Annotated in this window: 36 protein-coding genes and 1 pseudogene (1 of these 37 cut by a window edge); 17 read left to right on the top strand and 20 right to left on the bottom strand. The window is 49.4% G+C overall.

The annotated features are described in order from the left end of the window. The 3 genes from TBC1_RS08545 to guaB form a co-directional block, all read right to left on the bottom strand. On the bottom strand, positions 1-592 hold the 5' portion of the coding sequence (locus TBC1_RS08545; RefSeq protein ID WP_062040847.1) for a hypothetical protein. The gene continues 266 nt to the left of window position 1, outside the view; only the first 592 of its 858 coding nucleotides appear in the window; its start codon is at positions 590-592; its stop codon lies beyond the left edge, outside the window. Positions 593-602: 10 nt separating this feature from the next. After that, complete coding sequence (locus tag TBC1_RS08550; RefSeq protein WP_062040849.1) at positions 603-2,591, bottom strand: foldase protein PrsA; 1,989 nt, start codon at positions 2,589-2,591, stop codon at positions 603-605. 94 nt (positions 2,592-2,685) lie between these two features. After that, entirely contained in the window at positions 2,686-4,155 is a 1,470-nt protein-coding gene (gene guaB / locus TBC1_RS08555) for an IMP dehydrogenase (protein ID WP_062040852.1), read from the bottom strand. A gap of 368 nt (positions 4,156-4,523) precedes the next feature. On the opposite strand from guaB, the gene TBC1_RS08560 reads away from it, so the two are divergent. Then, positions 4,524-6,938: a S9 family peptidase gene (locus tag TBC1_RS08560; RefSeq protein WP_062040855.1), complete on the top strand. Its 2,415-nt coding sequence runs from the start codon at positions 4,524-4,526 to the stop codon at positions 6,936-6,938. Between the two features lie 5 nt (positions 6,939-6,943). Here TBC1_RS08560 and TBC1_RS08565 read toward each other — a convergent pair whose 3' ends face one another. Further along, the gene (locus tag TBC1_RS08565) at positions 6,944-8,962 is read right to left on the bottom strand and encodes a T9SS type B sorting domain-containing protein (RefSeq protein WP_062040857.1); all 2,019 of its coding nucleotides are present in this window, start codon (positions 8,960-8,962) and stop codon (positions 6,944-6,946) included. A gap of 381 nt (positions 8,963-9,343) precedes the next feature. Here TBC1_RS08565 and TBC1_RS08570 point away from each other — a divergent pair, with 381 nt between their 5' ends. The 4 genes from TBC1_RS08570 to TBC1_RS18160 all read left to right on the top strand — a co-directional run bounded on the left by TBC1_RS08570 (position 9,344) and on the right by TBC1_RS18160 (position 17,710). Further along, positions 9,344-13,447 carry a BACON domain-containing protein gene (locus TBC1_RS08570; RefSeq protein ID WP_062040860.1) on the top strand — a complete coding sequence of 1,368 codons (4,104 nt, stop codon included), beginning with the start codon at positions 9,344-9,346 and terminating at the stop codon, positions 13,445-13,447. A 319-nt stretch (positions 13,448-13,766) separates the two neighbouring features. Continuing rightward, on the top strand, positions 13,767-15,047 hold the full coding sequence (gene glyA, locus TBC1_RS08575; RefSeq protein WP_062042912.1) for a serine hydroxymethyltransferase: 1,281 nt from the start codon (positions 13,767-13,769) through the stop codon (positions 15,045-15,047). A gap of 134 nt (positions 15,048-15,181) precedes the next feature. Then, positions 15,182-16,909, top strand: a complete 1,728-nt coding sequence (locus tag TBC1_RS08580) for a L,D-transpeptidase family protein (protein WP_062040863.1) — start codon at positions 15,182-15,184, stop codon at positions 16,907-16,909. Positions 16,910-17,038: 129 nt separating this feature from the next. Further along, on the top strand, positions 17,039-17,710 hold the full coding sequence (locus TBC1_RS18160; RefSeq protein WP_062040866.1) for a murein L,D-transpeptidase catalytic domain family protein: 672 nt from the start codon (positions 17,039-17,041) through the stop codon (positions 17,708-17,710). A 48-nt stretch (positions 17,711-17,758) separates the two neighbouring features. On the opposite strand, the gene TBC1_RS08590 is transcribed toward TBC1_RS18160, so the two are convergent. From TBC1_RS08590 to xseA, 4 genes are all read right to left on the bottom strand, one after another. After that, a complete protein-coding gene (locus TBC1_RS08590) occupies positions 17,759-18,757 on the bottom strand; it encodes a DUF2846 domain-containing protein (RefSeq protein WP_062040869.1) in 999 nt (332 codons plus the stop codon). A 199-nt stretch (positions 18,758-18,956) separates the two neighbouring features. Further along, complete coding sequence (locus tag TBC1_RS08595) at positions 18,957-21,110, bottom strand: cation:proton antiporter domain-containing protein (protein ID WP_062040872.1); 2,154 nt, start codon at positions 21,108-21,110, stop codon at positions 18,957-18,959. Positions 21,111-21,178: 68 nt separating this feature from the next. Continuing rightward, positions 21,179-21,388, bottom strand: coding sequence for an exodeoxyribonuclease VII small subunit (gene xseB, locus TBC1_RS08600; RefSeq protein ID WP_062040875.1), 210 nt, complete (start codon positions 21,386-21,388; stop codon positions 21,179-21,181). Continuing rightward, a complete protein-coding gene (gene xseA / locus TBC1_RS08605; protein ID WP_062040878.1) occupies positions 21,385-22,794 on the bottom strand; it encodes an exodeoxyribonuclease VII large subunit in 1,410 nt (469 codons plus the stop codon). The genes xseB and xseA overlap by 4 nt, the downstream gene beginning before the upstream one ends. A gap of 325 nt (positions 22,795-23,119) precedes the next feature. Between xseA and TBC1_RS08615 the strand changes: the two genes are divergently transcribed. Beyond that, a complete protein-coding gene (locus tag TBC1_RS08615; RefSeq protein ID WP_062040883.1) occupies positions 23,120-23,623 on the top strand; it encodes a SixA phosphatase family protein in 504 nt (167 codons plus the stop codon). A 50-nt stretch (positions 23,624-23,673) separates the two neighbouring features. Further along, positions 23,674-25,737: pseudogene (ppk1, locus tag TBC1_RS08620) on the top strand (polyphosphate kinase 1); the annotation flags it as partial. Positions 25,738-25,799: 62 nt separating this feature from the next. Here the strand turns inward: ppk1 and gap are convergent. Then, on the bottom strand, positions 25,800-26,810 hold the full coding sequence (gene gap, locus TBC1_RS08625; protein ID WP_062040889.1) for a type I glyceraldehyde-3-phosphate dehydrogenase: 1,011 nt from the start codon (positions 26,808-26,810) through the stop codon (positions 25,800-25,802). A gap of 87 nt (positions 26,811-26,897) precedes the next feature. Further along, a complete protein-coding gene (locus TBC1_RS08630) occupies positions 26,898-30,302 on the bottom strand; it encodes a choice-of-anchor L domain-containing protein (protein WP_062040892.1) in 3,405 nt (1,134 codons plus the stop codon). Between the two features lie 310 nt (positions 30,303-30,612). On the opposite strand from TBC1_RS08630, the gene TBC1_RS08635 reads away from it, so the two are divergent. After that, a complete protein-coding gene (locus TBC1_RS08635) occupies positions 30,613-31,974 on the top strand; it encodes a dipeptidase (RefSeq protein ID WP_062040895.1) in 1,362 nt (453 codons plus the stop codon). A 167-nt stretch (positions 31,975-32,141) separates the two neighbouring features. Here TBC1_RS08635 and TBC1_RS17425 read toward each other — a convergent pair whose 3' ends face one another. Together TBC1_RS17425 and TBC1_RS08645 are read right to left on the bottom strand one after the other, a co-directional pair. Next, positions 32,142-33,062 carry a GDSL-type esterase/lipase family protein gene (locus tag TBC1_RS17425; RefSeq protein ID WP_082189535.1) on the bottom strand — a complete coding sequence of 307 codons (921 nt, stop codon included), beginning with the start codon at positions 33,060-33,062 and terminating at the stop codon, positions 32,142-32,144. Positions 33,063-33,338: 276 nt separating this feature from the next. Continuing rightward, positions 33,339-35,066: an FG-GAP-like repeat-containing protein gene (locus tag TBC1_RS08645; RefSeq protein ID WP_137305549.1), complete on the bottom strand. Its 1,728-nt coding sequence runs from the start codon at positions 35,064-35,066 to the stop codon at positions 33,339-33,341. A 259-nt stretch (positions 35,067-35,325) separates the two neighbouring features. On the opposite strand from TBC1_RS08645, the gene TBC1_RS08650 reads away from it, so the two are divergent. Next, positions 35,326-36,120, top strand: coding sequence for a methyltransferase domain-containing protein (locus TBC1_RS08650; RefSeq protein WP_062040901.1), 795 nt, complete (start codon positions 35,326-35,328; stop codon positions 36,118-36,120). Positions 36,121-36,360: 240 nt separating this feature from the next. Here the strand turns inward: TBC1_RS08650 and TBC1_RS08655 are convergent, their stop codons facing one another. Continuing rightward, positions 36,361-38,451, bottom strand: coding sequence for a protein-disulfide reductase DsbD family protein (locus TBC1_RS08655; protein WP_062040904.1), 2,091 nt, complete (start codon positions 38,449-38,451; stop codon positions 36,361-36,363). Positions 38,452-38,479: 28 nt separating this feature from the next. Beyond that, a complete protein-coding gene (tilS, locus tag TBC1_RS08660; protein ID WP_062040907.1) occupies positions 38,480-39,814 on the bottom strand; it encodes a tRNA lysidine(34) synthetase TilS in 1,335 nt (444 codons plus the stop codon). A 348-nt stretch (positions 39,815-40,162) separates the two neighbouring features. Between tilS and TBC1_RS08665 the strand changes: the two genes are divergently transcribed. Next, positions 40,163-41,485 carry an alpha/beta hydrolase-fold protein gene (locus TBC1_RS08665; RefSeq protein ID WP_062040910.1) on the top strand — a complete coding sequence of 441 codons (1,323 nt, stop codon included), beginning with the start codon at positions 40,163-40,165 and terminating at the stop codon, positions 41,483-41,485. Positions 41,486-41,533: 48 nt separating this feature from the next. On the opposite strand, the gene TBC1_RS08670 is transcribed toward TBC1_RS08665, so the two are convergent. After that, on the bottom strand, positions 41,534-43,447 hold the full coding sequence (locus TBC1_RS08670) for an AMP-dependent synthetase/ligase (RefSeq protein ID WP_062040913.1): 1,914 nt from the start codon (positions 43,445-43,447) through the stop codon (positions 41,534-41,536). Positions 43,448-43,740: 293 nt separating this feature from the next. On the opposite strand from TBC1_RS08670, the gene TBC1_RS08675 reads away from it, so the two are divergent. Continuing rightward, positions 43,741-44,172, top strand: coding sequence for a hypothetical protein (locus tag TBC1_RS08675; RefSeq protein WP_062040916.1), 432 nt, complete (start codon positions 43,741-43,743; stop codon positions 44,170-44,172). 74 nt (positions 44,173-44,246) lie between these two features. Here TBC1_RS08675 and TBC1_RS08680 read toward each other — a convergent pair whose 3' ends face one another. From TBC1_RS08680 to recQ, 3 genes are all read right to left on the bottom strand, one after another. Next, a complete protein-coding gene (locus tag TBC1_RS08680) occupies positions 44,247-44,669 on the bottom strand; it encodes a DUF4296 domain-containing protein (protein ID WP_062040919.1) in 423 nt (140 codons plus the stop codon). Beyond that, positions 44,669-45,331: an OmpH family outer membrane protein gene (locus TBC1_RS08685; RefSeq protein ID WP_082189538.1), complete on the bottom strand. Its 663-nt coding sequence runs from the start codon at positions 45,329-45,331 to the stop codon at positions 44,669-44,671. The genes TBC1_RS08680 and TBC1_RS08685 overlap by 1 nt, the downstream gene beginning before the upstream one ends. A 99-nt stretch (positions 45,332-45,430) precedes the next feature. Further along, a complete protein-coding gene (gene recQ, locus TBC1_RS08690; protein ID WP_062040925.1) occupies positions 45,431-47,626 on the bottom strand; it encodes a DNA helicase RecQ in 2,196 nt (731 codons plus the stop codon). Between the two features lie 732 nt (positions 47,627-48,358). Here recQ and TBC1_RS08695 point away from each other — a divergent pair. The 4 genes from TBC1_RS08695 to lptB are packed head-to-tail and all read left to right on the top strand — an operon-like array spanning position 48,359 to position 53,020. Further along, a complete protein-coding gene (locus TBC1_RS08695; protein ID WP_062040928.1) occupies positions 48,359-49,324 on the top strand; it encodes a KpsF/GutQ family sugar-phosphate isomerase in 966 nt (321 codons plus the stop codon). A 32-nt stretch (positions 49,325-49,356) separates the two neighbouring features. Continuing rightward, the gene (locus TBC1_RS08700; protein WP_062040931.1) at positions 49,357-49,701 is read left to right on the top strand and encodes a carboxymuconolactone decarboxylase family protein; all 345 of its coding nucleotides are present in this window, start codon (positions 49,357-49,359) and stop codon (positions 49,699-49,701) included. Positions 49,702-49,739: 38 nt separating this feature from the next. Next, entirely contained in the window at positions 49,740-52,259 is a 2,520-nt protein-coding gene (locus TBC1_RS08705; protein WP_062040934.1) for a DUF5686 and carboxypeptidase-like regulatory domain-containing protein, read from the top strand. Positions 52,260-52,294: 35 nt separating this feature from the next. Beyond that, positions 52,295-53,020 (top strand): LPS export ABC transporter ATP-binding protein, encoded by a 726-nt coding sequence (gene lptB / locus TBC1_RS08710; RefSeq protein ID WP_062040937.1) that lies wholly within the window; start codon positions 52,295-52,297, stop codon positions 53,018-53,020. 887 nt (positions 53,021-53,907) lie between these two features. On the opposite strand, the gene TBC1_RS08715 is transcribed toward lptB, so the two are convergent. After that, the gene (locus tag TBC1_RS08715; RefSeq protein WP_062040939.1) at positions 53,908-55,281 is read right to left on the bottom strand and encodes a serine hydrolase domain-containing protein; all 1,374 of its coding nucleotides are present in this window, start codon (positions 55,279-55,281) and stop codon (positions 53,908-53,910) included. 79 nt (positions 55,282-55,360) lie between these two features. Continuing rightward, complete coding sequence (locus tag TBC1_RS08720; protein WP_062040942.1) at positions 55,361-56,101, bottom strand: CDP-alcohol phosphatidyltransferase family protein; 741 nt, start codon at positions 56,099-56,101, stop codon at positions 55,361-55,363. Between the two features lie 370 nt (positions 56,102-56,471). Between TBC1_RS08720 and TBC1_RS08725 the strand changes: the two genes are divergently transcribed. Together TBC1_RS08725 and TBC1_RS08730 are read left to right on the top strand one after the other, a co-directional pair. Then, on the top strand, positions 56,472-57,200 hold the full coding sequence (locus TBC1_RS08725; RefSeq protein WP_062040945.1) for a hypothetical protein: 729 nt from the start codon (positions 56,472-56,474) through the stop codon (positions 57,198-57,200). Positions 57,201-57,214: 14 nt separating this feature from the next. Continuing rightward, complete coding sequence (locus TBC1_RS08730; RefSeq protein ID WP_062040948.1) at positions 57,215-57,469, top strand: hypothetical protein; 255 nt, start codon at positions 57,215-57,217, stop codon at positions 57,467-57,469. Positions 57,470-57,671 lie beyond the last annotated feature (202 nt).

The following is a 57,671-nucleotide window of genomic DNA, read 5'->3' on the forward strand; positions in this document are numbered from 1 at the left end:
CATTGAAAACGATCCAGTTCTCGTCATCGGGCCTGCACGAAATCGTTGATTTATCGCACAGCTCAATTAATTTCTCCATATCACCCGATTTGGATGACATCAGATATTGTTTCGCTTTTTTTGCCTGTGGGGAGTTTTCATAGCCCCGCGGAATTTTAACGTAGCTGACCCGGACTATATTTTCGCGCAACTGAAAATTGCTTTCATTTTCTGTATAAAACGCACTGATCTCTTCCTCACTGACGACTGTATCCAGTTTCTGCCTGATCAACTCACTCTCATACTCATAGATAATAAGCGAATTGCGATAATTTTCAAGTTGTTTCTCAAAATCCATTTTATCCTTGGGCAGGTTCCCCTGCGCATGGTGCAACAATACCTGCTGCCTGACCCAGTTATCGATATACTGCCGGGTAATTTCCAGACTGTCGGCTGCAGAAACCCCATCCGGGACCACCCCGGCGAGCTCTGAACGGTATAGATACTTATCATACGCAAGGGCAATCACTTCTTCTTCAGGCTGATTGCCTATAAAACGGCAGGCTGAAAGAAAAACAGCAGGAATTAAGAGAAACCGGGTAAGTCGCAACATTGGCAATCCTTTATTTTATGGAGGAAAGCACTTCTTCATTTACCTTAAACGGATACCTGGCCCTTAACTCCCTGATCCATTCCTGCTCGAGGTAATTCTGGTAATCGGCAGTGATCAGCCCCCGGGCTTCATTCAGTTTCTTAGGTTCCGGACTGAGCAACGCATGGACATTCACCAGGTAAACCTTACCTTCATCAATGGATTCAGGCGCCAGCCCGGGTTTCCATTCAAGGCTGTCGATCAGTTCATTGTCACCCTTCTGGTATTTGCGGTGGTCGATCGTCAGCAATGAAGTTGTGTCGGTGTTAAACTGGGCCAGCAGTTCAGTATCGGTAAGACCTCCGCTGATCGCTTTCCTTAAACCGGCGATCAGTTTATCATCCGTTGATTCAAGGGTATAAACCGTAGCATCAAGGCGCTGGTCCCACATGTAGTTGCCTTTGTTCTGATTATAAAACGCTTCAAGCCCAGTAGTATCCTTCACAGCCTTCGACCATATCTTCTGATCGGTTAATTCAAACAGCAGGATTCCGTCCCGGTATTCCTTTACCAGCATTTTGAAGTCAGGGTACTTCGATTCGAGGCGCGAATCTTCATACGCCAGCAGGGTTTCGTTTACAAAGGTGGTAAACATACCGTTCACAAATGTTCTGATATCCTCTTTTGCACGTTTGCGCTGGTTTTTTGCAAGCCAATCAGCAAAATCCTGTTGCGTAAAACTTCGCCGACCAATGGTCATGATGGTTTTCTTTAAGCCGGCAGCCTGTTGCGCCGACCATTTCGCACTGAAAATGGTATCGGTGACGACTTTGTAAAAATCATCCCTTGCTTTCAGGTTTTCGGTGTACTTATACTCGCGCCTGATCCGGTTAAGCAGTGCTTCCTCGCTTTTTTTTGCGCGGTCGCTGCGGGTCAGGCTCTGTTTTAACTCGTTAACAACATCTTCGTAGGCTCCTATATCTTTCCGGTCGAGCAACTTAACAATATGCCAGCCAAAGGAAGTAAGAAATGGTTTGGAGACATCATTCAGGTTTTTCAGTTTTGTGATTTCGCTGATAAACTCGGGAATCATTTTATTGGCTCCGAACCAGGGCAACACACCGCCTTTGGCAGCAGTGGATTTATCGTCGGAGTTCTGTTCAGCCATCCGGGCGAAATCTTCGCCGTTAAGAATGCGCGTGTATACTTCCATTGCCTTTGCGGCTATCCTGGCGCTATCTTCAGCAGTAGCATTGGCAGGCAAGCGCATCATGATATGTGCAACCTGCACCCGTCCGAGTGCCGGCTTCCGGTCGGTTACCTTAATAAGGTGATAGCCGAAGTCGCTGCGCACCGGCATGGATACTTCTCCTACCGGGGTGTTATATGCACCGGTTTCGAATGGATAGACCATATCAAACACGGTAAAATAACCGAGATCCCCGAGGTTTCCTTTAATCGTCCGGCCTTCCATCTGCCGGTCGCGTGCCGATAAATCATCGGATGCTTCCATGGCCACTTTCCCGAAGTCCTCACCCTTAAGTATCCGCTTACGCAGGTTCATCACTTTTTTGTAGGCCATCAGCGTATCGGCAGGTGCCGCGTTGCGGTCAACCCTGATCAGTATATGGCTGGCGCGGATGTCCGTTTTCTTACGGTCGTAGGCTTCCTGCAACAGCGATTTATTCATTTCCTCATCGATCAGGTATGGCTGTGCCAGCTGCTTGCGGTACCCGGCCAGCTCTTCCCTGAACGAGCGCACCGTATCGAGGCCCAGCGTTTCCGCTTCCTTTACCTTCAGCCTGAAATTGATGTACAACTCCATGTATTCTTCCAGCGATTTGCGGTCAAGCACCTCGCTGTTCACATTGTTTTTCATGTAAACATTCAGGAACTCCGAGCGCGTAATCTCCTCTCCTGCCACATTCAGGATCACAGGATCACTATCCTGCGCAAAAACCGGAATTGTAGTAATCGTAAGGAAAATCAATACAATTAAACCTAATACTGACTTTTTCATTTTGTTATTGTTTTAATGCTTATCAATTGTTACTGCTTTTAGCTCACCGGGTTTCCTGCATAATTGCTTCCAGGAGAGCCTGAATCATTTATTGTTACCTGCTGTAGTTCGGCGCTTCACTGGTAATGGTGATGTCATGGGGATGACTTTCGGCCACACCGGCAGCGGTAATTTTAATAAATCTGGCCTGCTGAAGCCGGGCAATATTTTCAGATCCTGTATAACCCATGCCGGAACGCAATCCGCCCACCAGCTGATGGACTACTTCCGAGAGGGCGCCTTTGAACGGCACACGGCCTACAATACCTTCGGGAACCAGCTTATTAATATCGTCTTCCGTATCCTGAAAGTAGCGATCCTTTGATCCTTTCTGCATCGCTTCCATCGAACCCATTCCCCTGTATGACTTATACTTGCGTCCTTCGAAAATAATGGTTTCCCCGGGAGATTCCTCCACTCCCGCGAACAAGCCGCCCGCCATAATACAGTCGGCCCCGGCTGCAATGGCTTTGGGGATGTCGCCGGTGTAACGGATCCCGCCATCGGCAATTACCGGAATCCCTGATCCTTTCAGTTCCGAAGCTACCTGATAAATGGCAGAAAGCTGCGGAATGCCAATGCCCGCTATGATCCGCGTTGTGCATATGGAACCGGGACCTATGCCGACCTTGATCCCGTCGATGTTCAGTTTTTTGAAATCACGGGCCGCTTCGGCAGTACCCACATTGCCGACAATCAGGTCAACTCCGGAAAAATGTTTCCTGAATAATTTCGCAGCATCCATCACCCCCTTTGAATGGCCATGTGCCGTATCAATCACCACCGCATCAACCCCGTTGTTTACCAGCGCCTGGACCCTGTCAATCATATCGGTGGTGACGCCGACAGCCGCAGCTACCCTCAGCCGGCCCCGCTCATCCTTGCAGGCATTCGGCCGGGCCTTGATCTTGATGATATCTTTGTATGTGATCAGTCCTACCAGTTTGAAATCCTTGTCAACTACGGGAAGTTTCTCTATCTTGTACTGCTGAAGAATATCCGCCGCCTTTTCGAAATCGGTGAATTCAGTGGTTGTGATCAGGTTGCTGCTGGTCATCACCTCTGAAACAGGCCTCCGCGGATTGCGTTCAAAACGAAGGTCGCGGTTGGTCACTATCCCTGTCAGTTTTCCGGACGCATCCACCACCGGTATTCCACCGATTCCGTAATCCCGCATAATTGTCAGTGCATCCGCCACCAGGGCGCCTTCGGTCAGTGTGATCGGATCCAGGATCATCCCGTTTTCGGCACGTTTCACCTTGCGTACTTCGTTTGCCTGATCCTCAATCGTCATGTTCTTATGCAACACGCCTATTCCGCCTTCCTGGGCAATGGCAATGGCCATCACGGCATCGGTAACGGTATCCATGGCAGCCGTAACAATCGGGATATTCAGTCTGATATTCCGCGAAAAACGGGTGGAGATGTCAACATCGCGGGGCAGAACCTCTGAATAGGCCGGCATGAGCAAAACATCATCAAACGTTAAGCCTTCGCCCGTAAACTTTTCACTGATTGCTGACATGTTTTTCCGGATTGGGAAGCGCAAAGTTATGAAAAATAGATTTTCAACGGGTTACTGATATCCCGGTTGACCGGCGGATAAAAAACAAGCCCTGAGCTATGCAGGTAAACCTTCGAAAGCAGAGCCGCAACCTGCACTGGATTTCTTCGACACAGGTTGCCTTAAGAAGAACTTTATTTCATTGATTATCTGTTATTTATCTAATTCAAATTGTCAGCATGTCCATTAATAAAAACATTGAAGGCATAACCAGAAACATTCAAAAACCTTTAAAAAGCCTTGTATAGCGGTATTGTTAAAAAATCCTAAATTTACAGGCCAAATCACCCGGGCTGAAAATCCCGTTTTCCGCTTTTAAATGATAGATTATGAAACAGCTTCTGCTTTTACTTACTGTTATGTACGGATTCTTACAGGCTCAAAACCCGCAGCCATACCAGCTGCCCCCGAAAGAGATTCTTGATCTAGTGGATATCAATCCCAGGCCACTGATACGCATCGACTCCCGGAATCAGACGATGGTTATGCTTGAGCGCCGCGCCTTCAAAACCATTGAAGAGATGGCTGCCGGGGAGGTAAGGCTCGGGGGCCTACGCATCAATCCACTGACCAACGGGCCTTCCAGGGCAAATTACGCCTATGGCATATCCATTCTGAGTATAGCGTCAGGAGAAACATCGGTTGTAAAAGGTTTACCTGAACAACTGAAAATCTCGGATTTCAGCTTTTCACCGGATGAAACGAAAATCGCATTCACCAATACCCTGCCCGCAGGCATTGAACTATGGACGGTAGATCTTGCCTCTGGCCAGGCAAACCGGGTTACGGATGCCAACCTCAATGCAAGCATTGGGATGCCGTATCTGTGGACCCCTGATTCAGAGTCTTTGCTTGTTTTTATGATCCCCTCATCCAGGGAAACGCTGACTACCGGACTGCAACTGCCGGAAGGCCCTGCAATTCAGGAGAGCACCGGACGCAAGGCCCCGGTCAGGACTTATCAGGACCTGCTGCGCTCACCGGCTGATGAAAAAGCTTTTAACCATTACGCAGAATCCGAAATCGTCAGGGTCAGCCTGAAAGAACCGGCTGCACCATTTCTCCCGAAGGCCATCTACCGCTCGCTCAGTTTTTCGCCGGATGGAAACTATCTGATGGTTCAGACCATACAACAACCCTATTCCTACATTGTGCCCTATTACAGATTTCCGGTAACTTATGCCATTCATAAGGCCGATGGAAGCCTGTACCGCATTTTCCACCAACGTCCGCTGGTTGAAGAATTGCCAACCGGCTTCGATGCGGTGGAAACAGGTAAAAGAAATATTCAGTGGCGGAGCGATCTTCCGGCTACCCTTTGCTGGGTTGAAGCCATGGACAAGGGCGATCCGGAAGTCAATGTCCCGGTCAGAGACCAGGTGTACACCCTCGATGCCCCGTTCACGGGAGAACCCTATATCCTGGCAGCCACCCCAAACCGTTTCCGCTACGTAACATGGGGAAATTCAGAGACAGCGCTTATAACTGACGGCTGGTGGAAAACCCGCAGATCAACCACCTTTCTGGTCAATCCCGGGTCCGGAAAAAGTTCCATGAAAGTAATCTTTGACCGCTCCACAGAAGATTATTACGGAGATCCCGGCGATTTCCTGCAAAAACGCAACCACCTGAATGCCTATTCACTCTGGTTTTCACCGGACAATAAAAAACTGTACCTACAAGGCGAGGGATACTCCCCGGAAGGCAACAAACCATTTCTGGACGAATTCGACCTGAAAACACTGAAAACCAAACGCCTGTGGCAGGCTGAAGGCATTTCAACCTATGAATCGGTCGTAAGGGTTGTCAACCCCGGCAAAAAGATGCTGATCACCAGCATAGAAAGCAAGACCGAAAATCCAAACTTTTACCTGCGTTCAGGTAAATCGCTCAGGAAACTTACCGCATTCCCGAATCCATACGCTTCATTTATGAACGTCAGCAAGGAAAGTGTACGCTACAAGCGTGCCGACGGAGTTGACCTTTCGGCCACCCTTTACCTGCCGGCAGGCTATGACAAAGCGCGCGACGGACGGCTGCCCATGCTGATGTGGGCCTATCCGCGGGAATACAAGGATGCCGGGCAGGCCGGACAGGTGAAAGAGTCGCCGCATACCTTCGTGCAGCTATACTATGGTTCCCCGGTTTACTGGGCTGCCCGCGGGTATGCCATTCTCGACGATGCCGATTTCCCGGTTATAGGCGAAGGAGAAACCGAGCCCAACGATTCATTTACTGATCAGCTGGTGGCCAATGCCGCCGCCGCGATAGATTTTGCGGTTGAACGCGGGGTAGCCGACAGAAACCGCGTGGCCATCGGTGGCCACTCGTACGGGGCGTTTATGACCGCCAACCTGATGGCCCACAGCGACCTGTTTGCAGCCGGTATCGCCCGCAGCGGCGCTTACAACCGCACCCTGACGCCGTTCGGTTTCCAGGCCGAAGAGCGTACCTTCTGGGAGGCACAGGATGTTTACCTGAAAATGTCGCCTTTTGTGCATGCCGATAAAATCAACGAACCCCTGCTGCTGATCCACGGTGATGCCGACAATAACCCGGGCACCTTCACCCTGCAGAGCGAAAGGCTGTTCGGCGCGATCAAAGGATTGGGGGGAACGGCCAGACTGGTGCTGCTTCCTTATGAAAGTCACGGATACAGCGCCAGGGAAAATGTGCTGCACATGCTCTGGGAAACAGATGCCTGGCTGGAAAAATATGTGAAAAACAGAGGGGTAAAGGAGTAAATTTTTCAGCGGAAAAGCATAACAAAACCTTTCCGGACGTAATCCGTTCCGTTGAAATCCCTGTACCTGACGATTACAGCATAAATCCCTGCGGCAGCTTCCTGTCCGTTGAAAGAGCCGTCCCAGCCTGCGGTGTAATCACTGGTTTCGAAGACCAGTTGACCCCATCGGTTGTAGATCAGCATGCTGTAAAAACCCGGCTCAATATTTCTTACCAAGGGTTTAAACTCCGGCGAAAGACCTCCGGCCCTGAACGCGTTGGGCATGCGAATATCGGCTTCTCCGGGAAGCAGCACCTCGTTGGAACGGCTGACGGCGTCATCCGACCTGACAGCCTCAACATAGTAGGTCACGCGGCCGGCTTCCGCACCTGAAGCGTAATCATTAAAAAAGAGCACTGAAGGCGATACCTGCTGCGGAAATCCCGCTGCCGGCTGCCCGTTGTCGAAGCGATAAACCTTGTAGGCCACTGGTCCGTCAGGCCATCCCTCAATGGCGTTCCAGTTCAGCCGGATGTTGCCGCTCCCCATATCGGTAAGCTCAAGAAAAATGCTTCTCATTACCGCCGAGGATGCAAGCTCAAAACCACAGGGATCCAGGGCAACTACCCGGTAATAATAGCTCGATCCGGTAACTTCAGCGGCAGGCTCGGGCAGAATCAGCGAACTCCCGGCGCCCCAGCCCGTCCTCACCAGGGGTTGCAGCGAGGCAGGCCCTTCGGATGAGCGCAATACTTCAATTTCAGCAATCAGGGAAGCCGGTGATCCCGAAAGGTACAGGTCAATCCTTTCATTATTCAGCACCGTGAGGTTATCCAGGGCGAAAGCAGCGAGCTGTTCCGGATCGGGAAACAACTCAAGCCTGCAGCTTTCGGAACTCAGGGTGTTATCCGCATTAACGCCCCTGACATAATAGGTGTAACTGCCTCCCGGTTCCAGCAATTCATCGTCGATGAAGGTATAGGTTGTAGCAGTACCCGAAGGAACGGAGCCAACTTCCACGGGCAGGCCTCCGTTAAAGGAGCGCATGATAATATACGTGCTTACAGGCGGCATCATGTTTTTATAAGAATTCCAGCTGAGTGATGCTTTCCGGTCGCAGAGGGTTTCCGTATCTCCGCTGATCAGGATGGTATTGTGCGGCCTGAGGTAGTTTACCGCGCCCGAACTTGAGTTGCCGCACTGGTCGATGGCGCGCATCACATAGGTAACCACTTCATTGCATGGGTCGTGGTAGGTTGGCAGGGCGGTAAGATCATCCGTAAAAAAATCAGTATATCCCGTGGTGGCGTGATCATTGAAATTAGGCCCCTCCTTCACCCCGATCACGTATCCGCTGACATCGGGCGTAGGACTGTGCGCCCAGTGCACTTCCGCTTTTCCGTCGACAATGGTGACATACGAAAGTACCGGGTCCTCCGGAAGGTTATCGTCTTCAAATATGCCACTTGAAATACTGGAAGCGGCATAATAGATACCTGTTTCATAAACCACCCGGTAATACATGGTTACCGGATCACACAAGGCATTGACGGTATCATAATAGAACAACTGCGTAGTCTCTCCCACTCTGGTAAAATCTATCCCGTTTTCTGACCTGTAAACAACATAGAATTCCCCTCCGCCCAGCTTCATGCTGTTCCAGTCGAGCCGGGCAATTCCGGTTCCCGTTCCGCCGTTTGAAACCAGCAGCATGATCGTCCGCAGCCGGTTCGAATCGCCCGAGACTCCGGATGAATTAAAGGTAATCAGAAATGCTTCGTAGCCGGTGGTCATCCCGTCGGAAACCGGCAGATACCCTTCTTCCTCGGTGGCGGGAAAATCAACAGAATTATAGGCGCCCATGCTCCCGGTAGGGCGGTAAAAGAGCCTGAACCCGTCAAATGACCCTGACGGCATATTCCAGGTAGCATAAACTGAGCCGTCCAGCTCGACCGACAGGCTGACAAACTGGGGCGTCGGCTGGGCAGAGGCCCACCCGCTGAGCACAATCAGTATTAAGCCGGTTAACAGTTTTCTGAACACAGCAATTTCACATTTATCCTTAACTTACTCCAAAGTTACAAAACAGCCGGAGACGATTCCATAATAACTGAATGAATTACGAAATATTATTCCCCGGCTGAACGGCATTCGTTGCGATATCAGGTTTGAATTTGTATAAAAACGGGTAATTACAAATTATCGTGTCTTACAAGCGGCATTGCATATACCATGCAACTTTAAAATATTTTAAAAGTACCCGCCGGAAACCTTCCCCGCCGGAAAATTGTTTACTCCGGTGGAAGCATAAGTCAGCGGTCATGATGAATTGTATAGCCAAAAGCAATAATTTTGTCCGGCTGAAATCAATCACTTTTACATCACTACCAAACCCTATTCTTCACACACACAACGTCCATTGCTATGAAAATAACCTATACCCTGCTATTGTCACTTTTATTTGCTGCCGCATCTGTATTTGCGCAGGACAGCATTGTAAAGCCTGCCGTGGTCGGTCACGGAACCCTGATTGGCGTCACCCCGCCGCTTCGCGACCTGCCTCCGCTTACCCAGTCGGAGTGGGATGAAATGGAAGCCAAAGCACATGAAAAGCTGCTGAATCCCAAACTGCGCACCAGAACATATCCCTATGCCGAAACTGCATTGCCCAAAGGGCCTGACGGCGTGTGGCAGAAAACCATGGGAACAAACAAGGCCATGCAAAGCGATCCCATCGTGAATTTTCAGGGGCAGACTTCTCCTTATTTTCCCCCTGACGAGAATGGTACGGCCGGGCCTAACCATTACATGCAAACGGTGAACACCACTTATGCCATCTATTCCAAGACAGGCACTCTGCTGGCAGGTCCGACCAATATGAACCTGCTGTTCGGCAGTGTTCCCGGGTCCAACTGCAACGATGGCGACCCCATTATTTTGTACGATGAAATGGCCGACCGCTGGATGGCCGCCGAATTTTCGCTCTGCGGCTCGCCCGACAGGATGCTGGTTGCAGTGTCCGCCACCAACGACCCCACAGGCAGCTGGTATCAATACTCCTTTAACATGGGCGGCATGCCCGACTACGAAAAATTCGGCATCTGGCCCGATGGGTATTACATGGGGACAAACACCTCGAACAATACCGATATTTATGTTTTTGAGCGTGAAGTGATGCTGAACGGCGGCACCAATCCAAAAATGGTGTCTTTCGACAATCCCTGGAGACCGGGATCGGTTGACGGTTTTATGATGGTCCCCCCGGTTGACAACGACGGACCGGCTGCTCCGGCAGGATCTCCCGGAATCTTCATCGCCCATCAGGACGACGCTTTCGGCGGAAGCGCTGACCAGCTCTGGATCTATGAACTGGATGTGGACTGGACAACCACGTCGAACTCGACGTTTACGAGGGTTCAGCAGATCAACGTGGAACCTTTCGACAGCAACTTTGGCAACAACTGGAACAACATCAAACAGCCGGGAACCAGTCAGGAGCTCGACGCCATTCCCCAGGTAATAATGAATGTGCCCCAGTACCGCAATTTCGGTTCTTACCAGACCATTATATGCTGCCATACCGTTGATGTTGACGCAACCGATCACGCCGGTATCCGCTGGTATGAGTTGCGCAGGACTTCGGGCGACTGGACCATCCGCCAGCAGGGCACTTATGCCCCGGATGAACATTCACGCTGGATGGGCAGTATTATGCTGAACGGATCCAATGAACTTGCGCTGGGATATTCCGTTTCAAGCAGCAGCGTCTATCCAGGCATCCGTTATACCGGACAAACGGCTGAAGAATATGCACAGGCCAGCGGCATCATGGATGTTCCCGAAGGGATTATCTGGGAAGGTACGGCCTCGCAAACAGGCGCCAACCGCTGGGGCGACTACTCCCTGCTGAGCGTTGATCCCGCCGATGATGAAACTTTCTGGTACACCAATCAGTATGTAAGCGGCGGACAGAGGACACGTATTGCATCCTTCAACATCGGCCCGCTGGGACCGAATGCATCGTTTATCGCCAACAATACCCTGCCATGCATCGATGAAACCGTAAACTTTACCGATATCAGCACCGGCGGCCCCGTTTCATGGAGTTGGTCATTCCTTCCCAACACGGTGACTTTTGTGGAAGGCACCAGCAGCAATTCGCAGAACCCCCGGGTGCAGTTCAACGCACTCGGAAGCTATTCGGTTACGTTATCGGCCACCAATGCCGGCGGGAGCAACGCGGTTACCCAGACCAACTACATTACGGTGAACGAAGCCAATGCGGCATTTTCAGCCACGCCCCAGAACATCGTGGTGAACAATCCGGTGCAGTTCATTGACGAATCCACCTGTGATGTAACCTCCTGGGATTGGAATTTCGGGGAAGGCGCCGAACCGGCCACAGCCACCGGGCCGGGACCTCATCAGGTGATTTATGTTACCACAGGGACCAAAACCATTGCGCTCACCGTGAACGGCAACAATACCATGACGCGTACCGACTACATCAATGTGATTCCGGACTCCTTCAACATGAGCAACATCACCATCAATACATGCAGCGGAACATTTTACGATGCAGGAGGTCCCTCTCAGAATTATGGCAACAACCTGAACCAGACCATGGTATTCAGATCGGCCATACCCGGCAACCAGCTGAGGGTTGAGTTTACCGGGTTTGAGCTTGAGAGCAGCGCCAACTGCGCCAATGATTACCTGTCGGTACACAACGGGCTGACGCCCTTTGCGCCACAGCTCGGTAAATGGTGCGGCAGCGACACCCCCGGCGTCATCACTTCCGACAACGGCAGCGGTGCGCTTACATTCGTTTTCAGAAGCAATGCCAGCGGAAACTACCCCGGATGGATGGCAACCATCTCCTGCTTCAGTCCGGTAACCGCCCCGCAAACCTTTACAGCCACAGCCCTGAGCGATTCGGAAATCGGTCTTGAATGGCAGAAGAATGCCGAAAACAACGATGTACTGATCGCCTGGTCGGAAGCCGGGATCGGACAACCCGTCAACGGAACCACCTATACCACGGGCGAAGCGCTGCCCGGCGGCGGAACCGTATTGTACACGGGTTCACTAAATGAATTTACACACAGCGGTTTGAATGCGCTGACCACTTATAACTACAAGGCATTTTCAATGACCCCGGCAATGGACTATTCACCGGGTCTGGAAGCCTCGGCCACCACCCTGAATGCCCCGCCTACCCTGGCCGTTTCTCCTGTCAACATCGAAGTGGATGAAAATCAGGGAAATGCTTCCTTTACCGTGACCAGTAACTCGTTATGGAGTGCCGTGTCCGATGCTGAATGGTGCACCGTTACCCCATCAGGTAACGGAAACGGCGCCATTGAAGCCGTTTATGAAGCCAATGAAATGGCTGCACCGAGGGTGGCCGCCATCACCGTCACCGTTGCCGGGCTTGATCCCCAGACTGTAACCCTTACCCAGACCGGGGCAGCACCCACACTCAATGCCAGTCCGCTCACCTTCCAGGTCGGCGCCGAAGCAGGAAGCGTCCAAAGCAGTGTAACTTCAAACACCACCTGGACAGCCGTCAGCAACCAGCCTGAATGGTGTACGGTAACCCCTGCCGGATCGGGCAACGGAACTGTTGACATTCAATATACGGAAAACAGCTGGGCTGCGGTACGCACGGCCACCATCACCCTGACGGCCGAAGGCACCAGCCCCGTGGAGCTGATACTGATGCAGGACGGAGCCGAGGCTTTCCTTACCGTGGAACCACTGGCACTTCAGGTGAGCGCGGATGCCGGTGTTGCTGAGGTTAGTATTCAGGCCAATTTCGAGTGGATTGCCGGATCGGACGCCGGCTGGTGCACCGCTGAACCACAGACAGGCAACGGAACCGGAACCCTGACCCTGAACTACCAGGAGAATGCTGTTATTGAAGCGCGCACCGCCATTATCACCATCACGGGCAACAGCCTGGAGCAAACGGTCACCCTTACGCAGGAAGCCGCTGCGCCGAGCCTGGACGTGACACCACTGATTGCCGAAGTATCATACGAAGCCGGATCTTTCGACTTTATCATCACGGCCAATGTTGACTGGTCGGCAGCCGCCGACTCGGCCTGGCTGAATGTTACCGGCACCGGCAGCGGCAACGGGGTATTGTCGGCTGTATACCAGGCTAACCCCAATTCCGGATCAAGAACCAGCATCATTACGGTGAATGCAGCCGGACTTGATCCGCAGCAGGTATCGGTAATCCAGGACGGTACCGGATTGGGCATAGTTGAAAACGGCAGCGAATCCATCAGAATTTATCCCAACCCCGCAAAGGACGAGTTTATAGTGGAGGTTAATCCTGCCGATTTCCCCGAATTTAAGGTACAACTGCTGAACCTTACGGGTACCGAAATACTCTCGAAACAATGCAGCGGCAAGGAAAAATATGTGATTGACATCAGCACGGTGAAATCAGGATCCTATATGATCCGCATCAATTCCGGCGAAAAAATGATCAATCATGTTATGGTGATTATGAAATAACTGAACACGGGAATTCTCTGCAGAACATCAACATTCGGGCGCTTCAGGCAGAAGCGTCCGTTTATTTTTGTCCGGGCTTCCGCAGATAAACCTGCCGGAATATCCGGGCAGGAAATATCGGTGCAGTTGCTCCGCAGGCGGTCCGGGCAGCATCTGACAGACGCTCCGACTTTTTTGAAACTCAGGCGTTTTGGCTTAGTATTTAAAATTAGGCTTCGCCATTGGCGGTGAATTACTTTTTATACCTTTGCACTGTCAAAACACGGCATTTACAAAGGTCATATTGCACAAAATCAAACATATAAACTACAATTTCATCATGAAAAAAGACAAGCAGGTTTTTGACCTCATCAAGCAGGAGAAAGAGCGTCAGATGCATGGCATTGAGTTGATTGCTTCTGAAAATTTTGTCAGCCAGCAGGTGCTCGATGCCATGGGTTCGGTACTTACCAACAAATACGCCGAAGGATATCCCGGAAAACGTTATTATGGTGGTTGTCAGATTGTTGACCAAACAGAGCAACTGGCCATTGACCGCGCCAAGGCGTTGTTTGGTGCTGAATGGGCCAATGTGCAGCCCCACTCGGGCGCCCAGGCCAATATGGCTGTGCTGATGACCGTGCTGAAACCCGGCGATACCTTTATGGGGCTGAACCTGGCGCATGGCGGACACCTTTCGCATGGATCGCCCGTGAACTCATCGGGTATCCTTTACAAACCGGTTGCTTACGGTGTGGAAGAGGAAACCGGCACCATCAACTATGACAAGATGGAAGCCGTGGCCCTGGAGACCAGGCCCAAACTTATCATTGCCGGCGCTTCAGCCTACTCACGCGACTGGGATTATAAGCGCATGCGGGCAATTGCCGACAAGATCGGCGCCCTGTTGCTTGCCGATGTGGCCCACCCCGCCGGAATGATTGCGCGCGGCCTGCTCAATGATCCTATTCCTTACTGTCACTTTGTAACCACCACCACCCACAAAACACTTCGCGGCCCCCGCGGCGGTATGATCCTGATGGGCAAAGACTTCGAAAATCCATGGGGATTGAAAACACCCAAGGGCGAAATTAAAATGATGTCGGCCCTGCTCGATTCCGCCGTATTCCCGGGCGTTCAGGGCGGTCCGCTGGAGCATGTGATCGCTTCCAAGGCCGTTGCTTTCGGCGAGGCCCTTAGCGACGAGTTTATGGAGTATATTATCCAGGTGAAGAAAAACGCCCAGGTAATGGCCAAAGCTTTTGTTGACAAAGGCTACCACGTCATTTCCGGTGGCACCGACAACCACCTGATGCTGATCGACCTCCGTTCCAAATTCCCCGATCTTACCGGAAAGGTGGCTGAGAACACCCTGGTGAAAGCCGATATTACCATCAATAAAAACATGGTTCCCTTCGACAGCCGTTCACCGTTTACCACCTCGGGCATCCGCGTAGGAACCCCCGCCATTACCACCCGCGGCCTGAAAGAAGAACACATGGGAATTATAGTAAACCTGATTGACGAGGTACTTTCAAATCCGGAAGACGAAACGGTGGTTGATGCCGTGCGTTTAAAAGTAAATGAACTGATGAGCAGTTTTCCTCTTTTTGCATGGTAATCAGCAATCTGTAATAGTTTTTATAAGCCATCCCACGGGGTGGCTTTTTCGTTCAGGGTAATAACTACCGGTAAAGCCCGGTAAACAGGTTTCGCTTATTTGAAGTGAAATCCTATTTTTGTAAAAAAACTACCATGAGGTACTTCATTCTATTGATTTCTACGCTGGGAATCATTGCCTGCTCAAGAACACCGGATCAGCCTGCCGGACCGGTTAACCGCAAAGCCCTGACCCGTGACAGCCTGAGGCGAATTGCGGAAGCCAGGTTTCAGGATACCCGCACGGCTTCTGCCGGCGCTATCAGAGAGATCATAGAAACAAGAGAGCCCGACGACCGGTATAAAGCCCGGGGCGTTTCACTATATTCTTCGGTACTGCTGCCAAAACTTTACATAGAGAACAATTTCAATCTATTATGGATCAACCATTTTGATTCAATCCATAAAGTGGAAGAGATGTCGGCTTTTCTCGAAGACATTATTTTCCACGGATTGATTCCTGAACACTATCATGCTGCTGAAATCAGACAATCGCTGACAGAACTGGCGAAAGACAGTGCGCTGATCTATAATTCAACTTTCCTGGCGAACCTCGATCTTCTGCTCAGCGACGCCTGGTTTATGGCGGCTTCGCACCTCTATTTCGGCAAAATAGATCCTGAAAGCCTGGAGGCGCAGTGGGGCATCAGGAGGGATAAGCCCGACATCCCCTTTGACCGCTATCTGAAAACTATGCTCAGCCAGGAAACCGTGGAAGAAGGTTTCAGGCACTTTTATCCGCCCCATCCGGGCTATGAAGCCATGGTTGCAGAAGCAAAAAGGCTCACAACGTTAAAGGACGGGGATTTCAGCATCAAAGCCGACCTGAAAAACAGCTCTCTTAAACCCGGAGACTCTTCGGCATATATTGCAGAAATTAAAAGAAAACTTGCATTTCTGGGTTTATATACGCCCGATACCCTGACAAATCCTGATAAATATGACGACAGGCTGTTGGAATCGGTTAAGAAACTTCAGGAACATTTTGGCTACAATACCGACGGCGCCATCGGGAAAAACGCGTTCAAAGCCCTTAATATGACTGTGGAGCAACGGATCGGACAGCTATATGTCAATATGGAGCGCCTCCGGTGGATGCCTGACTCGCTGGAACACACTTATATTCAAGTAAATATTGCCGATTTCACCCTGGATGTCTTCAGGGAAGGCGACACCCTGCTGCGCATGCGAACCATTGTGGGGAAAGAATACCGGGAAACCCCCGTCTTCAATGCACGCATCACCTACCTGGTATTCAGCCCTTCGTGGACGGTTCCGCCGACCATACAGCGCAAGGATGTGATTCCTGAAGTACGCAGAAATACCGGATATCTTGCAAGGAAAAACATGAAAGTCTATGATTCAAAGGGCAGGCTGGTGGATCCGGCTTCCGTCAACTGGAGCCGCGACGGTATGCGCTATACCATCAGGCAATCACCGGGAGCACAAAATGCACTCGGAAAGGTGAAATTCATGTTCCCGAACAAACACAACATTTACCTTCACGACACCCCTTCGCGCAATCTGTTCGCCCGCGACGAACGGACCTTCAGTTCAGGCTGCATCCGCATCGAAAAGCCCTATGATCTTGCCCTGATATTGATGTCGGATATGGAAGGATGGACGCCGGAACGTATCCGGCAGGCCATGGACGCCGGCATCGAAAAGACTGTCGTCCTGAAAAATCCGGCCGGGGTGTATCTCACTTACCTCACGGCCTGGGGGACAAAAGCAGGAGTCATTCATTACCGAACAGATATTTACAACCGTGATGCTGAAATGCTGAAAGCACTCAGAGAAAAGCATACCAAATGGAAAACCTGAGCATGAAAATAATTTCAGTACCCTGATCCGGTCCGGGCTTTCACTTTTTTTTATCCTTACGGTAAAAGCAATTGAAGAAATGCAGATTTTTGCGGCACGACATCGAAGTTAAAATTAATCAATTCTAAAGTGCCTGTTATCAAATATTTGCGCATACTGCTACTGACAGCGGTCTGCTTGTTATATGTACCATTCCCTTCGTTCAATGCGCAGGCCGGTGAACCGCTGACCACCGGAAAAACGACCGAAGCGTTCAACCTTTCTGCCTTTGCTGATAAACTCAATCCCTCGCTGATCCGGAGTTTGTTTGAGCGTTTGCCAGGCTTCCTGCCCCTGGCCAGTAACAAAATCATTACCATTATTGACTTTTCAATGCCCAGCACCGCCCGCCGTTTATGGACCATCAACCTGGAAACCGGCGAAGTCCTCTATAATACCCTGGTAGCTCACGGCAGAAATACGGGGCAAAACATCGCTGAGAAATTCTCGAACATTCCGCAATCCTATCAGAGCAGCCTGGGGTTTTATCTGACCGGCCAGGTTTATACAGGAAAACACGGACATTCACTAAGGTTAAAGGGGCTTGAGAAAAACATCAACGACAAGGCATGGGAGCGGGCCATTGTGATCCACGGGGCCGATTATGTGAGCGAATCATTTATCAAAGCGCACGGCCGGCTGGGACGCAGCCACGGATGCCCGGCAATCCCGCCCGAAATCACCGAAGATTTCATCAGTACCATCAAAGAGGGATCCCTGCTTTTTATCTACCATCCAGGATATGATCAACGGGCCGGCTGAAGCAGCGGACATTGTTTTATAATATCATCGTCCGGCAGGTGTATCCACCTAAAAATGGTAATTGAAGCCGAATAAAAGATCTATACCGGATCCATCCGGAGTCCTCAACTGATTGTCCATTGGCGCATACCCACCTCCGGATTCAAATTTATACGCAGCATTGTAATACTTCAACCCATAGATGACCGACCATTTTTCGGAGGGGTTCATTTCAAATATGCCCGTTACATGAAATCCGGCCGTACCTCCATAACTCCAGTTATCATCAAAACCGCCATCAACTTTACTTCCCTTGATTTTCAGTTCAGGAGACAGGAAAAGATCCGGACCCGCGCCCAGTTTGATCCGCATGGCATCACCTCCGTCAATCGGAATAATGACCGAAGGGGTGACAGAGACAATGAAGCGGTTGAAATTGGTATTGGCGTTTTTCAGGTAAGGCCTCAGGCCGCTGCTCTGGTAAATTGCTTCAACAGCCAGGTCGAAATGCCTGCTGAACTCATAGCCATATCGGATCCCAGCGCCCAAACCACCTCCGAAACTGACCTTTGAATCGTCCCCGTCAACGGTGGTAAACATCGGGAAATTTTCAAACCCGAATCCGACGCCAAGGCTGATGCCGATCCGGTGATCAGGCCGGTCGACAGGTATATTGCGGCCATCCAGTTCGCGCAACTCCCCGCTCCGGATAACCGGAAGCGCTGAAACGCTGTCAACAAGGATTAACTCGGGCACCGACGACCAGAAAGTCATCTTCAGCCCCATCCGGATATAGTATATGCGGTCCTCTTCCACTTTCAGGGTCAGATCCGGTTGCACGGATTTATTGATCCGGAAGGTATAATCGCCAGGTGTCGCATCGAATGAATAAAAGGATGCATTCTTCAGCCGGATCAGCAATGTGTCGTTAACGTTAATTTTATAGGTTACCACTGATCCCTGGTAGATGTTCTCCCGGTAAAGCACGATGCTGCTTTTGTTCTGTCCGCTTACAAACAAAGAAAGCAGCATGAATGCCGCCATTCCGGTAAAAAAGATCCGATTCATCTTTACTGTTATTAATGATTGAAATAGAATTATTACCGGCTATCCGGGGTCATCCGGGAGTTCAGGCGGAAAGTTTTTATAATATCAAACCGCCATTGACTTCACGGGCAGAAATATAAAGTAAATATAACGAATATTTCAATAACAACAGCACACCAGGTTGAAAAGAATGTCCGGTCATTCAACACTCGGGAGAGAATCAGCTTTTTCTGCCCAGCAGCAACACAGAGGCTTTACCGTCAATCCAGGCGGCTCCGGCATCCCGTTGATCACGGTAGCAATCGGGGGTGGAAATAATCAGGTCGTAAGCTGAGAAATCATCTGTAATATCAGAAAGGAAAACCTCCCTTAAAGCCTTGATTTCACGGCCCTTTACCGGAACGGCAGGAGGAAGTATACAGGCTGAATCAATCGTGCTCTGCGGATTAAACCTTGCCACCAGTTCATAGAGCCAGGCTTCGCTGCCTGACTCGGTGATGATAAGCACCTTTTCAGGTTTCACAAAACCCTTGTCGATGAACAGGCCTACGTTACAGCGCGCGTTATCAAAGAAATAGCGTGCTTTTCCGCCGGTTTCATCATGGCTCAGCAAGGGTCTTGAGCTTCCAACGATAAGGAGATCGAACTTTCCCCGCCTTGCCGTTTTAACAATCTCCTGGGAAACATTTTCCGCAGTCCGGTAAATGGTTTTGACATCAATGCCGTTTTCGGCGGCAACTTCATGCACCTTCCTGAAAGCTTCCTCTTCAAAGAGTTTCGCATTTTTCATGGAAATCTCCGTATTCGGGGTCAGGTGCAGTGCGGTAATTTTCAGGTTATTGCGTGATCTGTTGAACAGATTGCCCGCCAGTGAACTCAACCGGCCTCCCGCTTCGGGCGGGCCAAAGGCAATCAATACCCTGAACACCGGCTTCCCGGTGTAGTCAGTATCGGTTGATGGATAAAAATAATAAATCAGCGCCATGGCCGGGCCTGTCATAAAGGTTGTAACAAGGGCCATCAGAACCAGAATTGTAAAGATCTCGGGTGATAACACGCCGATATCATAACCTATATTCAGTGCTACCAGTTCGATCAATCCGCGGGTATTCATCAGTGCGCCGAGCAACAAGCTGTCTTTCCATGATTGACCGGTCATCCGGGAAGCCAACGCGGTGCCGGCAAACTTTCCGGCAACGCCCACGGCAACCACCAGCAATGCCGTCAGCCAAAGACCGGGTTCATTCAGCAGTCCGATTTCCGTGCGCAAACCGGTATAGACAAAGAACAGGGGCAGCAAGAGCACAAGGCTCACATCTTCCAGCTTTTCCGCCATTATCTGCTTGAACCGCACATTATCAGGGATGATTACCCCGGCCATAAACGCACCGAAAAGGGCATGGATCCCTATCACTTCTGTGATATATGATGAAACAAGCATGATACTGAGTACAATGGCGACCACCATTTTGCTGATGGTTTCACGTACCGTGTATTTCCGGGCCACTTTGCCAAGCAGGGGCCTGACAATCAGAAGCATGACCAGGACATACACAAGAGAAAGAAAAATTGTCAACAGGGCTCCGCTGATGGCGCTTGCATTGGCGATAGCTACCACAAGGGCCAGTATTCCCCAGGCCGTAATATCATTGACCGCAGCACAGGTAATGGCGGTGATCCCGAGGGGAGTCCGCGTCATTCCCCTTTCCTGAACAATGCGGGCAAGCACCGGGAAAGCGGTAATACTCATCGCTATACCCATAAACAGGGCAAATGGCACATAGCGGCCACCCGGCAGTGAGAACTTCTCAAAAAGGAAATATGACAAACCCACACCCAGCACAAAAGGCACCACGATACTGGCATTGCTGATAAATACCGCCGCTCCGGCCCGCTGTTTCAGCACACCGATATCGAGTTCCATACCGATGATAAACATGAAAAGGATCAACCCGATCTGACTCAGAAACTGGAGGTTACCGATGGAGGTTTCGGGAAACAGAAAAATGGTTGCTTCAGGGAAATACAATCCGAGCAGGGACGGTCCTAGCATAATTCCGGCAAGGATCTCCCCGATTACCGTGGGCTGTCTGATCAAAGACATGATCCAGCCGAGCATTCTGGATGCAAGGATAATAACCAATATCTGAAGAATCAGTATAGAGAGCGGATGGTGTAAACTGATCACATCGGCCAGGTTGAATACTCCGCTGTGCCCGTTTGCAGCATTTCCTTGCGGGGCAGAGCCGGGGATGGCTGTCTCCAGCATCTTTCCTGCATCCAGGATAAACCATAGCACTACAGCCACCACTGAAATCATGGCAAGATTAAAAAATGCGCTGAACTTACCGGAACTTCCGCCAATTCCTTTCATTGTGTCAACAGAAAATATTTAGAAAAAACTCTCTTTAATAAAAGGCCCGGTAATCAATACCCCTGCTGCTACTCAGCACTTTCATCCTCAATGCTTTTCAGAATTGAATTCACCTCCTTCTCGGTGGAGGTCAGTTTATTGCGGCAAAACCGGATCAATTCCGCCGCCCGTTTTACCTTTTCCGATAATTCATCTACCCCTATGGAAGCGTTCTCAATTTCCGAAACGATGGTCTCCAGCTCTGCAATGGCCTGCGCGTATGTGATTGACTTGCTCATATTGATTTTGTTTCGCTTACAACACTGATAAATTTTCCCGTGGCGGATTCCGTTTCCAGTAAATCTCCGGGTTCAGGCATATTTCCCGGTGCAATGCCCCTGCCTTTTAGCCGGGTGATGGTAAATCCCCTTTTCAGCACACCGACCGGATCAAGCAACTGCACCCTGGTATCTGCCGTCCCGATTTCTTTCAACTGATTACTGACAAAATAACGGATGGTAAGTCCCAGCATTTTCTGCTGTTCAAGCAATGTCGCCCTGTGAGTGCCCAGGATCTGCGCAGGCCGCATTGTGAGGCCCGACTCATACCTGCTAAGCGCGATACGGTGGTTAAAAACTGCGACATTGGTAGCTTCCCTGATCACAAGCGCCTGCTGTTCAATAAAATCATTTTCTTCGCGAAGAGTTTCCTTTACCATATTGAACAAAGAATCCGACAATGCAGTAAAACAGGTCGCATTAGTTTCCAGTACCAGCTTAACAGCCGGCTGCAATATTTGTTCTGCCGTTTTTATCCTGTCGCTGAATGAGCGGAAACAGCCGGTAAGAAAGTGCGCCACATCGGTAGGGGTTATTTTATTGATTCCGGCCACCATTTCCACCACGGTTTCATTGGTCGAATGCCCGATCCCCGTGATGACCGGGAGCGGGAAGCAGGCGACATCACGGGCCAGCAGGTAATTGTCATAACAGGCCATCCCTATTTCATCTCCGCCACCCCTGATGATGAGCACGGCATCAAACTGCTCCTGGTTTTCGCGTATAATTCCCAGTTGTTTCCGGATCGAATCCACGGCGCCGTCGCCCTGAAGCAAGGCATGAAACAGACGGGTATTGAACCGGTACCCCCAGGGATTATTCTCCAGGGTGATCATCAGATCGCTGTATCCTTTGCTGGTTTGCGCAGAGATGACCGCCAGCCGCTTTGGCAGCAACGGGAGTTCCAGCAGACGGTTACTGTTAAAGATACCTTCCTTCTTCAGTCTTGAAATGGTTTCCATCTTTTCGCGGGCCAGCTCACCCAGCGTATACAGTGGCTCAATATCAATGATCTGAAGGGAAAGTCCATATTCTGACGTGAATTTTACATAGGCCAGAAACATAATGCTGATTCCTTCCCTGAAAGGCTCGCGGGTAACTTCCTCAAATTTCCGGGTAATTTCAAACAACTCGTCGCGCCAGATCACCCCCCTCAGCTGGGCCTTAATTTTCCCTTCCTGGCGTTCTACCAGATCAGGATAGCAATGACCACTCTGGGGATAGTGATTCAGTTTTGACAACTCGGCCCTGATCCAGTAAGGGGAGGCATAATATTTACTGAACATCCGTTCGATGCTCGCGGTAATCTCCGAAAGGGAAAATACCCGTTTCCCCTCTTGACCGATGCTGGCAGGATCTGATACCAAGTCGTGTTTCCGGTTGAATAAAGACAAACAAATTTAAGAAATAATCCCATGCATGAACCTTCGGTTGCCAACGGGAAGCGAGGCAACCTGTCAGGTTTATTTCCGTTGGTCAGGAAATACGGGCATGCCACGCTGCCGCAACCGCATTATGCATCGCTTGCTGACCTGCGTAAGGATCAGCACAACAAAATGCTTAAAAAAACATCCTGGCCCGAGACTTTCATATTATTAAATTGTTAAATGATTTCAGGAGTTGAAATGACTTTGTTCAAGTACGTAATTTTGATATGATCAAGCATTTTCAAATCTTTAAATAATATTCATTATGAAAACGCTGACCCTGATGCGGCATGCCAAATCATCATGGAAAGATGCCGTTCAAAGTGATCTGGAAAGGCCCTTACTTGAAAAAGGGTTGAAACGCACCCGTCTGGTCATAGATTTTCTGCAGGGAATAGATTTCAATCCTGAGATGATACTTACCAGTCATGCGGTGAGGGCAATGGAAACAGCCAGAATAATGGCACACGCGTTTAATGTTCCAGATGAAAATCTCAGGATAGAAAAAAACATATATACTGCATCGGCGGAAGAGTACTTCGACCAGTTTTTTGATATCCCCCGTCAGGTATCCCATGTCCTGCTGGTAGGCCATAATCCGGCAATCACCAATTTTGTCAACCGTTTTCTGCAGCAGAAGCTCGATTACCTGCCAACTTCAGGCATAGTAAGCATATCCTTTGAAACCGGCCAATGGGAGGAATTGGCGCTTGCCAGACACCGGCTGATGTTGATTACTTACCCGAAAATGCTAAAATCTCAGGATTAACTGTGTAACTTTGCGGTAATGCAGCACAACTTCCGGAATCTAAACAATCAAATTACACGCAAATGGCCAAACAATCCGTTTCACTGGTAAACCGCGAAACCAGCTGGCTGGAATTCAACGGGCGTGTACTTCAGGAAGCTGCCGACGAAACCACTCCCCTGATAGAACGCATTAAATTTCTCGGGATATTTTCGAATAACCTGGATGAATTTTACCGGGTGAGGGTGGCCACCCTGAACCGCATGCTGGATTACAACAAACGCAGCGGAGAAAGCCTTAGTTTCAGCCCGCGTAAGGTGCTGAAAGAAATCAACAGGATTGACCGGGAACAACAGAAAGAGTTTTCCGGAATTTTCCGGAATATTGTGCGGAAACTTGCCGAAGAGGGGATCCTGATTGTTACCGAACGGGAAATTACCAGGCCACAGGGGGAATTTGTGAGAAAATACTTCAATCAGTATGTCCGTTCGCAGCTTTTCCCCATTATGCTCAACAACCTGAAATCATCTTCGCTGGTTGATAAATCCATATACCTGGCCATAAGGCTCTCCTCATCAGCCCGGCCCGGCAAATTCCAGCATGCCATCATACGGGTTCCTTCAAAGCCGCTGCCGCGCTTTGTATTATTGCCATCCCCGGATGAGCGCAAATTTATCATCCTGCTCGATGATGTGATCCGGTACTGTCTGGATGAGATTTTTTCAATCTTCGGTTATGACACTTTCAAAGCCTATACGTTCAAGTTTACCCGGGATGCGGAACTGGACATCGACAACGATGTGTCGAAAAGTTTCCTCGAAATAATGAGCGAAAGTCTGAAACAACGAAGGCTGGGCGCCCCCGTGCGGTTTATCCATGACAAAACCATGCCGGCCGACCTGCTGGATATCCTGAAGCACAAACTGGAAATCAGTGAAACGGACACCTTATCGAAAAGCGGACGATACCATAATTTTAAAGATTTTATGTCATTCCCCGATATTGGCCGTTCCGACCTGTTGTATGCCCCCGTTCCTCCGCTTGAACACAGGAGGCTTCCCAGGCAGGAAAGCATCCTGAACGTCATCCGCGATCAGGATATCCTGCTTCATTATCCGTATCAGTCTTTTCATTATATCATCGACCTTTTGCGCGAAGCTTCCATCGATCCGGGGGTGAAAGCCATCAAGATGACCCTTTACCGTGTGGCAAAGGATTCAAGTGTAGTGAATGCGCTGATCAATGCAGCGCGTAACGGAAAATCAGTCACTGTTTTCATGGAGTTGCAGGCACGCTTCGATGAGGAGGCAAACATATACTGGGCCGGTAAAATGCAGGAAGAAGGCGTAAAACTGATACAGGGTATCCCGGGTTTTAAGGTACATAGCAAATTACTGCTGATCAGGCGGAAAGAGGGCGAAAAGAATGTTTACTATGCCAATGTCGGCACAGGCAACTTCAATGAAGAAACAGCCAGGGTATATGCCGACGACAGCCTGCTGACCGCCGATCCACAGGTGACTGCCGATGTGAACGCTGTATTTCACCTGTTCGAGAGCAAATACAACCCACCTAAATTTAAAAGCCTGATTGTCGCCCCGTTTCATATGCGCAATTTCTTTACCCGCATGATCAACAGTGAAATCAGAAATGCAAAAAACGGGATGGAAGCCTGGTGCATCATCAAATTAAACAACCTGGTGGACGACAAAATGGTGAAAAAGCTTTACCAGGCGGGCAAAGCCGGGGTTAAAGTCAGGATCATCTGCCGGGGGACCTGCACCCTTGTTCCGGGAATAAAAGGACTCAGCGAAAACATAGAGGTCATCAGCATCGTCGACCGCTTTCTGGAGCACAGCAGGGTGTTTGTCTTCCACAACGGCGGTGATGAAAAATACTATATTTCTTCCGCCGACTGGATGGTCCGCAATCTTGACAACCGCATCGAAGTAGCCTGCCCCGTAAACGATGCAGGACTCAGGCAGGAACTTAAAACCATGCTGCTGATTCAGCTGAAAGACAACACCAAAGCCAGGATCGTGAACCATCCTGATATCAATCCCTATAAGGATGCAGGTAAAACGCCCAGGATCAGGTCGCAGCAGGAAATATACAATTACCTGAAAGGGATTTAGCTTATGCAAGGACAGCGTTGCGCAGCTGCCCGGATCCTTCCTTCTCCTGACCGCCTGACCTTTTAAACGAACTTTTCAACCAGATCGGCAAGGCGGTGGGCATAACCGCTTTCATTGTCGTACCAGGCTACGATTTTCACCAGTTTGTTTTTATCGCCCAGCACGGCGGTAAGCCCGGCGTCGAAAATGGCCGAGTGTGGGTTTCCGAGAATATCCACCGAAACAATGGGATCCTCGGTATATTGCAGGATTCCTTTCAGGTAACCGTTGGCTGCATCCCTGAAAGCGGCGTTGATCTCTTCGATACTGGTAGAATGGCGCAGGGTGCAGGTAAGGTCGGTCAGCGAGCCGTCAGGCACCGGAACGCGTATACCGGCGCCGCCCAGGTTCTTCTTCAGATGGGGGAAGATTCTGGTGGCGGCTTTGGCAGCACCTGTAGTGGTAGGGATAATGCTGTAAGCCGCTGCCCTGGCCCGCCTGAGATCGGCATGGGGTGCATCGATCAGGTTCTGGTCGCGCGTATAGGAATGCACGGTGGTGATAAATCCCTTTTCCACTCCCCAGAGGTCGTCAAGCACCTTGATCATGGGCGCCACGCAATTGGTGGTGCACGACGCGTTGGAGATGATCACATCACTTTTCTCAATAATATGGTCGTTGATGCCCAGCACCACATACTTAACATCTTCATGGTCAGCTTTGGCCGGGGCCGAAATGATCACCTTGCGTGACCCGGCTTCCACATGCTTGATGGCAGCAGCCCTGTCGGTGAACTTCCCGGTTGATTCAATCACCACATCTATTCCCAGCTTGCCCCAGTTTACTCCTCCTGGTTCCGGTTCCGAAAAAACCAGTACCTTCCGGCGGTTGATCAAAAGGTAATCCGGACCGGCAACCACCGTGCCCGGGAAATTGCCATGCACCGAATCATACCTGAGCAGATGGGCAAGGGTAGAAGGATCGGTCAGGTCATTGATGGCAACAACCTGAATATTCTTTTTACTGAGTAAAGCGCGGAAAGTGATGCGTCCGATGCGGCCAAATCCGTTGATGGCCAACCTGATTTTAGTCATAACAAGTGCTGGTTAATTCGCGCCAAAGGTAGAAAAAACCGGCTATTGTAACCAGATTAAAAGGAAGGAATAAGGCAAGCCTGAACCTTAGCGGACGATCACAATACTGCCGGTATATTCACTTACCTCATCATTTTCATCCTTGAAGAAAATACGGTAAACATAAAGCCCTTTGGCGGCTTCGTTTCCTTCAGCAGTGCCATCCCAGCTGTCACTGATGTTATCTGAAGTGAAAACCAATGCTCCCCAGCGATTGTAAATATTGATCCTGAATTCTTTAACACCGTTTCCCGTGACCCGGAACTCATCGTTGCGTCCGTCGCCGTTAGGAGTAAATGCTGTAGGAATCTTCAGGGCATACCTTGGACTGATGTAGATCGTTTTCTCAAACACATCGGTACATCCGTAAAGGTTTTCCACGGTCAGCACCGTCTGGTAATAGCCCGAATCGGAATAAATATGGGTAAACACAGAATCCGTAACAAATGTTCCGTCGCCGAGGTCCCAGAGATAATTCAGGTCACTGCCGGATGAAGTGCTGCTGAAACTGATGATCGGATTCTTCATACTTGCGAAGGGCGGCGAATTTTCGAATCCTGCTTCCGGCAAAGGCCATACTTCAACAAGGCCGGAAGAAACGGCCTGGTCAATACAACCGCCGGGATTGGTCACGGTAAGGGTTACATCATAAATCCCGCTCTGCTCAAAAGAACGGCTCACTGAAACTCCGGCATCAGTGCCGGCACTTCCGAAGTCCCATGTAAAAGTGGTTCCACCTGTTGTTCCCGTTGAAGTCGAAGTAAACTCCGCTTCCAGCGGCTGGCATCCCGAGGTGATTCCGTATGAGAATGCAGCAACCGGCATGGCATTCACTTCAATGGTCTGCGACACCATTTCACTCACACACGCCTCCTGGGTCACCGTTAATGAGACTGTTTTTGTTCCCGGGCCCGTCCAGCTTATACCAAGCGGACCCTGGCCCATGCCGGATACAGAACCTCCATCAAAATTCCAGTCATAGGCAGCATAATCCAGGGCGTTTCCCGTATAAGTAATCACCACCTCATCACCCTCACAAACAGCTGGTTGCGATATGATAAAATCAGCAAACATTCTTTCCTTCACCTGAACGATAACCTCTGCCGTGTTGGTGCATCCATTGGCATCGGTACCCGTTACGGTATATGTTGTGGTCTCCAGCGGGAGCGCGAAGGGGTTGGCAGACAAAGGATCGCTCAGGCTGAGGTCTCCGGGCGATGCTGTCCATTCATAGCTGACCGCACCTGCGGCTGTAAGGTTCACCAATTCATCAGGGCAGATAGCCGGTACCGAAGCGAGGGCTGTTACCAGAGGCAGGGGATTTACATTTACCGTTACCTCGTCGGTTGCTTCACAGCCATCATCCACTGTCAGTGTATAGGTGGTCGTGGTTAAAGGAGAAACCTGAACTACCTGACCGGTATAGGTATTGGTGCCGTCGGTCCAGCGGAAGATTCCGCTGCCGGTTGATGAAGATCCTGAAAGTTCGGCGAAATCCCCGGCGCAGATCACCGGATCGGTACCGGCATCGGCGGTAAGCTGAAATACATCAATAAAGGTACAATCGCTCACTGTATTACCGCAGTTATCGGTAACATCCACACAATACTGTCGTGATGTGGCAGGAGAAACTGTGATAATCCTCCCGTTGTAAGTCTGTCCGCTCTCCATATCAGTCCAAACCCATGTGCCGTTGGGGGTATCGTTGGCAGTGAGTTCCACCGACTGTCCGACACAGATGCCTTCATATTCACCGGCCTCGGCAAAGGGCTGACCCACTGTTACCAGAATCTCCGTATAATCGGTATTTCCGCAATCATCTGAAGCAGTCACAGAATAAACCGTATTTACGGTGGGCGCAACATTAATGGTCGGAGTGGTTTCGCCCGTACTCCACAACCAGCTGGTACCACCTTCAACCGTCAGATCAATGTCATCATAAAGGCAGATATTAATTTCATCGCCCTGACTGATGACGGCGACCGGTCCCCGCACTTCCACGGGAATTACCGCTTCAACGGAATTTCCGCATACATCGGTTACCTCTACTATATAATCCGTACTAACAAGTGGGAATACCTCTATAATATCTGTCGTATCGGCAGGATTTCCGCTGTTCCACAAGTAATCCCAGGGCTCTATGCCACCGTTGGCTCCGGCCCTTATAAAGACCGACTGCCCGCATTCTATGGATTGCGGGTTGCTGGGCAGCAGCTCAAACTGCGGATAATCCTTGATCCAGATCAGTGCCGTATCGGGAATGTATTCACAAAATGAAGTGTTGTAAATAATTTCAACCACTTTGGTGGGTTCCGGCAGATCGTCAACAATGGGTATAATATCCACAAACACTTCCTGCTGTCCGGTCGGGATAATTACACTGTCAGGGATCTGCTCATAATCAACCCCATTCAGGGCCGTACCTCCCAAATCATAGTGAATGATGAACGGCTCCGACCTTACATTGTCAATCCTGAAACGCAGGGACGCTGTATTGCAATTCTCCACGGCCGTATCTACCACGGCATGCGTAAAGGTAAGCGAGGATTGCACCCCTACACTGCTGAAACTGTTGGCTTCGAGAAATACCCCGGAATCATAACTGCGGTCACTGATGTCAGCCACCGACAATTTGATATGATAGGTCTGGCAGGGAATTACATTTGCCCTTGCCACCAGCACGGTGGTAAATCCGTCATACTGAATATACTTGTCAACCGCCGGATTATTGCCGATGCCGTTGTTTACATAATACTGGCAGTATTCGCAGGGCCCGTTGTTGGATGTTCCGTTGTTGATGTTGTTGATGGACACATATACCGGAGGGCTGGTAAGTTCAGGAAGAATGGCAATATTCTTGGCCCCGTCGGGAAATCCGGGAGGAGCCGGGTACGGGCCGGCGATACCGGGTCCGCTGATGAAAAAACCAAAAACATCGTTGTAACTTGAATTCGCATATTCCGGGTACTCTTCGGAGGCAAAAACATATTTGAATTCGACCAGGCTTGACTGCGGAACAAAATCGAATTCCAGCACACAGGCATCCAATGTATTGCTGCCGGAAAGCTGATTCAGCGCAACATCGCCGGGCGATCCGGAATCAAAGGATTTTGAACCAGAGTTATTGGGACCTTTGGAGTTCTGTGCACGGCCGGATGTCAGCAATACTCCTGCATCCACCCCGATGTTTGATTCACCGAAAAACCGCCCCCTGGATAAATCATTCCCGGTGTAGGTAATGTTGGATGTTTCAACACCTTCACCAATAAGATACTGCTGCACCAGGGTTACGGGATCAACGCCTTCAACAACAGTGTATTCCGGTAATATCTGCGCTTCGGAATTATTGAACAAAAGAAAAGCAAAGAGAAAAAAAACAGGCAACCTGAACACCCGGCAGGAAAAACCACGACAAGTCAATGGCATCAAATAAAAATAATAATTTCTTTTCATCTCACCTGGCTGGATTTTAAGAAACAGAAAGCGGGCAAACCACAACCTTCTCAGGCTGTATCACTTGAAGAAATAAAAGGCTGTTTTATCCCCGGCAGGTGACAAATATAAAAATTATTATAAAGTAAAATACAAATCCTGTCCGGGTTTCAGTCTTTACCCGGAACAAAATTTTCATATTGCTGATTTACAGTCAAATAAAATCATTCTGATAAATTATTTATAAATCATTAACAAATTGAATCCGCCGGTTAAGGCTGTATTTCCTATCTTTATCCCATTGAAAATTAACCAATCATCATTATAAATAATGGAAAAATTAAACACTTACCTTGAATCCAACAAACAACGTTTTCTGGATGAATTGTTCGGACTGATCCGCATTCCTTCAATAAGTTCAATTTCCGACCACAAGCCCGATATGCTGAAGGCTGCTGAATACTGGAAAAACACCATTCTGAAGTCCGGCGCCGACAAGGCCGAGATCATTCCTACCGCCGGCAACCCGGTGGTTTATGGTGAAAAGATCATCGATCCATCAAAACCCACTGTGCTGGTTTACGGACATTACGATGTAATGCCGGTTGACCCGCTTGACCTTTGGAAAAGCCCGCCTTTCGAGCCGGAAATCCGCGACGGTAAGATTTATGCCCGCGGGGCCGATGATGACAAAGGCCAGGCATTTATGCATGCCAAAGCATTCGAAAGCATGGTCAGCACCGGAACCTTGCCCTGCAATGTAAAATTCATGATCGAAGGCGAAGAGGAGATCGGCTCCCCGAACCTTGAGAAATTCTGCAGCGATCACAAGGAGATGCTTAAAGCCGACATCATCCTGGTATCTGATACCGGCATGATCGCGCAGGATATTCCTTCCATCACCGTTGGTCTGCGTGGACTGGCCTACCTCGAAGTTGAGGTAACCGGGCCAAACCGCGACCTGCATTCCGGATTGTTCGGGGGCGCTGTAGCCAACCCGATCAACATTCTCTCAAAGATGATCGCTTCGCTGACGGACGAAAACCACCACATCACCATCCCGGGATTCTACGACAAAGTGCTTGAACTTACGGCTGAAGAGCGCGCTGAAATGGCCAAAGCTCCGTTCAACCTTGAAGAATACAAGAAAGCCATCGACATCGCTGAAGTTTGCGGCGAAAAGGGCTACTCCACCATGGAGCGCACAGGCATCCGGCCAACCCTTGATGTTTGCGGCATCTGGGGCGGATACACCGGAGAAGGCGCCAAGACCGTACTGCCGTCGAAAGCCACGGCCAAAATATCCATGCGTCTGGTTCCGCACCAGGATCATGAAGAAATCTCGAAACTTTTCGAAGAACACTTTTTAAAAATCGCCCCTCCTTACGTAAAAGTAAAAGTTACCAACCTGCACGGCGGACAGGGTTATGTATCGCCCACCGATACAAAAGCCTATCAGGCTGCCAGCAAAGCCTATGAAACCACCTTCGGCAAAAAGCCGGTGCCTGTCCGCAGCGGCGGGAGCATCCCCATCATCTCTACGTTTGAACGTGTGCTGGGGATCAAATCCATCCTGATGGGCTTCGGGCTTGAATCGGATGCCATCCATTCACCGAACGAAAATTATCCGCTGTTCAATTTCTACAAGGGAATCGAGACCATCCCCTATTTCTATAAATATTACTGCGAGTAAACAGAAACTGCAATATGACAAAAGCCTTCCCTGATCTCCGGGGGAGGCTTTTTGTTTCAGGGAACTCTGCTAAATTGTGTAACGCTATCGCAATTATCAGAAAACAATTGGCATTCCGGATAAAATGGTTCTGAGGCAGATCCGCTACTGCGATCACCCGGGTCAGGCTAAGGCAGCAGAAACTTTCCCGCAATACGGGAATCCTGTGAACCTGAAAGTCTGAAAAAATAGATACCGGCCGGGAGGTTCAAAAGACTGACAGCGGCCGGGCCCCGGCCCGTCAGCAGTTCACTTAAAACCAGCCTTCCATCGGTCTGATAAATATGAATTTCAGTATCTCCCGTTAAATTGCTTATTGATAATGACTTATTCTCCAACAGCCATTCCGGACCGGAAACCGCAAAAGGCTCTTCAGGGATACTTAATTCCCGCGTTACTTTTTTCATGATTTCATCTACCCACAGGCCGTACATCAGGCCGCTGGGGTGAAGTCCGTCACCTGCAATCAAAGCAGGATTCGACAGGCCATTCCGGCTGATGGGCGTAATGTCAATGTATGTTACTTCAAATAAGCTGCTGATATTCCGGTTTACCTCATTGAATGCGTCTATCTGCTGACTGATGCCCGGATTTCCGTTGCCAAAAGGGGTATAAGCGTAATCGGGAATGGAAAGCACAAAAACCCGTGCGGGGTTGTATCCGGCAAGGGCAATGGCCTGGCTCAGCAGGTCTTCAAACTCAGGGGCATATGCCTGGGGAGTGCCTCCCTGATATTGGTTATTCACCCCGATCAGTAGCGATACCAGGTTAAACCCGTTCAGCGGAAGCTGCTGGTTGATGGCATTTCTCAGGTTGTCGGTTCTCCATCCCGTCTGGGCTATAATGCGCAGTTCACCTGTTTGAAATCCGTTTGCGGACAAAGCATTCATCAGCTGCACCGGCCACCGCTCATTTTCCGGTACACTCTGCCCGATGGTATAAGAATCGCCAAGCGCCAGAAATTTAACCGGCTCCGAAATTTTTATAGTCTGGCCTCTGCTTCCCGAAATAAAAAAGAAAATAACAGATATGAAAAACGCGGTCTTCATTCCTTTTTTGTTTACATAACAAAAACCCGGTAATAATAGTTCAACCAGAAGTGCTTAGCGGATTTTGCAGAAAACAACCCTATACAACCGCACACCAATGCGCGCAAGCATCCTCCTGAGGCCGGTATGCCTCCGTCAGATAACCTCTAATGAGGGCAGAGAAAGTCTTTGAGATAAACCGTGTGAACTATGATCAGAAATCAGCCGGAAAAGATTTCAGACCGGAGTTAATTCAGCTGAAAAAATGCTTTTTCGAAACAAAACAACCGGATTTTGCTATTTCACAAATTTCCGGGACCAATGTTTCCCTCCGGTGATTAATCGGATCACATAAAATCCGGGCTTCAGGCCGTTAACAGACATTTCAATTTGATCTCCGGCAAAATGGCGGGTCTCAATGATTCTTCCATCTGAACCGATCAGGTACGCCTCTCCCCCGCTCTCCGGCAACCGGTTTACCATAATTTTATCATGCTGCAGCACCAATTCAGGCGCTTGCAGGGGTTGTCCGGAGGTATGTGTGCTCAGAACGGCAAAACTACCTTCATCCGAAAATTCCGAACCTTCGTAAGCCTGGTCAATGGCCTGAACCCTGAAGAAATAAGTTCCGGGCAGGAGATTGCGAAATACCATAAAATCGTTTTGTCCGGCATTACCGGAGGCCGTCATGTGGCGGTGGCCGCTGACAGGGTCGGACAGGGGAGAGATTACATCAATATTTCCCGCTGAAGTACCCATCATCACATTATACGTTATGCTGTTTTGCGGGCTTTGCGTGTCGGTGGAACGGGCCCAGCTGATAACCGCATAATCGCCCGACACATAAGTGTAAAGATTACCGGGAACCGAGGGCGGAGTATTGGGCTGAAAACTTCCGGCGATCAGGTCGTTGCGGTAAAACCGGGTGGTATGACCGGTCGAAATCCCCGTCAATACCAGGTCGTAATCCCCGTCGTTATCAAAATCGCCCCAGGCGGAAGCGGCCCTTTCGGCGTAAGCGAGCCCGGCCGGGAATTCATAAAAGCTTCCGGCACCGTTGTTTTCGTAAAGGCGTGTGGCGGCATTGCCGCATCCGGCGTTTTGTCCGGCTATCATTATATCCAGATCCCCGTCATTATCATAATCGATCCAGTCGGCAGGACCAAGTGCCGTACCAACCAGGCCGGCATTGGCGAAACTGAAGGTGTGGTCGCCGTTATTACGGTAAACATACGAAACCGGTGTCAGCGTGGCATCCTTGCCTGTAATCAGGATATCGAGGTTACCGTCGTTGTCGGCGTCGCCCCAGCGGGCATCCCCGCCAACGGCGCCTTCAATCTCTGCTTCAAGACGGGAAAATCCCCCATCCTGGTTGAGGTAAATATAAACTTCACCAACCGATCCGGCATCCCCCGACATCAGCAAGTCAGGATCTCCATCGTTGTCGGAGTCACCCCAGGCCAAAGCCGGGGTGTTCATGCCCATCAGGCCGGCCTCGACAGGGCTGAAGGTGCCATTCCCGTTGTTGGCATACAGGTGGGTCTGCCAGTTGCCCGAAATGACCAGATCAGGATACCCGTCGTTATTGTAATCGGCCCATGCCAGGTCACCACCGGCTCCGGCGTTGTAGAAACCGGCCGGAACCAATACAAATTGCAGATTCCCCGTATTCCGGTAAAGCAGGGTTTTGCTTCCGTCAAAATCAGCACCGGTTATCACCACATCCTGTAACCCGTCAAGATCAAAGTCGGCAACAGCCATAGCGCAGTTCTCAAGGGGCGCAATACCGCTCTCCACCGCCACGAATTGTCCGGCATCGTTGCGGTAAACTGCCGCAAACGGGCTGTAGCTGTTGTCCTGACCGCTGAGTATCAGGTCCAGATCGCTGTCGTTGTCGAAATCGGCAAAGGCGACCGCGCCGCGCCCAATACCGGGCAGGCCGGAGCTGATACTTACAAAGGGCTGAGCATAAGCCTCAGAAATGGCCAGAATCAGAAAAAGAAGTAAAACTGCAGGTTGTTTCATCCGGGTTCCTGTTTTGAGGCTGTGAAAATACAATTATTCAGGAAATTATATGCATATATTTACATAAATAACCGACAAGTTGTTGAGAAGATTCGTATATATAATACTGTTTATCTTATAGTTACATATTTTACTAAAAATCAGGCAGGTTAAAAAATCATCCTATTACAAACAAATAAATGTATTGCATCAATCAAACCAACCGGCAACACGCTTGTTGTTCATAAAATCCGAACATAAAATTTACAGAATATTTATTATGGAAACAGCAATCAACATATCCCCGGAAACTGAAAAGATCACAAGTGCAGCCTGCGGCTGCGGGTCCGGCGGTTGCGGATGTCATTCGGGACCGGCAGAGCTACCTGATACAGATACCGATGTTCCGGCCAGATTTCAGGTAATTCAGCAGGGTGACCGCATCGTGGAGTTCGGGTCGGGCACCGGCAATGATGCAATCATCATGGCCCGCCTCACAGGCATCAGCGGCAAAGTAACCGGCATTGACCACTCGCCCGAAAACATCAGGGCAGCCCAGCGCCTGCTCGATCAATCGGGTGTCAACAATGTGGAATTCAGGTATGGAAACATTGAGGATGCCCCGGTTGCCGATGAAACAGCCGATATTATTTATGCCACCTGCGTGTTCAATCTTCAGCAGAACAGGCAACGTGTCGCTGATGAAATGTACCGCATTGTAAAGCACAATGGGGTTGTTTGCGTTTCAGACTTTGTGATCCTTGAAGAGATCCCCGGGGGGCTGAGACAAGAAGCATCCGCTTATGCCGGATGCATTTCAGGGACGGAAAAAGTGGATATTTTTATGAATTACTTCCGGAAAACCGGATTCACAGAAGGCGGTATTGTGGAAGTGAACAAAGTGCGGCTGCCCGGCGAGATGCTCGCGAAATACCTGAGCCCGGAGGAAATTGATGCGTACAACGATCTCGACAGCGACAAGGGTATTTTCAGTGTGGTACTGGTCGTTGAAAAACCCGAAACCTGCACCCCCGAAACCTGCTGCCATAACCCGGATAAGCATAAAAACAATTAAGCCCCTTTAATGCGGCCGCTCTGTTGACGAGGACCAGCAAATTCAGAAGACCTGACAAGCCGGACTATTCAATTCGCTGGCGCTGGCGTCCCCGCCCGTGCCTGTCCCACCCGCCCACTGTAGCGGGAACTCTGTCTGCATCTTATCAAACACTAAAAAAGATGACCTGACAAGTCGTTTGAAGACTTGTCAGGTCATTATACCTGTTGGCGCGCGTGCCCTGCCCGTGCCTGTCCGCAGCTACTGCCGGGCCTTAAATTCCGTCAGGCCGGCATCAAGAAACGTCAGGAAGTTTTCCACATCGAGATCGTAAGCTTTCGGAGGAACCAGGGTGTTTCCTTTGGTGTCGAGCAGCACATAGTAAGGCTGGGCATTTACATTGAACCGGCTGATCTGGAAATCGGCGTATTTCTTGCCGATGGTTTTCTTTACCTTTCCGTCGTAGGTCGATGTAATCCATTCCGATTCAGGAAGCTGGGTTTTGTCATCCACGTAAAGTGCCACAATGACAAATTCTTCGCGCAGCTTTTTCAGCACCCTGGGATCAGACCATACCCTGGCTTCCATTTCGCGGCAGTTTACACAGCCGTGACCGGTAAAGTCGATGAACACGGGTTTATTCTGCTGTGCGGCACAGGTGAGACCCTGTTCGTAATCGAAATAGCCCTCGAGGCCGTGCGGCAGGTGCAGCAGCTCGCCGTGTTTAGGCTTATCGCAAAGCCCCGTTGGCTTTTCCGATGCCATTCCTCCTCCACCTCCGAACACCTGTACATTGTCCCTGACAATCTTGTTCAGGTCAAAATCGTGGGTGGACTGCGGCGGAAGATAGCCAGACAAAGCCTGAAGCGGCGCACCAAACATTCCCGGAATCATGTAAAGCACAAAGGTAAAAGTGATGATGGCCAGTGAAAGGCGCGGCACGCTGATAAATTTCAGGTCATTATCGTGAGAGAATTTAAGTTTGCCCAGCAAATAGAAGCCCATCAGGGTAAAGATCACAATCCAGAAGGCAAGATAAACTTCGCGGTCGAGGATGCCCCAGTGGTAGGTTTGGTCGGCAATGCTCAGGAACTTAAGGCCAAGGGCGAGTTCGATAAATCCCAGGATTACCTTCACCGAGTTCAGCCATCCGCCGGATTTGGGCATGTTGTTGAGCCAGCGCGGGAAGAAGGCGAACAGGGTAAATGGCAACGCAAAGGCCAGGGAGAATCCCAGCATGCCGATGATGGGCTCAAGCACCTGTCCGCTGGCAGATGCTACCAGGATAGCCCCCACAATGGGACCGGTGCAGGAGAATGAAACCAGCACCAGGGTGAATGCCATAAAGAAAGAACCGATGATCCCGCCCCGGTCGGCCTGTGAATCCGATTTATTGATCAGCCAGCTGGGAAGGGTAATCTCAAACATCCCAAGGAATGAAGCTGCAAAAAACATAAAGATCAGGAAGAACAGGATATTGGGCAGCCAGTGGGTACTGAGGAAGTTGGCAAAGTTGGCCCCCAGCGTAATGGCGACCACCGTTCCTATGACGGTGTAGATCAAAATAATGGAAAATCCGTAAGTCAGTGCCTGAAATTTCGCCTTGACCTTATCCTTTTCTTTCAGGAAGAAAGTCACCGTCATGGGTATCATGGGGAAAACGCAGGGCGTGAGGATGGCGGCAAGACCGGCAATAAAAGAAAAGAAGAAAAGTGCCCATAAGGATGAATGTTCCTCAAGGCCTCCTGCCTCATCCGGATTAATTTCACCGGTATCCTGCGCAGCAGTATCGGCAACGGCAGAGGCAACAACCGTATCAGCAGGCACTAAGGCAGCAGTATCAACGGCAATTACTGCAGGCGCTTCCGTTTTCTTTCCTGCATCCGGATTCCCTTTAACCCTGAATTCAAAATCAACCTCATCCGGCGGCAAACAGCGGCTGTCGTCGCAGCACATAAACTCCAAAAAGCCTTTGATCACAATATCCTTATCGGTCAGCACCTCGATTTTCTGCGTAAAGACCGCTTTGTCGGCAAAATACTTCACCACCATATCAAAATTCTTGTCGAACTCCTCCTTGGCTTTCGGCTCTTTCACTTTTCCGATAACCTTATATCCGGGCCCGGGCTCAAAGGTGAAAGATGTAGGTACCGGCCCGTCGGGCGGAATGTCCTGTGAATAGAGGTGCCACGAAGGCTCAATGGTAGCGGTGAATATCAGCTGTGCTTCGCTGTTGCTGATTTGTTTTGTAGTGAAACTCCACTTAACCGGTTTCAGCACCTGCGGAAATGCAGTAACCGAACTGCCAAGGACAATCAGCAAAAGCAGGAGTAAATTCTGGAATTTTTTCATCGGAAGTTAATTGGTTTAAAGCTGAAAATTAATCAAGTAGCTCAATGCGCAGCACATGTTCTGTACCCGGGTCAATCCTGAACCTGTTGCCGATACGGTGCCCGATCAGCCAGGCAATCTCATTGCCGGATATCAGCAGCCAGGCATTTTCCTTCTCAACGATGGAGAACTTATTATCTATAAAGTAATCGCTGAGCTTTTTATTGTTCGTCATGCCGTAAGGAACAAACGTATCGCCTTCCTTCCATTTTCTCAGCCTCAGCGGCCAATTAATCTTTCCGGCATCCAGCATGGCTACAGCGCCGCTCTTGCTGATGTTGAGATTTTCATCATTCCTTAATACTGAAAATCTGAGCTGGACAGGCTTTTTGATTTCTGTGGTCCCTTCTTCGATCAGCACTTCCCCGGCCGGCTGGCTGCCTGCAGGCCCCGATTCAGTGAGGATCAGCAGTTCCCTGTCTTTCAACAACCTGTGCGTTTGTGAGAAATACTGCTTTCCCGGTATATCCTGCAAACCCCTGACAATTTCATCGGTAACGCTCCGGTTGAAGCCGTAAGGCTGAAGCAGTTCAAACAGATAAACATCCGCAGGGCTTAGTTTCAGCAACTCACTGATTCTGAATGTAATGTTATCGGGATTTTCAACCATTACCCTTTCGCGCACAACCGCCAGATAATTGTCGAGCAACTGCTCCGTTTCGCGCATGCGGTCGATGGTGAATGTAATGGTCTTCCTGAATTCAGGATTGATCTCTCCGAGCAGCGGCATCAGGTCATGCCTGATTTTATTCCTGAGGTATTTGGAAGAGCGGTTCGAACTGTCTTCACGGAAGCCGATGGCTTCATCGCCGGCGAATTCTTCAATCTGCCTCCGGTAGGCGAACATCATCGGATGTACAATACCGCGCCGGTTTGCCAGGATGCCATGCAGACCGCTGATGCCTGTTCCGCGGAGGATATTGATAAAGAACGTTTCAATCTGATCATCAAGGTGATGGGCGGTGGCAACGGTTTTAAACCCCTCTGTGGCCAGCAGTTCATCAAACCACTCGTAACGGAGCGTGCGGGCGGCCATCTGAACAGAGATTTTATTGAACCCTGCATATTCCCTCGTCTTGAAATGTTTCACGAAAAGTTTTACCCCATAACTGTCGGCAATGGAGGCCACAAAACGTTCATCCTGATTCGACTCCGCTCCCCTCAGACCGAAATTGCAATGCGCTATGGCAAAATTATATCCGGCCCTGTGAAACAACTCGGCCATAACCATGGAATCCACCCCGCCGCTAATCGCCAGCAGAACAGGATCACCGGGCTCAAACAGACGGAAATCCGCAATATGTTGTCTGAACTGCTCTATCATGGTGCAAAAATATAAAAAGTGGGGGATAGTAAAAATTTTACAATAGTAATCAGTCACATGCTTTAACATATTTTAGTATTTAAGTCTGACTACTAAAACTGAAATACAACTGTTTCATTTTCAATCCCGATCAACATTTTCTGCCATAGTCAACATTTCTTGACTCAGCCGGAACATGCATAGACCAACCATAGCAACCAACACCCCCATGGTTAGGGTTGCCGGATGCTGATACCCGCGAAATACTGAAATCCGAAAATTAAAATCTCAGGTATGATTTTTTAAACAGATAAGAATAATTTCGATAACTATGATGTATCTTTGATATAAATGACAAATTCCTTCCACATGAAAAAGCAAACCATAATCCTCGCGGTGCTGATTTTTGTGTTCTTTTTTCCCATTTTTTTAAAAGCACAGTTCATCAAGGTTGACACTGAATTTTACAGCAATGCCCTGAAAGAAACCCGTAAAGTCAGCATCTATCTGCCTTATGATTACTTTCAGGAACAGGAGACCCATTACCCGGTCGTTTATTTCCTGCATGGTTGGGGAGGAAACCAGAACGCGCTGGATGATCATCAGATGCTGATGAGTCAGCTGCTGCTAACCGGCCAGATACAACCCATGATCATTGTATGTGCCGACAACGGCTGCCAGCCTTTCGGCACAGGGGTATATGTAAACTCGGTTATTACCGGCAATTTTGAGGATTTCACCATCGAGGATTTAATTCCCTGGATTGAAGAAAATTACAGGGTTATACCGCAGAAGGAAGCGAGGGGGGTGTTCGGTCAGTCGCTTGGCGGCTACGGCGCCTTCAGATTCGGCATCCTGCACAAGGATATGTTCAGGGCCATTTCATCCCATGCCGCACAGGTAAATTACGACCTCTGGATGCCGGCCGTAAGACAGATGCTGATGTTCGAAAACAGCGGCCCTCCCTATTATTATGATTTTTACGGATTTTCAAATGATGTACCGTATGGGCCAAATGGATTTTTCACCCGGAGTCTGTTTCTGGCTTCCAGTGGTTACTCCCCAGACCCCAACTCAAATCAAACCTATATTAATCCGCAGATCATCCAGTTCCCGTTTAATCAATATTGCCAGTTACTGGACTCTGTCTATGACAAATGGGAAGCTTTCAATATTCCCACCATGCTTTCAGGGCTGAGTCCGGCTGACAGCGTCAGCATCCTTTACGGTTGCGGGTTGTATGATGAAACAATGGCCTATTACCCGAACTTTGCACTACAGGATACCCTGGATCACCTCAACCTCTCCTATGAATTCTTCTGGCATAAGGCCGGACACGTGATGCCGGATCCATACTTTGTCAGGTCGCTGGTTTTTATGGATTCCCTCCTGCTTGACTACAGTATTTATACGGAAAGTGACACTCCCGCCCGCGACATGCTCCGGATCGAAGCAATGCCGAATCCGTTTGCGGATTACCTCGATGTTCGTTTTGAGGCGGCCAACGCTCCCGAAGCCTTTATTGAAATCCTTGATCTCAAGGGCTTGGTCGTTCAGCAAATGCGTCAACAATTAAAAGAGACGGGCATTCATCATATCAGGTTAAACACAAATGCCCTGAGCCCCGGCGTTTACTTTATCCGGGTCAGCAGCGGCAGGTGCACCGGTGTAAAAAAAGCAGTCAGATTATAGACCGGATTCCAAACAGAAAAAGTGAATCCGCAGGATCAAAAATTGTCATCAGGATTCTGTCCTGTACCAGTTTTTCATGTTCGACCTGTTTATCTCATTCAGATGATTTTTGCCCTCCGGCGTATAGAGAAAATCGATGAGTGTGGCATATTTTTCGTTGATCCTCCCTCTCACCATCTTGAATGTGGAATTGATCATCAGGTTCTTTTCCGTAAAGGCTTCAGGTAAAACGGCAAAAGAGGCGGGCAGCCATCTTTCGGGAAACATACCGGCAAGCCTGCCATGCTTGAAGTAAGCGCCTACCTCGTGCTTCAGTAATTTCAGGGCATAATCTATCCCCTCATCCGATCCGGGCTCCAGTCCATGTTTTACCACCAGCCTGTTGATCTCCTGAATATTGGGCACAATCAATCCGATAGTGTAAGCATTCTGATTGTTATGAAGCATACTCTGGTCTATCAGTTTTGAATTGTCGACCAGCGCCTCCTCAATGCCTTCAGGACTGTATTTCTCACCATCGCTGCCGATAAGCAGGCTCTTGGACCTCCCCATAACCACCAGGTAATCATCTTCATCCATGTATCCCAGGTCGCCCGTAAACAACCATCCATCCCTGACCGTTTCAGCGGTTGCCTCAGGATTCTTCCAATAGCCTTTCATGACGTTGCCTCCCCTTATCACAATTTCACCGGGCTGGCCTTTGGGCAACTCATTGCCGTCGGGATCGCAGATTTTCAGTTCCAGCGGCCTTACAACTTTCCCCGAGGTTCCCAGCTTCAGATTGAGCAACGAATTGGAAGAAATCACCGGCGAGGCTTCCGACAGGCCGTAGCCCTGACAAACCGGAATACCAATGGCAAGGAAGAAACGCTGTAACTCAATATCCAGCAATGCCCCGCCACCGATAAAAAACTTCAGCTTACCCCCGAATCCTTCGCGCACCTTGCTGAAAAGGATTTTATCAAACAAACTTACAAGAGGTTTCAGGAAAAATCTCCACCCTTTGCCGCGGTTTATACCGATGCCGTTATACGCGTAAGCTATCCGTAAGCCGGCATTAAACAGTGTAAGGGCTACCTTGCCTTTTGCAGCAATCCCCGCTTCGATACTTTTTCTGAAATTCTTTGAAATTGCCGGAACGCTCATCAGAAGGTCGGGCTTGATCTCTTTGATATTCAGCGGAATATTCTTGAGCGTTTCGTTTCCGGTCTTGCCAACCTGCAGCGAAGCAACCCCCGCTCCTTTGGCAATAAAGCAATAGAGGCAGGCCGTGTGGGCAAAGCAGTGATCCCATGGCAGAAAAGCCAGGGTTTTATAGGTATCCGGAATATCCATCAGGGACAGGGACTGCATCACATTGTTCACATAATTTGAATGGGTGAGCATAATACCCTTTGGATCGGAGGTAGTACCTGAGGTATAGGTGATGTTGGCCAGGCTTTCGGGGGTAACCGTCCGCATGGCTTCAGCAAATTCATCGGCGTGGGTCTTAAGATATCCCTCCCCCAGCCGGCAAACATCATCAAAAAAGACATCCTTAGGATTGCCGGAGGACCCGGGATCCATTAATATTACCTGGTCCAGGTCGGGAAGGTTTCCGCGGATCGCGGTAATTTTGTCCAATTGCCCCGCAGACACAATGATTTTGCGCGCCCCGCTGTGATTAAGCCTGAATTCAGCTTCGGAAGGCGACAGCTTGATCGATAACGGTACACTGCAACAACCTACATATAACAAACCAAGTTCCCCGATGATCCATGAATTCCTTCCTTCGGCAAGGATGGCAATACGATCGCCCGGTACCGCACCCAGACTCAGCAATCCGGCAGCGAAAGTGTAGATTTTGTCGCGCACCTGGCTGTAGGTAGCTTTGGTCCAGACGGCGCCCTGCTTCTCATAGAGATAGGTATTCTCAGGAAACCGCGAAACAGCAGATTCAAAAAGATCGATCAGCGTATGCATGGTTAATAAATTTTGGCGACGAAAATTAGCAAATAAAACATTCAAACAAAAAAATATTTAGCAATGAACATAATTCAATACCGGTAAATACAAACAAATAAGGGGATTCCCCCTTGAAAGATAAGTCCGGGAAAAATTGCGCGCTCTTCCGGATAATAAACCAGAATCTGAATTACTAAAAGAAGGATAGAAAAAACTATCTTTATAAATTTGCAGCATAAAGACAGGATACGGCATACTATTTGAATTGCATTCAGCATTTATACCAGGTCAAACAGCAAACCAACCTACTTATGAAATCAGGAAAAATCAGCATCTGGGCATTATTCTTTCTTGTGGCTTTGGCTTTTACATCCTGCGTGATTGACGAAGACACAGATCCGGATGGCGGTGATGTCAGGGATAAATTTACCGGTTCGTGGAGATTTACGGAAACCGAAGGGTTTAAGAGCGACCTCGGCATCAGCTACACGGTCACCATTACCTACGACCCGGGAAATTCATCACAGGTGTTGCTCAGAAATTTCGCCAACGCGGGAGGCAATTATTCCGCCTATGGGATTGTAACCAGCAACCGCATTACGGTGCCGGCCCAGGAACTGGCGCCCGGATTTCTTGTCAGCGGCTCCGGAAGCTCGTCGGGACAGGATCTGATGGACTGGGACTACACCATTGCTGCCGGAGGCGATCAGAATTACTATACCGCCACAGCCTCCAGACAATAAAAGCCGGAAGCCGGCATAAACAGCCGCAAACCTGGAATTTGCCGTAAATCAGGGGGAACAACAGGGCAAGCGGATTACCTGACCTGAATTTTACTTTGCCGCACCGTATCCCCGCCGGGCAGGGGCAGATTATTGATGCTGTCCTTCGCGCGCGTTAATACCAGGATAACCTCATCAAGCATCTTTTCGAAACCGGCCAGATCTTTCTGGTAATAAGCAAGATTTGCCTTAAACCGGGCAGGCGTAACCTGATGCCATGCATAAAGCGAATCAAATGTCATTGCCGAAAGCTTATTCAGGCTGTCGCGCGATATCTTCCCCTGCTTGTAGCGAAGCACCGCTTCGGCAACTTCCATATCCGACATCAGCATAACCATTTCCTGCCTGGGAATCAGCGCCTCATCCCCCTCAATTTTTGCATTTTCGCGGCATGCGTTCAATGCAAAAAGAGAGACAAGCAGGAAGAAACCGGCACCGGTGATCAATGCCTTATTCACTATTTTGAGGCTTTCTCTTTGTACTCGGAATTCAGCTGCCTGAGCACTTCAACCGTGATATCCAGCGAATCGTTGGCCGAGAGGATATTGCCACCGCGGGAATGGGAGAAGATGTAATCAAAATTCATTTTGCGGTTGTACCTCTCGAGGAAGTTGTTCAGGCTATCGATCAGCACGAGGTTCAGTTCAAATTCCTGGCGCGAGAGCTCGGCTGAATATTGTTCACGCAGTTCATACAGCTTTTGCTGTTCCGCCATCAACTGGGCATAAATCTCCTGGGCCGAGGCTTCGGAAATTGTTTGTTTGCTGACCTGCTCCTGGAAATAGGCCGCATCCTTTTCGAACGAGCTCTGCTTCCTTTTCAATTCATTTTCAAGGGCAACGGTCTTTGTCTCAAGCGTATTCCGCATCGATTTAACCAAATCATAGTGGGCCATAATGCTGTCGCTGTTCACATAGGCAACCGTAACACCTCCCTGAGCCGATTTCTGAATCAGCGCCTGATTTGCCGGTTCGCCCTTACCGGGGCCGAGAACAATAAAGTACAATACAATCAGCCCGGCAAGCATAACCAGATTAACAACCGTAAGCACGATATTCAGTTTACTTTTAGGTGCCGTTTCCCTGATTTCAGGCATTTGATCCATTGTTTCCTCCTGCATAAAAAGTTGAATTTGAAATTTTAGCTGCAAATTTAGCGAAAAAATAAGGCAGCCGTTTAATATTTCGGCTGCCCTGCATGAATCTGATAACCCGGAGGCCTAATTTCCGAGGTCGGACATAAATTTGATCCGCATCAGCCTGATCTCTTCCTCGTTGAACTCGTCCTCTCCCAGTTCTTCCAGCGCCTTGTCGATGGAATCACTTTCAGCCTCCCGGAAGTAATCGTAGATTTCCTCCTGGTGATAGGGATCGACGTACTCGTTCACGTAATAGTTCAGGTCGAGCTTGGTACCGGCCGATACAATCCTTTCAACTTCGGTAAGCAATTCACTGATTGACATATTTTTGGCAAAGGCGATATCTTCCAGCGAGATTTTCCGGTCGATATTCTGAATGATATAAACCTTCAGCCCTGACTTGTTCACCACCGATTTCACCACCATATCCATCGGACGGATGATCTCGTTTTCCTCTACATAGGTCTTGATCAGGTCGAGGAACGGCTTACCGTATTTCTGGGCCTTTCCGGCGCCAACGCCGGTAATATTCTTCAGTTCCTCGAAGTTGATGGGATACTGAATGGCCATATCCTCAAGGGAAGGATCCTGGAAGATCACAAACGGGGGGAGATTTTCCTTGCGTGATATCTCCTTCCGCAGATCTTTAAGCATGGTAAACAGGTTCTTGTCTGCCGTGCTGGTTTTTGCACCTCCGGCAAAGAAATCCTCCTCATCGGCATTTTCATAGTCATGATCGCGGGTGAGCATGATTGAATATGGCTTCTTGAGGAATTTATGCCCTTCGGGCGTAACCTTGAGCAATCCGTAGTTCTCAATATCCTTTGCCAGCAGGCGCTCAATCAGCATCTGCCTGATCACCGCATTCCAGTACTTTTCGTCGTATTCCGAACCTTTACCAAACACCTCCAGCTGGTTGTGCTTGAATGATTTGTTATTGGCCGAAGGCTTCCCGGTGATTACGCCGATCACATGCTTGGCCTTGAACAGCTGTTTGAGGGCGAGCACGGTTTCGAGTACCAGTTCTACCGCATCTTTACCCTCGAATTTGGTTTTCGGGTGGAGACAGTTGTCGCAGCTTCCGCAGTTATCTTCGGGATAAATCTCGCCGAAATAATGGAGCAACTGCTTGCGCCGGCATACCGACGACTCGGCATAGGCAACGGTTTCGAGCAGCAACTGGCTGGCAATTTCCTGTTCGGCTACCGATTTGTTCTTATTGAATTTCTCCAGTTTCTGGATATCGTCATAACTGTAGAAGGCGATGCAATTCCCTTCACCGTCATCGCGCCCCGAGCGGCCGGTTTCCTGGTAATACCCCTCGAGGCTCTTGGGCATATCGTGATGGATCACGTAGCGTACATCCGGCTTGTCAATCCCCATACCGAAGGCAATGGTCGCCACAATCACGTCGATCTCCTCCATCAGGAACTTATCCTGATTGGTGACGCGGGTGGCCGAATCAAGACCGGCATGGTAAGGTAGGGCCTTGATCCCGTTTACCTGAAGCGTTTCGGCAAGTTCTTCGACCTTTTTGCGGCTCAGGCAATATACGATCCCCGATTTCCCCGGCTGCGACTTGATATATTTGATGATATCCTTAATCGGCTCTTCCCCTTTCGGCCTTACCTCATAATAAAGATTCGGGCGGTTGAAGGAGGAGATAAACAGGGAGGCATCCTGCATATTCAGGTTTTTCTGGATATCCTGCTGAACCTTGGGCGTTGCCGTGGCCGTGAGCGCGATAATCGGCACCTTTTTACCGATGGCTTCAATAATGGGGCGCAGTCTCCGGTATTCAGGCCTGAAATCGTGCCCCCACTCCGAAATACAATGCGCTTCGTCTATGGCAAAGAATGATATATCGATTTCCTGAAGAAACTGAACGTTTTCGTCTTTGGTGAGAGACTCGGGGGCTACATAAAGCAGTTTGGTCTTCCCGTTTTTCAGATCTTTTCTTACCTCCGCGATTTCAGCCTTGCTCAGCGATGAATTCAGGAAATGGGCAATCCCCTGTTCGGCCCCGAAATTACGGATGGCATCCACCTGATTCTTCATCAGTGCAATAAGCGGGGATATGATGATAGCGGTACTCGGACTGATCAGGGCCGGTAACTGGTAACACATGGATTTGCCACCACCGGTCGGCATAATCACAAAAGTGTCCCGGCCCTGAAGCAGGTTGTTTATAATCGCCTCCTGATTCCCTTTAAAGGAATCAAAACCGAATATCTTCTTTAGTAATTCATTAAGCGAATAGTTATTCACTTTCTTCATTGCAGCTATTTTTTTGTCTCAGATCAGTTGCTGTAATCTGATTATAGTTTATCAATTAAAACAAATGTAATCATTAAGTAGGGAAAAGTCAAAAAAAATCCTTCCACGGTATCATTTTTCTAAGCACGGCAATTTGTCTTTTCTAAAACGATTTTTCATCCAATGACTTTTCAATACAAAACAATTCAATCCTTATAGCCTGGAACAGTTTATTAACCTGAAAATCCGGCCAAATACAGTACTTCCGGCCCTGACCGGAGAGCTGTATTCCCCCGAAATTTAATATTCCCGGCAGCTTCCCAAACCTGCGGATCCCCGGAGGGACGACCATCCTGATGCTGCAACCCGCACATCCCGGCCGGGCTCAATCATCATTTACCTCAGATTTAAAGGCGTGCAAATTTCTAAAAAATATCATTCATTCAGCAACTTTCTTAAAGTCTGTTTTTTGCAGGTCAGATTTCCGCCGCTTCCGGCTGCTCTTTCCAGTGAAAATAATCATAACCAAACCGGCAGGGACGAAATACAAGCCATGAGGAGGGACAGCCCGCCCCGGCACAGGCGGTGCCGGCAGCAGCCTATGCCTGTATCTATTGATCCGGATATCCCTTAATAATTAATAGTTCAGTCCTGACAGGCCTGCTGTTGTTTAATTCGGGCCCAAAGGTGCTGTCAGCCTTGCCTGAATGTTGTATATTTGTACGCCATTATTATGTACAAATCCCCCTCCCATTGAAGACAGCAGATCAGATCAGGCAGATTGCATTCCGGACCATTGCTGAAGAAGCGTCAGCCATCAGCCAGCTCGGCAATTATCTTACAGATGATTTTATCCGCAGTGTTGAATTAATCCTTGCCTGCACAGGCAGGGTCATCGTTACCGGGATCGGTAAGAGCGCCAACATCGGCGCCAAACTGGTAAGCACTTTCAACAGCACGGGAACGCCGGCCAGCTTTATGCACGCGGCGGATGCCATCCACGGCGACCTGGGCATGATCAGGGCCGGAGATGTTATTATCTGCCTTTCGAAAAGCGGCGACACCCCCGAAATAAAGGTGCTGATCCCCTTGCTGAAGCTGATGGGCAACAAGCTGATTGCCATAGTGGGCAACACGGAATCCTACCTGGCCGGAAATGCGGATCTGGTAATCAACTCGACGGTCAACCGCGAAGCTTGCCCGAATAACCTGGCACCTACCGCCAGCACAACCGCCCAGCTGGTGATGGGCGACGCCCTGGCCGTAGCATTGCTGGAATGCCGGGGATTTACCCGTCAGGATTTTGCCCGGTATCATCCCGGCGGTGCACTGGGCAAAAGACTCTACCTCAGGGTTGCAGACCTCTACAAATACAATGAAAAGCCGGAGGTTCAGGCAGACGACAATATGCGCGCCGTGCTGCTCGAAATCTCTTCGAAACGCCTGGGCGCCACCGCCGTCCTCAACGGATCAAAACTTGCCGGCATCATCACGGATGGGGACATCCGGCGCATGCTCCACCGCGAAACCCCGGTCGAAAACCTTAAAGCAGCCGACATTATGACCCGCGACCCGCTGACCGTCGATGCGGAAATCCTGGTCGCCGACGCCCTCGACATCATGAGGAAAAACAATATCACCCAGATGCTTGTTATGGAAAACAACGAATATGCCGGCGTTATTCATCTGCATGACATCCTGAAAGAAGGAATCATCTGACTCCGGAGTCCCCCTAAACACAGAAAACAACCATGGGAACAAAACCTGAAGCGTTTAACAGCTACCGCGAAAAAATGAATGAACGCCTCCTGGGCGCTGAAAACAATAAAGTGATCAAGCGGATTTTCAACGTGGATACCAATGCCTACCTCGAGGGACAGCTGCCGGTAAAAACAAAGGAAATGCTCGGCCTCGTCGCTTCCATGGTGCTCCGCTGCGACGATTGCATCAGGTATCACCTGATTAAATGCCATGAAAACGGAATGACCGAAGCGGAACTGATGGAAGTGATGGGAATAGCCAACCTGGTCGGCGGAACCATCGTGATTCCCCATACCCGGCGTGCAGTTGAATTCTGGGATGAACTCAACGCCTGAAATGCAATGGCTGCCTTTTCTATCAGACATTGAAAACGATGATGCTTCCGCAATTTCAATCAGGATTTTCCGGAATAAAATCCGGTCTCTTCGCGCCCCTGATCGCACTCATCATCTTGTTTGCCGGCACGCATGAGGTGAAGGCACAGATTACCAAGATCAGGGGAAAGGTAACCGATGCCGTTACCGGAGAAGGCCTGCCATTCGTCAACGTCTATTTCAAAGGGACAACCACCGGCTCTACCACCGATGAACAGGGATATTATGCGATAGAAACAAGACACGCCGCCGATTCGCTGGCAGCATCCTCGGTCGGATACCTTACCAGGGTAAAACCGGTTATCCGCAACCGGTTTCAGGAGATTAACTTTAATCTGCAGCCTGACCAGATCAGCCTGTCGGAGGTTGTGATCAAAGCCGGCGAAAACCCGGCCGAAATCCTGCTGCGCAAGGTCATAGAAAACAAACCGCTCAACGACAGGGAAAACCTTGAATATTACCAGTTTGAAGCATACACAAAAATAGGTTTTGACGCCAACAACCTGTCCGAAAAGTTTATGAACCGGAAGATATTAAAGCCTTTCGCCTTCATTTTTGATTATATTGACACCTCTTCTTATACCGGCAAAGCTTACCTGCCTGTGTTTCTTTCCGAATCGCTTTCTGATGTCTATTACAGAAACACGCCGCGAACCCGGCGGGAAGTGATTAAAGCCTCGCGCGTATCGGGCATCGATAATGCCAGCATTTCGCAACTGCTGGGCGATATGATTCAGCAGGTTAACATTTATGACAACTACATTACCCTGTTTCAGAAAAATTTCGTCAGTCCGCTGGCAGGAACGGCCTTGTTTTCTTACAGGTATTATCTGGTTGACAGTGCATACGTTGACGGGCACTGGTGCTACAAAATGGCTTTTAAGCCCAGACGGAAACAGGAATTTACCTTTCATGGCGACATCTGGATCCACGACAGCACCTTTGCGGTGAAACAATTTGAAATGCACATCGCCGGAGATGCAAACATCAATTTCATCAACGACCTGGTGCTGTTCCAGGAATTTGAGCTGGTTTCCGGCCGGCACTGGATGCTGGCAAAAGACAAACTGCTGGTGGATTTTAACATCACCCAAAGGGATTCGGCCCGCAACATCGGCTTTTTCGGATCGAAAACAAGCTCGTACCGCGGCTTTGTCATAAACCAGCCAAGGGAAAAGGCGTTCTACAACACCCCCACCACCACCATGGTCGACGAGGCCGCAGGCATCAAAGACGATGCCTTCTGGGCTGATGCCCGCCACGAAGCGCTTACCCGGCGGGAGGATATGGTTTATCAGATGGTGGATACCCTGCGCTCGCTTCCTGTTTTTAAAACCTGGGTCGACATCGTGCAGATGGTAACCACCGGCTATTACGTTCACGGGAATATGGAATGGGGACCGTACATGTCAACCTACAGCTTCAATCAGCTTGAGGGCCACCGCTTCAGGCTCAGCGGCAGGACCAGCAACCACTTCAGCACAAAGCTGATGCTGGAGGGCTATACAGCTTACGGATTGGCAGATCAGCAAATCAAGTACAGCGGGGGATTTACCTATATGATTGGTAAAAATCCCCGGCGCGTAGTGAGCGGTGCCGTCAAATACGATGTGGAACAGCTCGGGCAGAGCCAGAATGCTTTCCGTGAAGATTTCCTGCTGGCGTCCCTGTTCAGAAGGAACCCGGCGGACAAACTTTCAATGGTTCATCAGTATAAGGGATATTACGAGCACGAATGGTTTACCGGATTGTCCAATACTTTTTCGTTCACCCAGCGCAGCCTGTGGAGTTCGGGGCGCGTACCCTTCAGTATTCACTGCGACAACGGCGACTGCCTCAAACACACGGACGTAATCAGAACATCCGAGTTCAGCATCAATACCCGCTTTGCCATGCATGAGAAAGTGGTAATGGGCGAGTTCGAACGTGTCAGCCTCGGCGGGAAATATCCTGTTCTTGAAATCAATTACACCTATGGCATCCCCGGCCTTTTCAGCGGAGATTTCGAATACCACCGGCTTCAGCTTTCCCTGCGTCACTGGTTCAATATTCTTTCATGGGGCTGGTCGAAATACAATATTGAGGCAGGAAAAATCTGGGGGAAAGTCCCCTATCCCCTGCTGAAAATACATCCGGGGAACGAGACTTATGTTTACGACGAGTCGGCGTTTAACCTGATGAATTATTATGAATTCATCAGCGACCAGTATATCAGCTTCTATTACACCCACCATTTTGTCGGTGCATTTTTCAATAAAATCCCTGTATTCCGTAAACTCAAATGGCGCGAGGTTGCCCAGGTTAAAGGGGTGATCGGCAATGTTACCAAAGAAAATCTTGCTTTCTCAGCCCTGCCGGCGGGGACCTACACCACCTGGAAACCTTATGTCGAGGCCGGCCTGGGCATCGAAAATATCTTTCGCATTTTCAGGGTGGATGCCGTGTGGAGACTTAGTTATTATGACCATACCGATATCAACAAGTTCGGCGTTATGGTATCCATGCAGTTTGATTTCTGAAATTACCTACTTTTGACGCACCATTTCATTTCCCTATGATCCTGAGAACCGAAAACCTGGTAAAAAAATACCGCAGCAGAACTGTCGTCAACAATGTATCCGTGGAGGTAAGGCAGGGTGAGATTGTCGGGCTGCTCGGGCCCAACGGCGCGGGAAAAACCACATCCTTTTACATGATCGTGGGCCTGATCAAACCATTTTCGGGGAGAGTGTTTCTGGAGGACACTGAAATCACCGATATGCCCATGTATAAGCGCGCGCAACTGGGCATCGGGTACCTTGCACAGGAAGCTTCTGTTTTCAGGCATCTGAGTGTTGAAGACAACATTGCCGCCGTGCTCGAATTCACCTCACTGAGTAAATCCGAACAGAAAGAAAGGCTGGAATCCCTGATCTCGGAATTCGGGCTGAACCATGTAAGGAAAAGCCGCGGCATACAGCTTTCGGGTGGGGAACGCCGCCGCACCGAAATCGCACGCGCCCTGGCCGTAGACCCCAGGTTTATCCTGCTCGATGAACCCTTTGCCGGCGTTGATCCCATCGCGGTGGAAGACATTCAGCATATCGTTTCGAAACTCAGGGAGAAAAACATCGGCATACTGATTACCGATCATAATGTGCACGAGACCCTCTCCATTACCGACCGGGCGTACCTGCTGTTCGAAGGTTCGGTGCTGAAATCGGGCTCGGCCGAAGAGCTGGCAGCCGACGAGCAGGTCAGGAATGTATATCTCGGAAAGAATTTCGAATTAAGAAGGTAAAGTGGCCTTATCAGGCCCGAGTTTTGTTATACGTTTTTAAATGCCGGAAATTGCATTCCGGCTTAGCGCCGGAAAGCTGCCACTGAAACACGAAAGCATAAAATCCCTCAGAAAAGGCCTGTCATTAAACCATTCGACCCCGGAGGGGGCATAAACTTCAATCCAAAACAAGATCGTGACTGCGGAGGAGCCACATGTCTATAGAAAATGACAATAACAGGTAATTGCGGCCCCGGAGGGGTCGAATGAATCCCTGACATTGAAATTCCTAATGGAATAAGGAAATCTTCATGCTTTTGTGCCTCTGATAGCATCTGGTACTTAGGGGATCACAAAACCGTCTGAAATTATTCTCCATAAACATACGACCCCGCTGGGGTCGGAAATTCTATTTGCATTGCCCATTCTATAAACATATGACCCCGCTGGGGTCATAAATCCTTAATCCGAACCAAAATCCTGACTCCGGAGGAGTCACATGTCTATAGAAAATGACAATAACAGGTAATTGCGGCCCTGGAGGGGTCGAATAAATCCCTGACATTGAAATTCCTAATGGAATAAGGGAATCTTTATGCTTTTGTACCACTGTTAACATCTGACAATATGGGAATCTCAAAATCGTCTGAAATTATTCTCCATAAACATTCGACCCCGCCGGGGTCGGAAATTCTCTTGTTACCTTCCTTTCTATACACATATGACCCCGCTGGGGTCATAAATCCTTAATCCGAACCAAGAACCTTACTCCGGGGAATCGCATAGTTATAGAAAAGAACCATCATTGAACCATTCGACCCCGCCGGGGTCATAAACCTCAACCCGAAATAAGATCCTGACTCCGGAGGAGTCATATGTCTATAGAAAAAATAAGCAATGAATCCCGCCTAAGACCTGTCCAGGCCCTGAATCCTGCTGATGAGCCTGTTGATTTCCCCGGCTTTTGTGGTCTTCCCGGTGTGTTCCATAAAGGCGCTTACCTCTGCCAGGCGTTCAATATCCACCTGTTCCGATTGCCCGGTATCCTCCAGGAAAAGATAAAAGTCATAGGCCTGCTCCCAACCCTTCTCCAATGCAAGACCTGCCATGGCACGGGTGATGTCTTCAACCGGAAAGTTGTGAATAATTGACTCTATCTGATTTACCAGCTCATGATTGATCCTGGTGCTGGTATTGTTAAGCACGATGATGGTGTTATGGCTCTCCGGGTAGCGGTGGAAATTCGACCTGAAACCTTCCCATACCCCGTTGTGATATACCACCTTCTCATCGTTGTATGTCCTCAGGCGGAATCCATAACCATAAGGGACTTCCTTTCCTGACAGTGTGCGTACCGGTGAAAAAGCTTCATCAAGCAGTTCGTCACTGAGGGGGAAACCTGAATAGAGCGCCTGATCCCAGATATAAAGGTCTTCAATGGTGGAACACACTCCTTTATCGCCCACAGGCCCGTTTGATTTTGATTCCATTATCCGCATGTAACCCCTCCTGAGCGCCCTGAAACCGTCAACGTGCCTTTTTCCGGCAGTGGAATCGGCGGCGCTGTATACATAGGTATTCTTCATCCCCAGGGGAATAAAAATCCTGCGTTGCAGAAATTCGTTCAGGCTCATCCCTGTTATACGTTCCACCAGTGCGGCAAGTACCACGTAACCGGTATTGGAATAATCATACCTGCTGCCTGGTTTGAAAAAGGCAGGAAGCCGGTAGCGCTCAAGCATCGAGATCACATCCTCATTATCGGGTGCATAATCCTTGCTCCAGTATTTGTCGATCAGATAAAAGTAATTAGGCAGTCCGCCGGTGTGGTGCAGCAAATGACTGATGCTCACCCCGGGATAAGGCAGCTCGGGGATATAATCCACCACCATGTCGTCAAAGTCAAGGCGGCCGTCGGATTTGAGCAGCATCACCGCGGCGGCGGTAAACTGCTTGCTGACGGACGCCAGCTGATAAACGGAAGCCGCTGTGACCGGCTCCTTCCGCAACGGGTCGGCATAACCCGAGGCGCGCTCAAACACCTTGTAACCATTAATGGCAACCAGTACATTGCCATTGAAACCCCTGATATTTGTGTAGACGTTGAGGAGGGAATCCAACCGCCGGATCCTGTCGGCAGATAGTATTTTATTCAGCTCCAGCTCTTCCTGACTTGTCAATATTTCCGATTCGTCGAAGCTCGTTCCTGAAGTGAGACTGTCGTTTCCTGCAAAAAACAGGGTGAACATCAGAGTCAGAATCAGCCGGGGCAGATATTTCATGCGTATTAGTTTCGTTTAGTCGTTAGTCGGGAAGGCAGATCCGCAAAAATATATTTATTTTTTTAAAATCAACATTTTTTTAGTTTTTTTCACCCTCCGTAAACAGGGAAATCATGACGTACATCACGATGATCAGCGGAATTCCTCCGAAGCGGAATAACGCCAGCAACAACAAACTGAGCAGTAAAAAAATGTACCTGGTCCTGTTTTGAGAGAACCCGAAACCCTTGCTGAACTTCAATGCGAACATGGGAATATCTGACACCAACAGCCAGCAACTCAGGGGGATCAGCAATAACTGAACCCACAGATTGCCGGCAAACGAAGAAATAACGCCGGCATCAAACAAGGGGGTCTCGCCGGCAATCAGCGACAATGAGACGATAAAAATTGCATTGGCCGGGGTGGGTAAGCCCCGGAACGATTCCGTCTGCCGGGTGTCGAGGTTGAAAAAGGCCAGGCGGTAGGCCGAAAAAGCCCCGGTCAGCAATGCAAGATATGGGATCATATCTCCCACTCCCGCCGTTTCTTCCAGTCCCGGGTTATTCCGCAGCAGCATAAAAAGGAACAAGGCCGGCACCAACCCGAACGAAATCACATCCGCCAGGGAATCCAGCTCCTTACCGATGTCTGACTTTACCTTCAGCAGCCGGGCCAGGAAGCCGTCGAAAAAATCGAAAATGGCCGCCAACCCTACCAGCATGGCAGCGATCAGGGTTTCACCCGACAGCACCATAATCACGGATACGGAACCGCTCAGGAGGTTCAGCAGGGTCACCATATTGGGCAACTGCGACAAAACAGGGTTTTTGTTTTTCAATGCGGTTGATTTTTTTCAAATTTAAGCCATTGAAGCCCTCGTTCGCACCATCATTTCCGTTTTTCTTTCAACTGCATACTGTTCATAAAGTCATTCAGGCTGATACCGGTCCGGGAAACTGTCTGAAAAAGAGCGGAAAAACACACTGACGGATAAACCCTCAGACTTTTCCGGCACCGAATGCACCGCAACAATTTTTTGAAATTGTGCTTCCGGAGTTTCTGTGCTTTGGTGGCAAAAGAAACAACTCAATATTTGATGAACAACATTATTTCACGCTTCAGTTGATTAACTTTTTATCCATTTTACTGTTATAGCCTTAAACAATGTCCCTGAAAGGGGTGTATCCAAATAAAACCGAAAAAGGAATATGGAAAATAAGAAATTGGTTGAATCTCTGGGATTTGTAATCAAAAAGGAAAAGGTTGCCAGTCTGGCTTCCGATTACAGGTTTAACGAACTGATACTGGAAGACCTGGATCCGTATCCGGGATTTTACGATCATTATCATATTCCTGTCAACGAAGAGGAGCAGAAACCCAGATCCGTTTTTGCAGTGATGAAGACGAAGGGGCTGGATGAAATGGATGATTTTATCCGTACCACCGTGCAGATTAAAAAGACATCAGGACTGAAGTTTGACGCTGTGATGGGATGGCTGGAGTATCAGAACAGCACCACGGGCTGCATCCGCATCAATATGCAAGATTACGCGGACCTGCCATTGATCATCGAGCAATACAGCAAGAGCGGTATCGATTTCCTGGCCAACCGGGTTGTAAAACCATATATCAGCCTGATAACGGTCAGAAAATACATGATCCTTGAAGAAATCGCCCCCCGCATTTACCATGATACGGAAATGACCGATACCTATTACATCATGGTTGACAAGTACCTTCCCTGGCCGAAATTTGAAGAGATCAGCATTTCGATCCGCAACAACTGGGACCACAAGGTTTACGACGCCGCCCAGGCCGGTATCTACTGCAAAAAGGGCGTGGTTGAGATGGTCCGCATCTTCGACAGGAAGGCTTCCGTAACCCGTCTGGAGTACCTGAGGGACAAATATGACATTGAACTGAACCGCAACCAGTAAATCCGTATGCATCTATGACAATACAGGAGTTCAGAAGTCTTCCGGTCCAGGAACAGGTGTCTGTGGTACTTTCGAACGGAACGGAGTTGCTTGACCGAATTTATGTTTATTATGTGATAAGACTTTATCATATCGGGGATCTGTATGTCGAAATATGGTATCAGCAGTTATCCAACCGCATCGACAAGGTTCAGGTGGTTGAGATTGATGAAGTAATTCACCTTTACGAGAGTCAGATTAATATTTCGGATCTTTTCCGGCAGGAATAAGGGCCGGGAAACAGACTTGCAGGTCGTATCCCGCGCAAAGCCGCCACGACGCGAGGATTATGTTGTATCTCCCTTAATTCCCGGCTTCCCCACAGGGCCTGACCACAAAAATCAACGACCTGACCTAATAAGTCTTCTTCCAACTTGTCAGGCCTTCTTTTTTATCAGTTAGCGCGCGTCTCCGGTCGCGTGTCACGGACCT

Origin of the sequence: Lentimicrobium saccharophilum (genome assembly GCF_001192835.1) — a bacterium.
GTDB lineage: Bacteria > Bacteroidota > Bacteroidia > Bacteroidales > Lentimicrobiaceae > Lentimicrobium > Lentimicrobium saccharophilum.

Excerpts from the sequence above, each read along its gene's own strand:
- TBC1_RS08550 (WP_062040849.1), bottom strand. The coding sequence starts at position 2,591 with ATGAAAAAGTCAGTATTAGGTTTAATTGTATTGATTTTCCTTACGATT.
- guaB (WP_062040852.1), bottom strand. The coding sequence starts at position 4,155 with ATGTCAGCAATCAGTGAAAAGTTTACGGGCGAAGGCTTAACGTTTGAT.
- TBC1_RS08560 (WP_062040855.1), top strand. The coding sequence starts at position 4,524 with ATGAAACAGCTTCTGCTTTTACTTACTGTTATGTACGGATTCTTACAG.
- TBC1_RS08570 (WP_062040860.1), top strand. The coding sequence starts at position 9,344 with ATGAAAATAACCTATACCCTGCTATTGTCACTTTTATTTGCTGCCGCA.
- glyA (WP_062042912.1), top strand. The coding sequence starts at position 13,767 with ATGAAAAAAGACAAGCAGGTTTTTGACCTCATCAAGCAGGAGAAAGAG.
- TBC1_RS08580 (WP_062040863.1), top strand. The coding sequence starts at position 15,182 with ATGAGGTACTTCATTCTATTGATTTCTACGCTGGGAATCATTGCCTGC.
- TBC1_RS08590 (WP_062040869.1), bottom strand. The coding sequence starts at position 18,757 with ATGAATCGGATCTTTTTTACCGGAATGGCGGCATTCATGCTGCTTTCT.
- TBC1_RS08595 (WP_062040872.1), bottom strand. The coding sequence starts at position 21,110 with ATGAAAGGAATTGGCGGAAGTTCCGGTAAGTTCAGCGCATTTTTTAAT.
- xseB (WP_062040875.1), bottom strand. The coding sequence starts at position 21,388 with ATGAGCAAGTCAATCACATACGCGCAGGCCATTGCAGAGCTGGAGACC.
- TBC1_RS08615 (WP_062040883.1), top strand. The coding sequence starts at position 23,120 with ATGAAAACGCTGACCCTGATGCGGCATGCCAAATCATCATGGAAAGAT.
- gap (WP_062040889.1), bottom strand. The coding sequence starts at position 26,810 with ATGACTAAAATCAGGTTGGCCATCAACGGATTTGGCCGCATCGGACGC.
- TBC1_RS08630 (WP_062040892.1), bottom strand. The coding sequence starts at position 30,302 with ATGAAAAGAAATTATTATTTTTATTTGATGCCATTGACTTGTCGTGGT.
- TBC1_RS08635 (WP_062040895.1), top strand. The coding sequence starts at position 30,613 with ATGGAAAAATTAAACACTTACCTTGAATCCAACAAACAACGTTTTCTG.
- TBC1_RS17425 (WP_082189535.1), bottom strand. The coding sequence starts at position 33,062 with ATGAAGACCGCGTTTTTCATATCTGTTATTTTCTTTTTTATTTCGGGA.
- TBC1_RS08645 (WP_137305549.1), bottom strand. The coding sequence starts at position 35,066 with ATGAAACAACCTGCAGTTTTACTTCTTTTTCTGATTCTGGCCATTTCT.
- TBC1_RS08650 (WP_062040901.1), top strand. The coding sequence starts at position 35,326 with ATGGAAACAGCAATCAACATATCCCCGGAAACTGAAAAGATCACAAGT.
- TBC1_RS08655 (WP_062040904.1), bottom strand. The coding sequence starts at position 38,451 with ATGAAAAAATTCCAGAATTTACTCCTGCTTTTGCTGATTGTCCTTGGC.
- tilS (WP_062040907.1), bottom strand. The coding sequence starts at position 39,814 with ATGATAGAGCAGTTCAGACAACATATTGCGGATTTCCGTCTGTTTGAG.
- TBC1_RS08665 (WP_062040910.1), top strand. The coding sequence starts at position 40,163 with ATGAAAAAGCAAACCATAATCCTCGCGGTGCTGATTTTTGTGTTCTTT.
- TBC1_RS08670 (WP_062040913.1), bottom strand. The coding sequence starts at position 43,447 with ATGCATACGCTGATCGATCTTTTTGAATCTGCTGTTTCGCGGTTTCCT.
- TBC1_RS08675 (WP_062040916.1), top strand. The coding sequence starts at position 43,741 with ATGAAATCAGGAAAAATCAGCATCTGGGCATTATTCTTTCTTGTGGCT.
- TBC1_RS08685 (WP_082189538.1), bottom strand. The coding sequence starts at position 45,331 with ATGCAGGAGGAAACAATGGATCAAATGCCTGAAATCAGGGAAACGGCA.
- recQ (WP_062040925.1), bottom strand. The coding sequence starts at position 47,626 with ATGAAGAAAGTGAATAACTATTCGCTTAATGAATTACTAAAGAAGATA.
- TBC1_RS08700 (WP_062040931.1), top strand. The coding sequence starts at position 49,357 with ATGGGAACAAAACCTGAAGCGTTTAACAGCTACCGCGAAAAAATGAAT.
- TBC1_RS08705 (WP_062040934.1), top strand. The coding sequence starts at position 49,740 with ATGATGCTTCCGCAATTTCAATCAGGATTTTCCGGAATAAAATCCGGT.
- lptB (WP_062040937.1), top strand. The coding sequence starts at position 52,295 with ATGATCCTGAGAACCGAAAACCTGGTAAAAAAATACCGCAGCAGAACT.
- TBC1_RS08715 (WP_062040939.1), bottom strand. The coding sequence starts at position 55,281 with ATGAAATATCTGCCCCGGCTGATTCTGACTCTGATGTTCACCCTGTTT.
- TBC1_RS08725 (WP_062040945.1), top strand. The coding sequence starts at position 56,472 with ATGGAAAATAAGAAATTGGTTGAATCTCTGGGATTTGTAATCAAAAAG.
- TBC1_RS08730 (WP_062040948.1), top strand. The coding sequence starts at position 57,215 with ATGACAATACAGGAGTTCAGAAGTCTTCCGGTCCAGGAACAGGTGTCT.